The sequence below is a fragment of the Photobacterium phosphoreum genome, from assembly GCF_002954725.1.
Lineage (GTDB): Bacteria > Pseudomonadota > Gammaproteobacteria > Enterobacterales > Vibrionaceae > Photobacterium > Photobacterium phosphoreum.
Window position 1 is genome coordinate 57,672 of record NZ_MSCQ01000003.1, and the last position, 57,671, is coordinate 115,342.

Here is a 57,671-nt window from a genome sequence, read left to right on the forward strand (position 1 = left end):
CCCTTCCCGTAAAGCCCTTACTATCCTCGATCTCTAACCATTTCAGGTTCATCAAGGATTCGATAGTGAAGCATCTCATAAGTTTTTTTTTGTTCTGTTTTACACTGATTAGCCCGATAGCTAATGCTGAACAACCTCATTATATTTCCGACAATTTATATACATACCTATTAAAAGGTCCTGGCAGTCAATACCGTATTGTCGGTAGTGTTAATGCTGGCGAACCGGTAACAGTATTAGAAACCAATAAAGACTATAGTCGTATTACTGATAACCGTGGTCGTAGTGGCTGGGTTGAATCTAAATTCCTTTCAACGGATGTCGCACTAAAACAGCGTTTACCCGTTTTAGAAACAGAGCTGACAACAGTAAAAGCACAATTGGCTGAAGCACTAACGAGCAATAACGCTCAAAATAGTGAACTCAATAAGACCTTGGTTCAACGTAATAGCCAAATTAATCAATTTGAAACGCGCAATACTCAATTACAAAATGAATTAACGATTATTCAAGATGAAATTCGAACGTTACGTGCCAAAATTGATACCCAAAAAGATGACCTGTTGATGAAATGGTTTACTTATGGCGGCTTAGTTGCTGGCGTCGGATTGTTATTTGGATTATTGCTACCCCATATCACCCCTCGTCGTCGCAAACGTACCAATGGTTGGGCATAATCTACCAAGATCTTCACCGTCGTTAATAGAACCATCCAAATAGACAATAAAAAGGCAGCTATCATATTAGCTGCCTTTTGGTTAATTAATTGACTGTTACTATTACCATTCAGATAACGCTGGCATGCTAAATTGATAGCCGTCAAATGCCAAAATCACATCCCGCGCTTCAATTTTCACTAACTTTACTCCAGGTGCAATCACATCACCCTGATGACGTTCATTACCATTAACTTTCACCCACCGTTTCGCTGGCGTAGAAGAGTAAATATGCTGATTAAAATTCATCTTCGGTAACTGGTGTTGCACAGAACTCGGTAATAACCCAATCGGAATAACATTGGTTTTTGCAGCAGTAGAAGCCTGACGACGCTCGGTGGCACTACGATCAACATCACTATCTGGATATTGTTCACCGTCAGTCGCCACAATCGCTGATTTGAGCTTAGCTGCAAGTTCTGGCGGTAAATCAGATAAATCGAGGTTATCTAGCTTATAAGGGTCATGGGATGCTGGTAATGCTTTAGAAGCGTGTTTTACTGGCTTAATCGACACTACATCATCATATGTTGGTCCAAGATCAGTATATTGGTCATCATCCCTCTGATTATTGGACGGGCTTTTGGTCTGTGTGTGTGAAGTATAGGCTGGAGAGGCCGAGTAAAGACTATCACTGATAGGCAATGGCTCAGTCACCAAGTCAGGATACGCCATAAAAATCACATCAGTATTCGCGACGGTTTGATCTAATAGTGGCTTTTTAGGCGCTTGCAAGACGCTATTAACGGGTGTTGATAATGCCGTTTTGGTCGGTGTTCGCTGATCATCTGCTGCTCGCTGATCATTTAAGGCCGGTATCGGCACTACTGAATGCTGTTGATAAACCTTATACGCCACAACTGAGGCTGCGGGTAATAACGCAATAATTATCGGTACAATCCACTTCGATCGTGATTGTTGTGCTTTGACAGCACGCATAGGATGGACAATTTTCATTGGCTCACCATCACTCTTTCCTAAGCTTGATTGGTTAGTATTCTTTTCATCTGATTGCTTTAATGCCGTTAATAACTGAGACATTATGCTTGCTCCGGTTGTAACGTTGGCCCAGGAAGATTAAGTGCCGAATCAAGGATCATCAGCGTCATCGGTCCAGCAATACCATCGGCTGCAATATCTTGCGCACGCTGAAAACGTCGTAATTTTTCTAATACCGTTTGATCAAAATAACCAACTTGGGGTCCATTTTCACCCAAATACGAATTCAATTGCTGATTCAACCATGTAACTCGATCCCCACTTTGACCAAAACGAATGGTGGTCTTATCCCCTAACGGTGGACGCCATAACACACTAAATTGACCGTCCCAACGCGCTTCAAACCAAGTTGGGGTCACAGAAATACGTTGATGATCTAATAACAATTCAATTCGATCATCAGTAATCGCATATACCACCGCATAAAATGGTAATTGTTGACCATCTTTTAAGGTTACGATCACAGGTCGATTAATCAATCCTAAGCGCGCTAATGTTGTTGATCCAGAAGAGCAAGTTAATGCAATGCGAGAACTGGTGGCGCAAGTTGCTTGATTTAACGCAGTCTCAAATCCCCATAATTGATACAGACTTTGCATCGCATTACGTTGCTTACGACTATCATTGATCACTGCAACTAAACGTGACTCAACGCTCGTTGCTGCGGTTTCAACACCAGGAACAGCCGTTTTTACGGGAACAGAAACTTGATTCATCACCGTGGTTGCGACTAATGGCTGCGACACACGGGTTGGCGATTGATATTGCCATGCTACCGTTGCCATTACCCCACATAACGTTGCCGCAACAGTCCAAGGCAGCCACGATAGGGTTGAACGAGAAGATGCTGCTGATGGTACCTGCCAACTTAAAATATCTTCACACGCTTGAATCGCCATTACTTTAGTAACGCTGTGCACACCACTCTGACACGCTAGCTGCATTGACTTATCACACACTAAATTTATTAGCCTTGGTACGCCTTGCGTTTGTTTAGCGATATAGCTGATAACATTGGCATTAAATACTGGATAAAGACAATCAACAGCACTCAAGCGGTAATGAATATACTCACTGACTTCTGTTTCCGTCAGCGGTAACAAATGATAACGGGAAGTGATCCGTTGGGCTAATTGGCGTAAACGCTCTTGCTGTAATAATTGTTGTAATTCCGGCTGACCAATTAACACCACTTTTAATAATTTTCGACTATCCGTTTCCAAATTAGTCAATAACCGTAATTGTTCTAACACATCCGGCATTAAATGCTGGGCCTCATCCACTAACAGTAGTGTCTGTCGACCTGCGGCATGGTTAGCAATAAGATGCTGATAAATAATATCGGTTAGTTGCTTAAAACTGGCTTCATCACGGTAATTTAAGCCTAATTCATCACAAATAGTAGCCAATAAGTCATGGGATGATAGTGCCGGATTTAAAATAACAGCCACTTGTGCTTGCTGTGGCAACCGCGAAATCATTGCCCGTAATACCGTGGTTTTTCCAGTGCCAACCTCACCGGTTAACAGCCCAAAACCACCGCCATCAGTTAACCCTGACAACATGTGTGTCAATGCTTCTCGATGACGCTCACTGAGATAGAGAAAACGGGCACTTGGCACAATTGAGAATGGCGCTTCGGTTATGCCAAAAAAATCTTGGTACATATATATACTCTGATACGTAAATTATTTAGGAATAAATTTGTCGACACTATTGATAAGCGCATTCAATCATCGTTCAACAAGATCATCAACAATATAAACACCACTGAATACAGACAAACTCTCATTACTGATCGATATTTGCTATCATGGTGACTGAATAAATCAGTGTATATTGGTTAACAACATAATACCGATTAACATTATCATGCTGTGATAATAATGACTTTTCATTGTGATCTACAACTATTAGCCCCTGCGTGGTTTTAAGGAGTCTTCATTGCAAACCTATCTTGTCGGCGGTGCTGTTCGCGACACCTTATTAGGCTTACCTACAACAGATCAAGACTGGGTTGTTGTCGGCACAACCCCAGCGACCATGCTTGATTTAGGTTATGAACAAATTGGCAGTGATTTTCCGGTGTTTCTGCATCCTCGAACCAAACAAGAATACGCTCTGGCGCGTACTGAACGTAAATCAGGCCATGGTTATACTGGCTTTACGTGTTACGCAGCCGCTGATGTTACCCTTGAACAAGATTTATTACGACGGGATTTAACCATCAATGCTATTGCTCAAGATCAACACGGGCAGTTAATCGATCCTTACGGTGGTCAACACGATCTAGAACATAAAATTTTACGTCATGTTTCACCTGCATTTAGCGAAGATCCACTGCGAGTATTGCGGATTGCACGTTTTGCCGCCCGTTTTGCTCATCTTGGTTTTACCATTGCAGCCGAAACCATGGCGTTAATGCAAGAAATTGTCATCAGTGGTGAGTTAGCAAATTTAACCCCAGAGCGGGTTTGGAAAGAGTGGCAAAAATCACTCTCAAGTAATGATCCACAAATCTTTTTAACCGTATTACGTCAATGTGGCGCACTCGCGGTGATCATGCCAGAGCTCGATGCATTATTTGGGGTCCCCCAACCAGCGAAATGGCATCCTGAAATAGATTGCGGCATTCATACGCTATTGGTTGCTAAACAAGCAGCATTACTCAGTGACAATACGATCATTCGTTTTGCCGCCCAAGTGCACGATCTTGGTAAGGCATTATCCCCAAAAGATGATTTACCTCACCATAAAACCCATTGTCGCGATGGCATTAAACCGATAAAAAGACTCTGCCAACGGATCAAAGTACCCAATGACTATCGCGATCTTGCGTTATTAGTTTGCGCGCAACATACTAAAATCCACCACGCCCAAGAAATGCGGGCGAGTACTTTTATTACTATTTTTGACCAAATAGATGGTTGGCGAAAACCGGAGCGTATCACTCAACTAGCAACATGCTGTCGTGCTGATGCTCGTGGTCGTCTAGGCTTAGAAGATACCCTCTACCCACAAGCAGATATCGTGATAGCCGTGTTTGCTATCGCCCAAGCTGTCCCTGTCGCGCCGATTATTGCTGCAGGTTTTACCGGCGCTGATATCAAACAACAATTAGCTCAAGCACGTGCTTACGCGGTTGATGAGTATTTACAACAAACTCGCGCGTAATATCAACTCATTAAAAAAGCCGACATGATGTCGGCTTTTTTGTAACACACTAATTGATAGCGTTATTTAGACCATAAATACAGGAATAGACCGACACCTAAAATTAAACGATAAATAACAAACGGTGTCATACCAATACGAGTAACTAACTTTAAGAATACGTGAATACACGCATATGCACTAACAAAAGAGACCGCGATCCCGATACTAAGATTACTGACATCAATCGGCTCAACACCAGTGACCAATTTCAACCCTAAGTACCCGCCAGCTAACAGAATAATTGGAATCGACATTAAGAATGAGAACCGTGCTGCCGCCTCACGTGTAAAGCCTAAATATAATGCCGCTGTCATGGTTGCACCAGAGCGAGACGTACCAGGAATGATCGCAGCCGCTTGTGCTAAACCAATTAATACTGCACTTTTCCATGTGGTTTGATATTCATTATCCGTTTGCTTAGCATGCTTATCGACCCACCATAGCAGCAAACCAAAAATGATGGTTGTACAAGCAATCACCCACGCTGAACGCAAATACATTTCAATGAAGTCTTTCATCAACAAGCCAAAAATACAGGCAGGGATGGTTGAAATAACAATCATCCATGCCAATTTAGACTCGGCATTATGTTGACGTTTAAAAATTGAAGCTAGCCACGCACCCAGCAATGTAACGACTTCTTTACGGAAATAAATCATTACGGCTAATAACGTACCAACATGCACAGCAACATCAAATGCTAACCCTTGATCCGGCCACCCTAGTATTTCTGACGGTAAAATAAGATGGGCAGAGCTTGATACAGGTAAGAACTCTGTTAATCCCTGTAACAGGGCAAGCATAATCGCTTCAAAGTGACTCATTCATTATCCTTAATTTATATTTTTAACTATCAATGTAAGTAATCGCTTACTCAAGATAATTCAACAGGCCATAGTTGCTGTTGAGGTGAAAATTTTTGCCATAATTCAGCAATCGTGTAATGTTGCCCAGGAATAACCAACTCTGGGCATAACTCACTCATCGGCCACAGTACAAATGCAAATTTATACAAATCGGAACGTGGTAACGTCGGGGAGCATTCACTGATCACGTCGCCATACAGTAAAATATCGAGATCAATAGTACGGCTTTGATTTTTAGTCGCAGCTTCGGGTCGTCCCAGTTGACGCTCAATGTCTTTTAATGACTGCTGTAACACCGTCAATGGGAGTGATGTTGTTATTTCAACCACACTATTAAAAAAGTTATCGCCATCAAAACCAACCGGCTCTGCTTCAAATACACGCGACATTCGCCATGAGGTTGCCAATTGCGTGACAGCTGCGATACCGGCCGGTAAATAATGTTCACGCTCAATATTGCTGCCAATGCTGATATAAGCGGTGATCACTACTTAATACCTCGTTCAATTTGGACCCCGACCCCGCGCGCATTAGCAATAGCACCGGGTTTTGTGATCCGTACTTTGATCCAAGGCACCGCAAAGCGCGTCATAATTAAACTGGCGATATCTTCAGCGACACGCTCAACTAACAAAAAACGACCTTGGGTAATATGTTCAGTAACGGCAGTACTCACCGTCGAATAATCTAAGGCTAAATTAACATCGTCACTCATCGCTGCAGGACGATTATCGTGAGCCATCTCCAAATCTACTACCAATTTTTGCTTGATCTGTTGTTCCCAGTCATACACTCCAATAGTGGCGATAACTTCAAGTTGTTCTATAAATACCATGTCCATATTTAATCGCTAATTTTGTTAGAGGTCGGATACCTAATACACACAAAAACGCGTATTATCAGGCTATATACGTTAGCGTTAATCAATGCTAACAGGTCAATAACACACTCAATATTGACCATAATTGTGACTATATCACAGCCATAATCACGCTGATATTTATCAGCATCAATATTGATAAAGATAAGATCTGGCTAACATTTAGCGTCAATACACAGCACAGCTTAACTTTAAATAACCGGAATATTGCATGACACCATTAGCGTTACTGATGATCATTGCTGCCTATCTATTAGGATCAATTTCCAGTGCAGTGTTAATTTCAAAACTGTACCATTTCCCTGATCCTCGTACTCATGGTTCACGCAACCCAGGAGCAACCAATGTCCTTCGCCTCGGTGGTAAAGTTGCAGCAACATTGGTGCTTGTTGCTGACATTCTCAAAGGCATGATCCCTGTTTGGTTAAGCTATTATTTTGGCTTAAATCCCTTCTTATTAGGCATTATCGGCATTGCTGCTTGCCTAGGCCATATCTATCCGATTTTCTTTCACTTCCAAGGCGGAAAAGGTGTTGCAACCGCCCTTGGTGCATTAGCACCTATTGGCTGGGATCTTAGCGGTAGCCTAATTAGTATTTGGATATTAGCGTTAACACTGACAGGTTATTCATCATTAGCATCGTTGATCACAGCCTTAGCAGCACCACTAATGACATGGATGGTTAAGCCTGAATACACCATGCCTGTCGCGATGCTTTCTTGCTTAATTATCTTCCGTCACCAAGACAATATTCGCCGCTTACTTGATGGCGACGAAACCAAAATATGGCAGAAATTTGCCCGAAAAAGTAACGAAAAGCAATAAAAACACAGGAAAACACACAAAAAAAAGCGAGAATATACATTCTCGCTTTTTGTTTAGATTAACCTATATTTATCGTTAAGCAACTGGCTTTAATTGATCAATAGGCCAGCGCGGATAAACCTTAACCCCAAGATCCATCAACTCATTATTTTTCAAACGTTGCATGCCCGCATAAGCAATCATGGCACCGTTATCAGTACAAAATTCAGTGCGCGGATAAAACACTTCGCCATGCATGCCTTTCATCAAGGTTTCAAGTTGCTGACGTAACGATTTATTGGCACTCACACCGCCAGCAATCACTAAGCGCTTATAACCCGTTTGCTTCAACGCGCGCTTACACTTAATCGCTAAAGTATCGACGACTGCATCTTGAAATGCATAAGCAATATCAGCGCGGGTTTGTGGATCATCATCGTTGCCACGAATGGTATTCGCCGCAAATGTTTTCAAACCTGAAAAACTAAAATCAAGCCCTGGGCGGTCTGTCATTGGACGCGGGAACTTAAATCTCCCCGGAGTACCTTGTTCAGCCATTTTGGACAATAACGGGCCTCCTGGGTAGTCTAAGCCCATCATCTTAGCCGTCTTATCAAATGCTTCACCTGCGGCATCATCAACTGACTCGCCAAGGATTTTATAGTCACCAATACCACGAACGTCAACCATCATGGTATGTCCGCCAGAAACAAGCAGAGCCACAAAAGGAAATTCTGGCGCATTGTCTTCTAGCATTGGAGCCAACAAATGGCCTTCCATGTGATGCACAGCTACCGCTGGTAAATCCCACGCATACGCAAGGCTACGGCCGATTGTCGCGCCGACTAATAATGCCCCTACAAGACCGGGGCCAGCTGTGTAAGCAACACCATCAAGATCTTCTGGGGTTAAGCCCGCAGCAGCGAGTGTCGCGACGATCAAGGGAATGGTTTTTTTAACGTGATCGCGTGATGCTAACTCAGGCACCACACCGCCGTAATCAGCATGTAACTTTACTTGGCTGTAAAGTTCATGTGCCAATAAGCCTTTTTCATCATCAAAAATTGCGATACCTGTTTCATCACAGGAGGTCTCAATGCCCAATATACGCATAACAGCCTCTATAGTATTCGGTGGTCCAATATGAAAAATCAGCCTAGTTTCAACAACAACCGCTAATTCATATAGGTTTATAAGGGGGTAATTGAGTGCCATGTTACCGCTGTTAACACAAATTAACCAGTTCATAGGCGCAGAATGCTTTACAAATACCCCCAAATCAGATTAGAATTTCGCACCATTTTAATCGACTGACACTTTGACGTCAGTATTAAACCGAATCACTCTGAGGTGAGTATTACATGCCAGTAATCAAAGTACGTGAAAACGAACCGTTTGACGTAGCACTACGTCGTTTCAAGCGCTCTTGCGAAAAAGCAGGTATCCTTTCTGAAGTTCGTCGTCGTGAGCACTTCGAAAAGCCAACTACTGTACGTAAGCGTGCTAAAGCAGCGGCAGTTAAGCGTCACCTGAAAAAATTGGCTCGCGAAAACGCGCGTCGCGTTCGTCTGTACTAATCGTTAGATTATAAAACAGAAGGATCGCGTAATGACTCTTATTGAACGCCTAAAAAGCGAACAAATAGCGGCGATGAAGGCGAGAAATAAACCTCGTCTTGGTGCCATCCGTTTGGTACTTGCTGCAATTAAACAACGCGAAGTTGACGAAAAGATCATTCTTTCCGATGACGACGTGTTAGTAGTATTGACCAAAATGGTGAAGCAACGTCGTGACTCTGTAGCCCAGTATGAAGCTGCAGGCCGTCAAGATCTTGCTGATATTGAACATGCTGAAATCAGTGTCTTAGCAGAATTTATGCCTCAACCGTTAAGTGAAGATGAAATCTCTGCTTTGCTGGATGATGCTATTGCTGCAACAGGCGCTGCCAACATGCAAGATATGGGCAAGGTCATGGGCGTACTGAAACCGCAAATTCAGGGTCGTGCCGATATGGGGATTGTTAGCAAGCTGGTGAAAATCAAGCTAGGCTAATCACTCCTCTTATTCTGCAACAAGCCGTGCTATTCTTTTTGAATGCGCGGCTTGTTTGTATCTGACAATCCTCTCTTTTTAACGGTCTAACCGTTACATTCTTTTTTTACTCTAGGTTGTTTGCTTTGTTATGTCAGGAAAAATACCGCGTTCCTTTATCGATGATTTAATCTCTCGACACGATATTGTCGATGTTATTGACGCGCGCGTAAAACTCAAAAAGCAAGGTAAGAACTTTGGTGCCTGCTGTCCCTTCCATAATGAAAAAACCCCTTCTTTTTCGGTAAGCCAAGAAAAACAGTTCTATCATTGTTTTGGGTGCGGCGTTCATGGCAACGTACTTGACTTCGTGATGGAGTATGATCGATTAGAGTTTGTCGATGCCATTGAAGATCTTGCCTCACAGTTAGGCTTAGAAGTACCACGCGAGAATGATGGTAATAATTTTTATAAAAATGAACCAACAGTATCTAAAGCTCAAAGATTAGATATTTACAATTTACTAAATCAAGCTTCTATTTTATATGTTAATGAACTAAAAAAAGAAGAGAATAAACATGCAGTTGAGTACCTCAAACAACGAGGTCTAAGCGGCGAAATAGCAAAAAAATTTAGTATCGGATTTGTTCCAAACTCTTGGGATTTTTTAAAACGTCATTTAGGCAAAGATCAAACTGCTATTGATTATTTAGAAACATCTGGAATGCTAGTCGTTTCTGATTCTGATTCAAATAAAATATATGACCGTTTTAGAAATAGAATAATGTTTCCTATTCGAGGACACAAATCTAATAAAGGGAAAATTATTGGGTTTGGTGGACGAGTTCTAGATAATAGCGTACCCAAATACTTAAACTCACCAGAAATAAAAGTATTCCATAAAGGTACTGAGCTATATGGTTTATATGAGGTTCTTGAGGATAATTCTAATCCAGATAAAATTATGGTCGTTGAAGGCTATATGGATGTGGTTGCACTAGCGCAATTTGGGGTTAATTACGCAGTGGCATCTTTGGGAACCGCCACTACTGGCGATCATATTAAAAGTTTATTCCGTCAGACCAGTACTGTTGTGTGCTGCTACGATGGGGATCGTGCCGGACGTGAGGCGGCATGGAGAGCAATGGAACAAGCACTGCCTTATTTAGTTGACGGTTGTGAACTTAAATTTATGTTCTTACCTGATGGTGAAGATCCCGATACTTACATTCGACAATATGGAAAAGATGAATTTGAAACACAAGTATCATCTTCTATGTCTTTAATTGATTTCATGTTTAATCATCTCACTAAACAAGTAAATATGACAACAAAAGAAGGTAAAAGTAAACTAATGCTACTAACTAAGCCTTTGATTGAAAAGGTAGCAGGCGAAACTCTTCGCGAATACCTAATCAATAAACTAGGCTATAGTTTAGGTTTACCACCAGATCAAATTAGAGTAGATATAAAGCGAACACAACAAGAAACACCTCGTTTGATTAATCAAAGTATCAAACGTACGCCAATGCGAGAAGTGATTGCCTTATTAATTCAACACCCTCTTTTTGTTAATCAACTCAAATTTGACACTAAAGCATTTGAAGACATAGAACTGGCAGGATTAAATTTATTACTATCGATAGTTGAAAAATGTCGCATAAACCCCAATGTAAGTACAGGCCAGTTACTAGAATCATGGCGTAATACAAAAGATGAAGCCATGATGGCACGACTTGCCGCATGGGAGTTACCGTTGTCTAAAGATGAAGACAGTACTCTAGAAGTATTCTTAGACGCAATGGATAATGTAATAAACCAATGCGTACAAAAACAAATAGAAAAATTGCAGGCTAAATCAAGTACTGTCGGCTTATCAGTCGAAGAAAAGCAGGAATTACAATCCTTATTATTGGATCGTCCCGCCTAATAAGTAGTCAACAATTAAGAAATTTGTTATAATGACTGGTTTGCAACTCTGCATACTAAATTATCACTCAGACCCGAAGTTGGATACCGTCTATGGAGCAAAATCCGCAGTCACAGCTAAAGTTACTTGTTGCTAAAGGCAAGGAACAAGGCTATCTGACCTACGCCGAAGTAAATGACCACCTACCAGAAGATATTGTTGATTCTGATCAGGTTGAAGACATTATTCAAATGATTAATGACATGGGTATTAAGGTAGTTGAAACTGCCCCAGATGCCGATGAACTCATGATGACTGAAGATAATGCCGACGAAGACGCCATTGAAGCAGCGGCGCAAGCATTATCAAGCGTAGAAAGCGAGATCGGTCGCACAACAGACCCTGTACGTATGTACATGCGTGAAATGGGTACGGTTGAACTACTTACTCGTGAAGGCGAAATTGATATCGCAAAACGCATTGAAGATGGTATTAACCAAGTTCAATGCTCTGTTGCTGAATACCCTTCAGCAATCGCTCATTTACTTGAGCAGTTTGACAAAGTTGAAGCCGATGAACTTCGTCTAACTGATATCATTTCAGGCTTCGTTGATCCTAACGAAGAAGCTACCGCAGCACCAACAGCAACACACATTGGCTCAGAGCTCAGCGAAACTGATCTTGAAGATGAAGATAAAGATCTTGAAGACGGCGACGACGACGATGATGCGGAAGATGAAGAAGAAGACGATGGTAGCATCGACCCTGAATTAGCGCGTGAAAAGTTCTTAGAGCTTCGTCACTCCTATGAAAAAATGGCATTAGCCATTAATACTAATGGTCGCCAACATGCTACGACTGAAGTTGCTGTTGAAGAATTATCAGAAATCTTCAAGCAATTCCGTCTGATTCCAAAGCAATTTGATCGTCTAGTTAGCTCACTACGTGATTCAATGGATAAAGTACGCACTAACGAGCGTCTTATCATGCGTATGTGTGTTGATAATAGCAAAATGCCAAAGAAAACATTCATTAGCCTATTTGGTGGTAATGAATCAAACAGTGATTGGATTGATACCGCACTTAACTCAGGCAAGCCTTACGCTGAACGTCTAAAGAACTATGAAGAAGATCTTCGTCGTGCAACGTTAAAGCTACGCATCCTTGAGCAAGAAACGGGTCTGTCTATTGAGCGAATCAAAGACATCAGCCGTCGTATGTCAATCGGTGAAGCAAAAGCGCGCCGTGCGAAAAAAGAGATGGTTGAAGCAAACTTACGTCTTGTAATCTCTATTGCCAAAAAGTACACCAACCGTGGTCTACAATTCTTGGATTTGATCCAAGAAGGTAACATCGGTCTAATGAAAGCGGTTGATAAATTTGAATACCGTCGAGGTTACAAATTCTCAACTTATGCTACATGGTGGATCCGTCAGGCAATCACACGTTCAATCGCTGACCAGGCACGTACTATTCGTATTCCTGTGCACATGATTGAAACCATCAACAAATTGAACCGTATCTCACGTCAGATGCTTCAAGAGATGGGCCGTGAGCCATTGCCGGAAGAATTGGCTGAACGCATGCAAATGCCGGAAGACAAGATCCGTAAAGTATTGAAGATTGCTAAAGAGCCAATCTCAATGGAAACCCCAATTGGTGATGATGAAGATTCACACCTAGGTGATTTCATTGAAGATACAACACTTCAACTACCAATGGATGCAGCGACTGCAACAAACTTGCGTGCTGCAACTAACGATGTACTTGCGGGTTTAACACCACGTGAAGCTAAAGTACTTCGTATGCGTTTCGGTATTGATATGAATACTGACCACACGCTAGAAGAAGTGGGTAAGCAATTTGACGTTACTCGTGAGCGTATCCGTCAGATCGAAGCGAAGGCGTTACGTAAATTACGTCACCCAAGCCGTTCAGACGTACTACGTAGTTTCCTTGACGAATAAGAAAACGCGCTAACGTTATAAAAAAAGCGAGCCTAGGCTCGCTTTTTTATTGTATGCAATCACAACATTAAAAATTTAAGAAGTTGATTCTCTTTTTCTAACTGTCGAAAAAGCAAACAATTTTTTGGCGTTAATCACTAGACAAGTGTTACGCCATCCCCTATAATTTGCCGCATATGGCCCCTTAGCTCAGTGGTTAGAGCAGGCGACTCATAATCGCTTGGTCCCCAGTTCAAGTCTGGGAGGGGCCACCAAATTTCAAAAAGGCTGAAGTATTTTTACTTCAGCCTTTTTTCGTTTTCAAAGCCAATAAGATAATCTTCACCTATCATCTGCTATTACTTTGATTACACAAAAAATATCATTAACCCACTGACACTTGATAAATAACAAAGCTTTGTTTTTATTTTTCCACATAATCGTCATTTTTATGCAACACACAGTATCAACAATGAACAGCTATATCTCAGGGTGCTAAATGGTGGAATATCTGCTATAATCCTGCGCTTGAATATTGGGCCGACAATCAATGTTCTAAAGGCATTTATCGATTCGCTTAATAATAATAGCGGTATCTTTAACACCATTTGAAATCATTTAAAGATGAACGTTACAAAAGCGCACTAACGCTTTTTTAAAGTAATATTTAAAGAGTTTTTTATTTATTCGTTACTCACTATCAGATAACAACATAGGTTGATTATCCGATAATGATTAATGTTAATTTTCCCTTGGGTAACAAATTCGTCCGGAGAGTATCCTCAATGAAAAAGACCAAGATCGTATGTACGATTGGACCAAAAACTGAATCTGTAGAAATGCTTACTAAACTAGCTAATGCTGGTATGAACGTAATGCGTCTTAACTTCTCACACGGTGACTTTGAAGAACATGGTCAGCGTATCACGAACTTACGTGAAGTTATGGCTAACACAGGCAAAGAACTAGCTATCTTACTAGATACTAAAGGTCCTGAAATTCGTACTATCAAACTAGAGGGTGGTAATGACTTCACTCTAGTAGCTGGTCAAGATTTCACTTTCACAACTGATACATCTGTAATCGGTAACCAAGACCGTGTAGCTGTAACTTACCCAGGTTTTGCTAAAGACCTAGTAAAAGGCAACATCATCCTTGTAGACGACGGTCTAATTGAGATGGAAGTATTGGAAACAACAGAAACTGAAGTTAAGTGTAAAGTACTTAACAGCGGTGACCTAGGCGAAAACAAAGGTGTTAACCTTCCTGGCGTTTCTGTAAAACTTCCAGCTCTAGCTGAAAAAGACAAAGCTGACCTTAAGTTTGGTTGTGAGCAAGGTGTTGATTTTGTTGCTGCATCTTTCATCCGTAAGGCTGAAGACGTACTAGAAATCCGTGCATTACTAGCTGCAAACGGCGGTTCTGACATTCAGATCATCTCTAAGATCGAAAACCAAGAAGGTGTTGATAACTTTGACTCTATTCTTGAAGCATCTGACGGCATCATGGTTGCTCGTGGTGACCTTGGTGTTGAGATTCCAGTAGAAGAAGTTATCTTTGCTCAAAAGATGATGATCGAGAAATGTAACCGCGCTCGTAAAGTGGTTATCACTGCTACACAAATGCTTGATTCAATGATCAAGAACCCACGTCCAACACGCGCAGAAGCGGGTGACGTTGCTAACGCAATCATGGATGGTACTGACGCAGTAATGCTTTCAGGCGAATCAGCTAAGGGTAAATACCCAATCGAAGCTGTAACTATCATGGCGCAAATCTGTGCTCGTACTGATAAAGTACTAAAAGCAGAGCTTGGTTCTCGTCTAGATAGCCCACGTCTACGTATTACTGAAGCAGTATGTAAAGGTGCAGTAGACACAGCTGAGAAGCTAAATGCTCCACTGATCATTGTTGCAACAGAAGCAGGTAAATCTGCTCGTTCAATCCGTAAGTACTTCCCAACAGCACGTATTCTTGCTGTAACAACAAATACTAAGACAGCAGCACAGCTATGTCTTTCTAAAGGTGTTACACCTGTTGTTGTTGAGTCAATTAATAGCACTGACGCATTCTACCTTCGTGGTAAAGAACTAGCGTTAGAAACGGGTCTTGGCGCTAAAGGCGATATCGTAGTAATGGTTTCTGGTGCACTTGTTGCTTCAGGTACAACTAATACTGCATCTGTTCACGTACTATAATTGTTCGTAAACAAGCCTTAAAAAAGGGAGCTTCGGCTCCCTTTTTATTTAGCTATAATTTCTGGCTCATAATTCGCTTATCGACTAAATTATCTACAATATTGTCAATATTTATAAATCACCACCTCACGAACACAGACTAGATTAGTGTTTTATAAATCAAAACCTAGTAACGGCTACATTCCCACCCAAAATCAATTTTAATCATTGCCTATCACTCTCTTTAATGTTTAAGCAATAAACAAAGCCAGTTATACTCCTTATCAATAGATACTGACGTACCAATAACTTCTATCAACGGTTATATCTGTCGGTGTCGAATAACTATAACAACGAAGAGGGAAACTGTGTCCAGTCCTACGCAAACCAATAAAATCATGGAGGTCATACGACAAGATATTTTGCTTGGTAAATTGACTCCCGGACAAAAACTTGTTGTTGCCGATTTGAAAGAACATTACCAAGTTGGTGCATCACCTATTCGAGAAGCATTAGTCCAATTATCGTGGAAAAAGTATGTTAAGTTTGCGCCACAAAAAGGCTGCTGGGTTGCTCCAGTGTCCGTGGAAGAGCTAACGGATCTTTTTAATGCCCATCAATTGATTTCACATGAATTATTAAAAAAAGCAATTGTACAAGGTGATGAAGCGTGGGAACTCAATATCCTCACCAGCTATCATAAATTAAGCCGTATTAATCCAACCTCTGATGATGCTGATCTCTCCGAATGGGAACAACGTCATGGCGATTTTCATATTGCTATTTTATCTGGCAGTAATTCCCCAGTGTTACTGGATCTTTACCTTGATATCTACGAACAACTTAAACGTTATCGTCATATTTGGCTAAGCCATACACGCGAAAGTGAAAATCGTTACAACGATGACGGTGAACATGAAGCATTAATGAAAGCAGTATTAGATCGTGATATTGAGCATGCACAGGCGATTCTAAATAACCACTCAAAAAATGCCGTCAGCTCTGTTAGCCCTTATCTCGAGCTTTACCACGATAATTAAATAGTAAAACCCATGACACATCGATGCCATGGGTTTTATTTTCAACTCAAAGCTATACTTTTAAAGCGCGTTCACCACGAGCAAGACCCACGACACCACTGCGTGCTACCTCAACAATCTCAGTTGCCTCGCCTACCGCCGCTAAAAAGGCATCTAATTTATCACCCGCCCCTGTTACTTGAATCGTATAAATCTGACTAGTCACATCAACAATCAAGCCTCGAAATATATCCGCAGTACGTTTAACTTCGGCTCGTGCAAATCCACTCGCTTTGACTTTTACCAGCATTAACTCACGCTCAATATGATCAGATTCAGTAACATTACTGACCTTCAAAATATCAATTAATTTATGCAATTGCTTCTCGATTTGTTCATAAGAAGCTTCATCTTTAACATGAGTGGTAATATTTAAGCGTGATAACGTTGGATCATCAGTCGGCGCGACGGTTAATGATTCAATATTATAACCACGTTGAGAAAATAGCCCCACGACTCGAGACAGCGCGCCCGGTTGGTTTTCAAGTAATACTGAAATAATTCTACGCATTAAGTTCGCTCCGTCTTGCTTAACCACATATCACTCATTGCACCACCACGAACCAACATTGGGTACACATGCTCAGTTTCATCAACACTGATATCAATAAAGACCAACTTATCTTTTAATGCTAATGCTTGCTCTAATTGCTGATCTAACAGCTTAGGATCAGAAATACGCACTCCAACATGGCCATACGCTTCTGCAATAGCAGCAAAATCAGGGACAGAATCCATATACGATTGAGAATGGCGACCTTGATAAATCATATCTTGCCATTGTTTTACCATACCGAGAAAACGATTATTAAGATTAATGATTTTGACTGGAATATCGTATTGCAGCGCCGTCGAAAGCTCTTGAATATTCATTTGAATACTACCATCGCCTGTGACACACACGACCTCGGCATCAGGTAATGCAAATTTAACCCCCATTGCCGCAGGTAAACCAAAGCCCATGGTGCCAAGCCCGCCAGAATTAATCCAACGTCGAGGTTTATCAAACGGATAATACAAAGCAGCAAACATTTGATGTTGACCCACATCTGAAGTGACATACGCATCACCATCCGTAAGACGATATAACGATTCAATCACCTGCTGTGGTTTAATTCGACCACTGGTGGTGTCATAACGTAAACATTGACGTTGACGCCATGTGGCTATTTGTTGCCACCATGGCTGTAATGCATCTTTATTATCACAGCTATCTTGTTCATTAATCAGCTTGAGCATACTGGTCAGTACAGTCTCTGCTGAGCCAACAATAGGAATATCAACCGCGACTGTTTTTGATATCGATGATGGATCAATATCAATATGCATAATGGTGGCATTCGGGCAGTATTTCTCAAGGTTATTGGTGGTACGATCATCAAATCGAACCCCAATACCAAAAATCAAATCAGCATTGTGCATCGCCATATTGGCTTCATAAGTACCATGCATACCCAACATACCTAAACATTTTTGATGCGTTCCAGGGAAAGCACCAAGTCCCATTAAGGTATTAACCACAGGAATATCTAATTTTTCAGCTAATGTCATTAGTTGCTCACTGCAACTCGACATAATCGCACCGCCCCCTACATAGAGCACAGGTTGTTTAGCAGCTAATAAGGCTTTTACACCACGCTTAATCTGGCCTTTATGGCCTTGTGTTGTCGGATTATATGAGCGTAATGCTATCGATTGTGGATATTGATAGGGATATGTTTCAGCAGGATTAAGCATATCTTTAGGAATGTCGACCACAACCGGTCCAGGACGGCCACTGGCAGCAATATAAAAGGCTTTTTTGATTATAGTAGGGATATCTTCAGGTTTCGTTACTAAAAAGCTGTGCTTAACCACAGGTCGTGAAATACCGACCATATCGCACTCTTGAAAAGCATCATTGCCAATCAAGTTACTCATTACTTGACCCGAAAACACCACCAACGGAATAGAATCCATATAAGCGGTAGCAATTCCCGTTATGGCATTGGTTGCGCCAGGCCCTGAAGTTACAAGTACAACCCCGACATCACCTGTTGCACGCGCATAACCATCAGCCATATGTACTGCTGCTTGCTCATGACGCACTAATACATGTTCAATATCGCTTTTTTCATGTAATGCGTCATAAATATCAAGTACTGAACCTCCGGGATAACCGAAGATATGTTTAACGCCTTGATCGATCATTGAACGAACGATCATCTCTGCGCCAGACAACATTTCCATATTTTGTCTCCAGATCGATGAAACATAGTTAGGGCTTATTTTTAGCCTAATAAAATACATGACTAAGCATGCTATGTTTATCACAGTTGCAATAACAAATGTGAATAACTGCAACAACCTTAACGCTTTTGCAGCATTCATTGCTAGAGTAAAAGAGGAGTTTACGGTTTTTATCTATCACATTTGATATTACTAACGCTTTATATAACCATTTATTCACGCCACGTTACCAACCACTAGCATCAAGTAATAAACCAGCACATTTGACTAAGTAATAGCCATAAAAAAAGAAGCCAATGAGGCTTCTTTCTTAAATTTAAGTAAAAAACGGCTTAGTCGTCTTTTTGTTGCGCTTTTTTATGGCTTTCTTCGTACATATGCTCAATCTCTTTATGGTAACGATCTTGAATCACTTTACGGCGCAATTTCTGGGTTGGTGTTAATTCACCTTTATCCATTGAAAATGATTTAGGCAACAAAGTGAATTTTTTTACTTGTTCAAAACGTGCTAAGTCTTTCTGTAACTCAACCACACGTTTTTCAATTAATTCAACAATTTGACTATGCTTAACCAATTCCATGCGATCTTTATATTTAATATTAAGTTCGCGTGCATGTTCTTCTAGTGTTTCAAAACAAGGCACAATCAATGCTGAAACAAATTTACGGGTGTCAGCAATAACAGCAATTTGTTCAATCAAGTGATCTTTACCAATCGCGCCTTCAATCACCTGTGGTGCAATATATTTGCCCCCTGAGGTTTTCATCAGTTCTTTAATACGATCAGTAATAAACAAGTTTCCTTGCTCATCAATATAACCTGCATCACCCGTTTTAAGGAAACCATCTTCAGTAAAGTTATTCGCGGTTTCTTCTGGCATATTATAATAACCGCGCATCACCATTGGACCACGAACCAAAATTTCGTTGTCTTTACCTATTTTAACTTCAGCACCTGGCATCGGCATACCAATCGAGTCGGGATTAAAACAGCGGTCATCCCAGCAAGAAACCGTTGCGGTTGTTTCTGTCATGCCATAGCCTAACTTAACGTTAATTCCCATCGCATGAAAAAAGCGTCCAATACCCGCATCTAATTTAGCGCCACCACACGGCATACACTTAATGTTCCCACCCAGTACAGCGCGTAACTTAGATAACACCATTTTATCAGCAAGGTTATAGCTCTTGGTTAATAACCATGACGGCTCTCGACATTGCTGGCGAGCAAGTGACATTCTTGCCCCCATATTCACTGCCCACGTAAAGATCATTTTACGATGGAACGGTGCGCGCGAGACTTTCTCATGCACACCAGAGAAAATCTTTTCATAAACACGAGGAACAGCTGACATGTAATTAGGTTTTACAGTAACCAAAGCTTCTTTGAGTTTATTGGTGTCTGCTAAATAGCAGTTAATCACACCGCGGTGCAATACATAGAATGTCCAAGCCCGCTCAAAGACATGTGATAGCGGTAAGAAACACAGTGACGTATCACCTTCATCTAATGCTAGGCGTTCATCATGGGCAATAATTTGTGAAGCGACATTGGCATAATCAAGCATTACCCCTTTTGGGGTGCCCGTTGTCCCTGAGGTATAAATCAACGTCAGCAAATCATCCATAGCTAAATCACCAAGACGAGTATCAAGCTCGAGCTGATGTTCTGAACTAGCGGTCTTTAAAAAATCAACATAGTGACAAACTAAAGGATGTTGAGGTAATTCAACATCATCGGTAAGTGCGACAATACGCTCTAAATTTGGACACTGATCAGCGATAGCAACAGCGATATTTAACTGTGCTTGCTCACCAACAAACAGTACTTTTACATTGGCATCATTAAGAATATATGCTGTCTGTTGAGGTGTATTAGTTGGATAAATAGGCACCGTAACACAGCGATTATATAGCGAAGCAAAATCAGCAACAGTCCAACGAGGCATGTTATTAGCAAAAATACCGACTTTATCTTGTACTGCTAAACCTTGATTGAGTAACGCTAACGCCAATTGTTGAATTTTTTCACCAAAATTATTCCAGCTGATATCTTGCCACTCGCCATCAACTTGATGACGTAGAGCTGGACTGTCGCCTAAGCGCGCAATTTGCTGACGAATGCGGTGAACAATATGGAAATCATGTTGTGCCATAAGTACTCTGTTTTTTTAGCTTACACTTGTAAGCTGATTTGAGAGATGCAGTCTACAATTCAGCCTTTGAAAAGCCAACTATAATGCATATTAAATTATAGTTTCTAATAACCCTTAGTACTCTATACCTGCTTACTTATTGTCTACAATGACTTTTTAGCTAAACGATAAAAGTGTAAGAATCTATAAATAACATGGCGCTATAACGAAAAAACCACGCAATAAAATACGTGGCTTTATTTGCCATGTTGATTACAAATAAAAACTATATTGGCAGCACGGTTTTAAATTCCTCAACAGCATTATTATTACCTTTGAGCAAATAAAAAGACCAGCGTTTATGCTGGCCTTATTTTATCGCTAAACAAATAATTAGCTGGTCAGATCACCACAAATAGCCATTAATTGATCGCGCATCCAAATATTACCTTTATCTTTTTGCGTTGACTCATGCCAGCTTAGGTAACCGGTGATTTTAGCGTTGGCAAAGGGTAACGGTAGCACTTGAATTTGTAAGTTTTCAGCAGACGCTTCAGCTAACCAGCGCGGAGCAACAGCAATCAATTCAGATTGGCTCACGACAAACATAATATCATTGAGACTTGCACCCTGATAAGCGTCCTGACAATGTTCCGCACTGTTATTATAAATATCATCAGCAAACATTTTTACATCTGATACTGATTTTAGAACAGCATGCATCTCAGTATTAAATTCCTCAGCAGAAATACTATCGCTGATACGTGGATGGTTATTCGCAACAATAGCCACTAATTCATCACAAAATAACTCAGTGCTACAGAAACCATCTTCATCAAAGCGTGCATAATCAATTACAAAATCGACTTCTTGATAACGCATTTTTTGCGATAGCTCAGCGTCTAACTCAGCTTCTAATTGCAATTGAATATGAGGCGCTTGTTCACGCATGGTTGATAATACCGTTGGGGCAAAACGCATATCTGAAGGGCTACAAATTGCGAGTTTAAAAGTGCGGCTTGATGTTAATGGTGCAAAAATAGAACACGGTAATTCATTTTTTACCAACTGCAGTGCTTGACGTAATGGACCAAATAATTGCTTAGCACGTTGTGTTGGCTGAATGCCACGACCATGGCGAATGAAAAGTTCATCATTAAACATCACTTTTAAACGCGCAACCGCATTACTTACTGCAGGTTGCGACATACCTAAATTTTGCGCTGCGCGAGTAATATTTTGCTCCTGCATTACAGCATCAAAAACCGTTAATAAATTAAGGTCAACACTACGTAATGTTGTTTCCATACTAAAATTATCAACGGCAGCAACGGAAGTAGTCGTTCGGCTCATGGTATACCTCTAAAATTTAATTATTATTGATGCATCGCAACGCCATACTAACTTAGACATTATTTCTCACTGTCTACAGAGTTTGCTTTAGATGCCCTGATTGGGATACATCCAGTATTAACCATATAGATTGATGAAACTAATAATAGAAAATAAGACAATATGAACAGACACTTATTTAATTACAATTCAGAAAAATAAAAGATTAGAATTCAATACCATAGGTAAATATAAAGATAAAATTAATTTAATATAAATAAAATCACCATAGATAAAATAAGATAAAATAGGCTTTTAATTTCAACGTTCATCATTTATTTTCAAATTAAAATTCACAACGAGAATATTATATACTTATTATATATTTAAATTTTGTATATATTCCAATACAAGTATTATTCATGTATAAATATAACAATTAGATACAATTATTAATTTTAATAATAGATATTAGTTATAAGAACTAATTATATTATTAATAATTATCATTCAATTTAAAAATAAGAGTTAGTAAATACTTACATTTGTAATCTCCACTACCTCTTCTATTCATATCGACTTCTTCCCCGACTAAAAAGTACAAAAAAACACAACTTTTGGTTGACCTATAGCCCGTCTATTTGATATTCATTTGTTAACTAAATTCATTGAAGTCTTTAATAAAATGAAAATACGCTTCTCACTTCTCTTAACACTCCTCCTTATCGTGACATGATCACGCGGGTTGCTATCGAGTGGGAAACACCACCAAAGATTTCAAAACCCGCGCAAACAAGCGCGGGTTTTTTCATATTTTGACCAGCGCAAGTGAATGCGAAACTCAGCCCTATAACGGCTTATATTTAAAAGGATGTCACTATGAACAATCAGGTCATTATTTTTGATACAACATTGCGCGATGGCGAACAAGCACTATCAGCAAGTCTCACTGTCAAAGAAAAACTGCAAATCGCCTATGCCCTTGAGCGTTTAGGGGTCGATGTTATCGAAGCTGGTTTTCCGGTGTCATCCCCTGGTGACTTTGAATCAGTACAGACTATCGCCAAGCACATTAAACAGAGTCGTATCTGTGCCCTTGCTCGTGCTGTAGAGAAGGACATTGATGTTGCAGCTGAATCATTAAAAGCTGCTGAAGCATTTCGTATCCATACCTTTATTTCAACCTCAACTGTCCATGTGCAAGATAAGTTACGTCGAAGCTATGACGATATAATTGCAATGGGAATTGCAGCAGTAAAACGGGCGCGTAAATATACCGATGATGTCGAGTTCTCATGTGAAGATGCAGGACGGACACCGATTGATAACCTATGCCGAATGGTAGAAGCCGCAATTAACGCGGGCGCAAATACGATCAATATTCCCGATACTGTCGGTTATACCCTTCCGAGTGAATTTGCCGGCATTATCACCCAACTGTTTAACCGCGTACCGAATATCGATAAAGCAGTTATCTCGGTACATTGTCATGATGATCTCGGCATGTCAGTCGCCAATTCTATGGCAGCGATTCAAGCAGGCGCTCGTCAAGTCGAAGGCACAATAAATGGTTTAGGTGAGCGCGCCGGTAATTGCGCCCTTGAAGAAATAGCAATGATCATTAAAACCCGTCAATCACTCTTGGGGGTACATACTAATCTCAAGCATGACGAAATCCACCGCACCAGCAAAATGGTCAGTCAGCTATGCAATATGCCGATTCAAGCCAATAAAGCCATTGTAGGCAGTAATGCCTTTAGCCACTCATCAGGCATTCATCAAGACGGCATGCTGAAAAATAAAAACACCTACGAGATCATGACCCCTACGTCAATTGGGCTTAAAAATCAGGCTTTAAATCTTACCAGTCGCTCAGGTCGAGCAGCCGTCAAAAGCCATATGGATACCCTTGGCTACACCGAGCATGAATACGACCTAGATAAACTTTATGCTGATTTTCTTAAACTAGCCGATCGCAAAGGCCAAGTGTTTGATTACGATCTTGAAGCCTTAATGCACTTTGCTAACTTGCGTGATGAAGATGACTTTTTCAAAATAAACTATTTAAGCGTTCAATCTGGCAGCGTGATGGCGACCACCAGCATAAAGCTTCAATGCGGTGAAGAAGAAAAGTGTGAAGCTGCTGTCGGCAATGGTCCTGTTGATGCGCTTTATCAATGCATCTACCGTCTAACGGGTTATGAGATTGTACTTGATAAGTTTGATCTTACAGCTAAAGGCGAAGGTGAAGATGGTTTAGGCCAAGCCGATATCATTGCCAATTACAAAGGTCGTAAATATCACGGTACGGGTCTTGCGACTGATATTGTTGAAGCGTCGGGTCAGGCTCTGATCCACGTTATCAATAGTATTCATCGTGCCAACCAAATCGCGACAATTAAACAACAAAATAGCCTATAACTAAGTGCATCAAAAAAAGTAGCAGCAAAAGCATTCAATTTTATTTTTAGTACATTACGGAGAGCACCCACCATGGCAGGTTCATATAATATAGCAGTACTACCCGGTGACGGTATTGGCCCAGAAGTGATGCAGCAAGCATACAAAGTCTTGGCTGCAGTCCAGCAACAGTTTGATATTAGCTTTAATTTTCATCAGTTCGATGTCGGTGGGATTGCGATTGATAACCACGGTTGTCCATTACCCGCCATCACTTTAAAAGGTTGTGAAGCCGCGAATGCGGTGTTATTTGGCTCTGTCGGTGGTCCAAAATGGGAACATCTGGCCCCAAATGATCAACCTGAACGTGGTGCACTTTTACCATTGCGTAAGCACTTTGAATTGTTTTGTAACTTACGTCCGGCACAAATTCATCGTGGCTTAGAGCACTTTTCTCCCCTGCGGGCTGATATTTCAGAACGAGGCTTTGATATTGCGGTAGTACGTGAACTCACTGGCGGGATTTACTTTGGGCAACCAAAAGGTCGTGAAGGCGAAGGCGCGCAAGAAAAAGCGTTTGATACTGAAATTTATCATCGCTATGAAATTGAGCGTATTGCTAAAATTGCGTTTGAATCAGCGCAGCTACGCCGTAAAAAAGTCTGTTCCATCGATAAAGCAAATGTCCTACAAAGCTCAATTTTATGGCGTCAAGTGGTTGAGGAAGTGGCTCAAAACTACCCTGACGTTAGCTTAACCCATATGTACATTGATAACGCGACCATGCAACTGATCAAAGATCCGTCGCAGTTTGATGTGATGCTATGTTCCAATATTTTTGGCGATATTATTTCCGATGAATGCGCCATGATCACAGGATCCATGGGGATGTTACCTTCTGCGAGTTTAAACCAACAAAAGTTTGGTATGTATGAGCCTGCGGGTGGTTCCGCGCCTGATATTGCAGGTAAAAACATTGCTAATCCGATTGCCCAAATTCTATCCGCGGCCTTGATGCTACGTTACAGTCTTGATGAAGAAGAGGCTGCGCGGGCAATAGAAAGAGCGGTAGCACAAGCACTCGAAGCGGGTGAACTTACAGCCGATTTAGCAAGTAATAGCACCGCCCTAACCACCAGCGAAATGGGTGACAAAATCGCTGCCTATATTCAACGACCATAAGGAGCAGCAGCATGCCAAACAATACACCGTCAGCAGCAACGCCAGCCAAGACGCTTTATCAAAAAATTTATGATGCTCATGTGGTTGTCGCTGCGGCAGGCGAAAACCCGATTTTGTATATCGACCGTCATTTAGTCCATGAAGTCACCTCACCGCAAGCATTTGATGGGCTGCGCGAACAAGGTCGTCAAGTTCGTCAAGTGAATAAAACCTTTGCCACCATGGATCACAACGTTTCAACTCAAACCAAAGATATCAACGCTTCAGGTGAAATGGCACGTATCCAAATGGAAACCCTTGCCAAAAACTGTGCTGATTTCGGCGTCACCTTATACGATCTAAACCATAAATTTCAGGGTATTGTTCATGTCATGGGCCCAGAACTTGGGATCACTTTACCCGGCATGACCATTGTATGTGGTGACTCACATACCGCTACCCACGGTGCCTTTGGCGCACTCGCATTTGGTATCGGCACTTCTGAAGTTGAACATGTATTAGCAACCCAGACCCTGAAACAATCATGTGCTAAGACCATGAAAATTGAGGTTAAAGGCAAAGTAGCAGCAGGCATTACCGCCAAAGATGTTGTATTAGCAATTATCGGTAAAACCACTGCTGCCGGTGGTACAGGTTATGTGGTTGAATTCTGTGGCGAGGCGATCACCGATCTATCGATGGAAGGTCGAATGACGGTGTGCAATATGGCGATTGAATTGGGCGCTAAAGCAGGTTTGATTGCACCAGATAAAACCACCTTTGATTACATTAAAGGGCGTGAATTTTCACCTCAAGGGGCTGATTTAGAAGCCGCTATTAGTTATTGGCAAACCTTAACCAGCGATGATAATGCAGTATTCGATGCGATAGTGACTTTAGATGCCACCGACATTAAACCGCAAGTCACTTGGGGCACCAACCCAGGTCAAGTGATCGCCGTTGATGAACGGATCCCTGCCCCTGAAAGTTTTAGCGATCCAGTAGAGCAAACATCGGCTAAAAAAGCCTTGGCTTATATGGGATTAGAAGCTGACAAATCATTATCTGATTATACTGTAGATAAAGTTTTTATCGGTTCTTGTACCAACTCTCGTATTGAAGATATGCGTGCCGCTGCAACCATTGCTAAGGGACGTAAGGTTGCCGCCCATGTGCAAGCATTAGTCGTTCCTGGCTCAGAACAAGTCAAAGCCCAAGCGGAACAAGAAGGCTTAGATAAAATCTTTATTGAAGCTGGCTTTGAATGGCGACTCCCTGGTTGTTCGATGTGCTTAGCAATGAATAACGATCGCTTAGGCCCCGGTGAGCGTTGTGCGTCTACCAGTAATCGTAACTTTGAAGGTCGTCAGGGTCGTGATGGTCGTACTCACTTAGTCAGCCCTGCAATGGCAGCAGCAGCAGCATGTGCGGGTCACTTTGTCGATATTCGTCAACTTGAACCCGTATCGGTATAAATAAGGACATAACGATGACAGGCTTTACTCAACATACAGGCTTAGTGGTGCCATTGAATACCGCTAACATTGATACCGATGCCATTATTCCGAAACAGTTTCTCCAAAAAGTCACTCGTACCGGATTTGGGCAGCACTTATTTCATGACTGGCGCTTTTTAGATGATGCAGGTCAACAACCTAATCCCGATTTTATAATGAATACTCCTCGCTACCAAGGTGCCAGTATTTTATTGGCGCGTGAAAACTTTGGCTGTGGATCATCGCGTGAACATGCCCCGTGGGCGCTGGCTGATTACGGCATTAAGGTAATGATCGCTCCCAGTTTTGCTGATATTTTTTATGGTAATTCAATCAATAACTACATGATCCCTGTCCGTCTTACCGATCAACAGATTGATGAATTATTTGAATTTGTAGAAGCAACAGTTGGCGCGAAGATCACGGTCGATCTGGAAGCAATGACAGTGAATGCCAATAACAAGCAATATCCGTTTGAAATTGACGAGTTTCGTCGTCATTGCTTATTAAACGGATTAGACAACATAGGCTTAACGCTACAACATCAGGCTAAAATAGCTGAATATGAAGCTAATATTCCGACTTATCTCGCATAGATCACCTGCTCAATAAAAACGCCTGCCAATCAACAGGCGTTTGTTCCTCAAATTACACTCAGTACTGTAATAAACCAAGCCCAACAACGGTCTTGATCATCATCTTGTTATTATTACGGGTTAATTATGCGCATTGTTTTGAGCTTATTTTTTATTTTATGGTCCCTGAATGTGTTTGCCGCCCCCAAGGCTGATCTTTTACCTTACTGGCAAGATCACGTTGCCGCGAATCAACGTCAAATCGATCATCATCAATGGCAACAATTATTGGATAAATACCTAGTTGTAGAGCCACAACAAACGTTATTTCGTTATAGCGCTGTCACCATCGCAGATAAACAACAACTAAGTGGTTATATCAATCAACTGAATCAGCTTGATCCGCGCCAATATAATCGTAATGTTCAGTTTGCTTATTGGGTGAATCTTTATAATGCGCTGACAGTACAATTGATCATTGATAATTACCCAATCACATCAATTACTAAACTCGGTGGTTTTTTCAGTTTTGGGCCTTGGGATCAACCTATCGTCACCATCAATAATAAAACCCTTAGCCTTAACGATATTGAACATCGAATATTACGTCCGATCTGGCGCGATCCTCGTATTCACTATGCGGTTAATTGTGCCAGCTTAGGTTGCCCCGATTTACTGCCGCAAGTGTTTGACAGTCAGCAACTTGAGCAACAACTAAATAATGCCGCGAGCCGATTTATTAATAGTCCAAAAGGCGTTCGTAGCAACTCAACCCAAACCACGTTATCATCCATTTATGACTGGTACGGTACAGATTTTGGCAATCAACAGGCTTTATTGCAGCATATAAATCATTATCTACTGCATAAAAAAATCAATGGCGATAACCTCAAATTTGATTACAACTGGTTGTTAAATCAGAAGCTATAACTTAACGCTAGTTACAGGTACAATACTCGCGTTCTCATTGGGGAGCCTTTTGGCTGAGATTGTTGTTATTATCTTGATGGATATAGCAGAACCCATTGAACCTGAACCAGGTAATGCTGGCGTAGGAATTGAGAAACGCATTGGTATTTCACCAGTGTCAATCTGCTATTACAGCATGATACTTACCCTCTCAACCCTGTGCCGCTCTCTCTTTTTATTTTGTTCGCAGGATGCTGACATCAGGAGCGCATAGTGAAAATCCGTTATACACTTTTACCGTTAATTTCGATGTCGTTACTCTCAAGTAACGTCTTCGCCGCTGATAATACCCTTAATGTTTATACCTACAGCTCGTTTTCATCTGAGTGGGGACCGGGGCCAATCATCAAAAAAGCCTTTGAAGCCCAATGTGATGGTTGCAAGGTTAACTTTGTCTCTTTAGAAGACGGCGTATCCATTCTTAATCGAGTGCGCTTAGAAGGTAGCCGTAGCCAAGCGGATATTCTTCTGGGGCTCGACAATAACCTGATGACCGAAGCCAAACAAACCGGGTTATTAGCCAAACAACATGTTGATCTCAGCAAACTCACCCTGCCTAAAGGTTGGCACGATGATACCTTTATTCCCTATGATTACGGCTACTTTGCGTTTGTTTATGACAGCACCAAATTACCTAACCCACCCACCAGTTTAAAAGCGCTGGTTAACGATCAAAACATCAGTGTGATCTACCAAGATCCACGCACCTCAACCCCAGGTCAAGGGTTGATGTTATGGATGAAATCGGTTTATGGTGATAAAGCTGCCGCTGCATGGCAACAATTAGCCAAGCATACGGTTACAGTTACTAAAGGCTGGTCAGAAGCTTATAGCATGTTCCTTGATGGTGAAGCCGATATGGTATTGTCATACACCACCTCACCGGCCTACCACATCATAGAAGAGCACAAAACCCAGTATAAAGCGGCTAACTTTAAAGAAGGCCATTACATGCAGGTTGAAGTCGCTGCCAAAATGAAAAACAGCCCCCATCCTAAACTGGCCGATCAGTTTATGCAGTTTATTGTCAGTGACGCTTTTCAATCTCAAATAGCGACCCATAACTGGATGTATCCGGTCACTAAGCAGCCACTACCTGCCGCTTTTGAGCAACTAAGCATACCTGACAAAGCATTAGAATTTAGTGCTGATGAAGTCGCCCACAAGCGTAAAGCATGGATTCGAGAGTGGCAGCAAGCGCTGACCCAATAATGGCATAGAGCTGTGAATAAACGTGTAACTCAACTTCTGCCCGGGCTATTGAGTGTCGGGCTGATTTTATTACTGGTGATCGCCGCGATCACCAGCCTTATACTCCATGCTGGGCAATGGCAACTGAGTAGCTTATGGCATGATCCCTATTTACGCCATGTGACGCGGTTCAGTTTCTACCAAGCCTTATTATCCACCTTACTTAGCATCGTGCCTGCGATTGCGATTGCTTACGCATTATCACGGCGTAATTTTATTGGCAAACAACTGTTACTACGTTTATTTGCCATGACCTTAGTAATGCCAGTGTTAGTGGCAGTATTTGGTCTATTAGCGATCTATGGCAAAAGTGGCATTCTTAGTCACGGATTAAGCCTACTTGGGTTACCACGGCTGAATATTTATGGTTTAAGTGGAATTTTACTGGCACATGTATTTCTCAACTTACCGTTAGCGGTGCGCTTTTTACTTCAAAGTTTAGAAGCTATTCCACATGAACAGCATCAATTAGCCGCCCATTTAGGCATCAGTGGTTGGCATAAATTTAAGCTGGTTGCTTGGCCACGGCTACGCCAACAATTACCCCATGTGGCGGGGCTCATTTTCATGCTGTGTTTTACCAGTTTTGCGGTGATCATGTCGCTAGGTGGCGGTCCTAAATCAACCACCATTGAACTGGCAATTTACCAAGCGATTCGCTATGACTTCGATCTTGCTACAGGTGCTATTTTAGCGCTGTGGCAAATGTTACTTTGTGGCGGATTAGTACTACTCAGCCATCGCTTTGCCAAACCCTTAGCGACCTTTAGTGCTTCGGTTGGTAAAAATGTGGTTAATTATCAAGATAATTGGCGCGCAAAATGGTGGGATTGGAGCTGGATCGTGGCGGCAATATTACTGGTGATCCCGCCGATTATTGCGGTCTTTGTTGCAGGGTTAAACCGCCAACTGCCACAATTGTTGCAACAGCCAGCACTGTGGCACGCGGTTGCTAATTCACTCAAAATTGCGGTCATGGCATGTAGTTTAGCGTTTGTGTTTGGGGTGATGATCTTACTCGCGAGTCGACAATTACGCTTGAATAAACAACGTTTGAGTGCCGATAGTATCGAAATGATTGGCACCATTATTTTAGTTACTCCAGGGCTAGTATTAAGTACCGGGATTTTCTTATTACTCCGTCAATACACCGATGCCTATGGCGCAGCTTTTTGGGTTGTTGTGGGGGTTAATGCATTAATGGCATTGCCTTATGTGATCAAAACCCTTAGCCAGCCCATGCTGCATATTGCCCAACAATATAATATGTTATGTCATAGTTTAGGCATGAGTGGTTGGTCTCGATTACGACTTGTAGAATGGCGAGCACTGCGTAAACCGATTGCACAATCATTGGCAATCAGCTTAGTACTCTCATTGGGCGATCTAGGCGCGATTGCTTTATTTGGCAGTCAAGATTTTCAAACCTTACCGCTGTATTTATTCCAATTAATGGGTAGCTACCGCATGGATGGTGCGGCTGTAGCGGCATTATTATTGTTATTACTCAGCTTGGGCTTATTCAGCGCAATTGAATATTGCTTCCAACCTCGGCGTACCAAAGGCAAACACCATGCTTGATATCAACCAATTACGTTATACCTACCAACCTCAACACCAGCATGAACACCCAATGCCGTTAAGCTTTAACTTTAGCCTTCAACAAGGTGATATTGCAGCGTTAATCGGCCCGAGTGGTGCAGGTAAAAGTAGTTTATTAGCGCTTATTGCGGGGTTTTTACAGCCCGATAGTGGTGATATTAGTATCCACCAGCAATCAATTATTACGCAAGATCCCGCTCAGCGGCCATTATCAATGCTGTTTCAAGAGCACAATTTATTTCCGCATTTAACGGTCTATGAAAATATCGCCTTAGGGGTTGATCCACGGCTTAAACTTAGCGCACAACAGCAACAGCATGTGCATGATGCCGCAGTTAATGTCGGGCTAGAAGCGTATTTAACACGCTTGCCAGAGCAATTATCTGGTGGTCAACGCCAACGAGTCGCACTGGCGCGGTGTTTGATTCGTCAGCGACCACTATTATTACTTGATGAACCCTTTTCAGCCCTTGATCCCGCATTACGTAATGACATGCTCAAACTGGTTCAGCAACTCGCACAGCAACAAGCCATCACCGTATTAATGATCACTCATAGCCCTGATGATGCAAAGAAAATCGCCAATAAATGTATCTTTGTTGATAATGGTGAAGTAAAGGCATTCGGTAACACTGACACGCTATTAAACCAGCCTCAACAACTGGACTTACGTCATTACTTAGGGTTAACCACGGTATAATAACAACCATAAATAAAGCCGAACGCTATACGTTACCCGTACAGTGTCCGGCTTATCTTGTTAACACCCGTTAATGATAATGAGCCCTAAAATTAGCGTGAGCTTACAGATTTTCTTCAGCAAACTCCGCCAAACGACTTCGTACTACGCCATTAAGATAAATATTGGCACTACCATCAAAATGTTTAAACCGTTCAACAATGTAGGTTAAGCCTGATGTCACTGGCGATAAGTAATTAGAATCAATTTGAGATAAATTACCTGAGCACACCAACTTGGTGCCTTCACCACAACGAGTAATGATGGTTTTAATCTGAGAGGCGGTTAAGTTCTGGCACTCATCAAGCAATACAAATGCATTTTGAATTGAGCGCCCACGCATAAAGTTTATCGATTTAAATTGAATATTGGCTTTATCAAAAATGTATTTCATTGAGCCATCAGTACAGACATCATGTTTATGTAACGCCTCCATGGTGTCGGTCACCGCCGCTAGCCACGGCAGCATTTTCTCTTCTTCGGTACCGGGTAAAAAACCGATAGACTCGGCAATTTCTGGAGTATTACGGGTGACAATGATCTTGTCATACATCCCTTTTTCAATCACTTGTTCTAACGCTGCTGCCATTGCTAAAATGGTTTTACCACAACCTGCAGGGCCGGTTAAAATCACCAGATCAATGTTAGGATCAAGCATTGCATCCAACGCCATCCCTTGATAAATATTTTTAGGATGAACCCCCATGCCTGACGATGCATTAAACGTTCGTAACTAATATCTTTAATGGTAATTTCTTCACCATCAATGGCTTTGATCCTTGCTGCAAACTCTTCACCGTCATCAAGTAAATATTGATTCACATACGGGGTTTCAAACAGTGACTTAGGTAGTGTGTGTAAAGTTGAGCTACCGCGATTTTCAGAATGACATTCAGCAACATTACTCCAAAAGTTACCGTTATAGCGATGGAAACCTTTACTAAGTAAAGCTACATCATCAATCAATTGATCGGAGCGATAATCATCGACATTTAACACCCCCGCCCCTTTGGCACGTAAGCGCATATTGATATCTTTAGTGACTAAGACTACGCTTCTGGGAGCATGTTTTTGTTGTAGAAAAAGAACGCTATTAAGAATACGGTTATCACCCGCTTTATCACTAAATGCATGAACCGTTTGTTTAACTTCATAATCAGCAAAAATAGCAATGGTGCCATTGTGAGGGATGTGATCATTAAAACAAATACCCGCTGAAATTTGCTCAGGGGTAGCATCGTGAAAGATATTTTCTAGGGCACGGATAGCAACCCGTGCATCACGAGAAACATCACGTTTACTGTCTTTGATACGATCTAATTCTTCCAATACCGTCATGGGGATCACCACGTCGTGTTCTTGGAAAGAGAAGATAGCGAGAGGTTCATGAAGTAGAATATTTGTATCTAATACAAATAGTTTCCGTTCTGCATTATCCATAAGCATCTCCTTGGTAGGGCGGATAGTAATAAATGACCTATCACTGTTTTAGCTTACGTCAAAATTAACCATTTAGTTAAATTACAACGTTATAACAATTAAAGCTTATATTGGTGAAACTAAGATGACATTGCACCTCATGTCTCTTTTACACACTTTCACCGTGACCTTAATCACATCATGCAGTAACATAACTCCCCCATTTTTGAGTTATGCGTATGCCGTATTATTTCTCTATGCATTTAGTTTTATTATAGACGATAAACAGCTAACGCGAATTATAACATTTTCCTTTATATCAAATAATTAGAAGGTTTTTAGCACTATGCCATTTGCTTTGGGTCAACGTTGGATCAGTGATACAGAAAGTGATTTAGGTTTGGGCACAGTCGTTGCTATTGAGCCACGCACTGTCAGCTTGATGTTTCCAGCATCAGATGAAAACCGTTTATACGCTCGACATGATGCACCAGTTACCCGTGTAATGTTTAATGTTGGCGATGTGATTGAAAGCCACGAAGGCTGGTCGCTAAAAGTTGAAGCGATCGAAGAAGATAAAGGAATTATCACTTATATCGGTACCCGTACAGATACCGAAGAAAGCGATATTGCGTTACGTGAAATATTTTTAAGCCATCAAATTCGTTTTAATAAACCGCAAGATAAATTATTTGCAGGTCAAATCGATCGCATGGATCGGTTTGCATTACGCTACCGCGCGCTAAAAAATCAGTATGAGCAACTAAAAAGCCCATTACGTGGCTTATGTGGCATGCGTGCAGGCTTAATTCCGCACCAGCTTTACATTGCTCATGAAGTCGGTCGCCGTTATGCACCACGTGTGCTTTTAGCTGATGAAGTAGGTTTAGGTAAAACCATTGAAGCGGGCATGATCATCCACCAGCAGGTGCTATCTGGCCGTGCTGAACGTATTCTGATTTTAGTCCCTGAAACCCTACAGCACCAATGGCTTGTAGAAATGATGCGTCGCTTTAACCTTCACTTTTCTATTTTTGATGAAGAGCGTTGCGTTGAATCTTTGGCAGATGCTGCTAATCCATTTGATACTGCACAATTTGTATTATGTTCACTTGATTTCCTTCGCAAAAGTCGCCGTCGCTTTGAGCAAGCACTGGATGCCGATTGGGATCTACTCATTGTCGATGAAGCACATCACCTTGAATGGAGCGAGGAGCGTCCAAGCCGTCAATACCAAGTGGTTGAAGCGATTGCTGAAAAAACGCCAGGTGTGTTACTGCTAACAGCAACCCCTGAGCAATTAGGCCGTGAAAGTCACTTTGCTCGCTTACGCTTATTGGATCCTGATCGTTTTTATGATTATGAAGCCTTTGTTGAAGAAGAGCGTCTATACGAACCCGTTGCGGATGCTGTCTCTCAATTACTTGCCGGTGAAACACTTGATAGTAACGCTAAGCAAACCTTAGTCGACTTACTAGCAGGTCAAGACGTCGAGCCAATGATCACCGCGATTGAAAATGCAACCACAGCAGAGGATGCTAAAGCACTTGAAGCGCGTCACGAGCTGATCCGCAACCTGATGGATCGCCATGGTACTGGTCGCGTATTGTTCCGTAACACCCGCTCAGCAATCAAAGGTTTCCCTAAACGTCACCTTAATATGTACCCATTGCCGATGCCTAATCAGTACAGCACTGCAATGCGTGTTGCTGGCATGATGTCAGGCAAACTAAGCATTAACGAAAAAGCGATTAAACTGCTTTACCCTGAAGATATCTATCAAGAATTTGAAGGTGAGTCAGCCACATGGTGGAACTTTGATCCTCGCATTAATTGGCTATTAGATATGCTAAAAGCCAACCGTAATGAGAAGGTATTGGTGATCTGTTCTCGTGCTCAAACCGCATTAACGTTAGAACAAGCATTGCGTGAACGTGAAGGTATCCGTGCGACCGTGTTCCACGAAGGGATGTCGATCATTGAACGTGATAAAGCCGCGGCATATTTTGCTCAAGAAGAAAGTGGCGCCCAAGTATTGATCTGTTCAGAGATTGGTTCTGAAGGACGTAACTTCCAGTTTGCTAATCAATTAGTGATGTTCGATTTACCGAGCAACCCTGACTTACTAGAGCAACGTATTGGTCGTTTAGATCGTATCGGTCAACAACGTGAAATCGAAATCCACGTACCGCACCTTGAAGGCACCTCACAAGCATTACTGGCACGTTGGTTCAACGAAGGCTTAAACGCGTTTGAAGAAACCTGTCCAACCGGTCGTCCTGTTTATGAAGCTGTATGTGAAGAGCTAATCACCTTACTTGCCAGCGATAAGCAAGATAGTGACGCATTAGAAGCAGTAATCACTCGAAGTGCTGCGCTACATAACGAACTCAAAGGCAAGCTAGAGCAAGGCCGCGATCGCTTACTTGAAATTCACTCTAACGGCGGCGAAGCAGCGCAACAGTTAGTCGAACAAATCAGTAGCAAAGACGGTGATACCAACTTAGTGTCTTTTGCGCTAGGTTTATTTGACACCATTGGTCTTAACCAAGACGATAAAGGTGAAAATGCAATTGTAGTGACGCCATCCGAACATATGATGGTCGCGAGCTACCCAGGCTTACCGTATGACGGCTGTACGATCACCTTTGATCGTAATACTGCACTGTCGCGAGAAGATCTGCACTTTATCAGCTGGGAACACCCAATGATTCAAGGTGGTATCGAATTACTATTAAGTGAAGGGGTCGGTACAACTGCGGTTTCATTACTGAAAAATAAAGCATTGCCTGTCGGTACGTTATTGTTAGAGCTGATTTACGTAGTTGATGCACAAGCGCCAAAACAATCAGGTATTGGACGTTTCTTACCCAAAACACCGATCCGTATTTTGTTAGATAGTAAAGGTAACAACCTTTCTGCTAATGTTGAATTTGAAAGTTTTAACCGTCAATTAAGCCCGATTAACCGCCATTTAGGCAGTAAATTGGTTAACTCGGTCCAAAAAGATATCCATGCCTTAATTGCCCATGCTGAGCGTGAAATTGACAAAGAACTGGTCACTGTTCGCAATCAAGCACAAGCCGAGATGGAAGCAACATTACAAGCTGAATATCAACGTTTACTCGCTCTTAAAGCCGTTAACCCTAACATTCGTGATGACGAACTAGAGCTAATCCAAAATCAAATTATTGATTTGACCAATTACATTACCAAAGCGCAGATTCAACTAGATTCATTGCGTTTGATTGTTGTTAGTCATAACTAATTATTGATTTTACCGTTATAAAAAAATTTGACCGCCGATGATATGTTTAGCACATGTGATCGGCGGTTTTTTATGGCAAAAGAACTATAGACATACCAATTGTAAGGTATTCATATTAGTATGCTGACCAATTTTTTACTCTCAACGTGTGAGCGCACCATGAAACCATTGCCTGTGTTGAATTACAATCCCCCCACGGATCCTTGGCTGGACACTCTTTTTCTTGATAGTGATATTATTGCTGTCAACAAACCAGCAGGTCTGTTATCAAACCCAGGTCGTCAACCTGAGCACCATGACAGTGTGTTTGCGCGTGTATTGGCTCAATATCCTCAATCACAAATTGTGCATCGGTTAGACATGGGCACCTCTGGCTTAATTGTTTTAGCATTAAACAAAGCCGCTGAACGCCATTTCAAAGCGCAATTTCGTGAACGTGAAACCCAAAAAGTATATTACGCCCGTGTCTGGGGACATCTGGAACATGATACGGGTACGGTTGATTTACCTTTAATTTGTGACTGGCCAAACCGCCCGCTGCAAAAAGTCTGTTTTGATGATGGCAAACCGTCGGTTACTCACTATGAAGTATTAAGTCGCGACGAAAATAGCACCTTAGTACGCTTATTACCGATCACTGGTCGTTCACATCAGTTACGTGTCCATATGCAAGCGCTAGGACACCCTATTTTAGGTGATAAGTTCTATGCCAATGATGAAGCAATTGCAGCGTCACCACGACTGTTATTGCACGCAGCAGAGCTAACGTTTACCCATCCAGGTAGCGATGAACCAATGCATCTTTTTGCGCCATGTGAGTTCTATCCCCAAGCACCAACCCAAACAATTTACCCATAAGCGGTAGGCATCTTTAACAATGAATGCTAGCGTAAAGCCTGCATTCATTGTTTATTGAGGTTACCCATGGAAACTATTGTTTTTCTTGATCATGGAACCATTCCTGCACACATTAGCTTGCCTCGTCCTGATTTTTGTCACCAATGGTATCAATACGCGACAACCACACCATCACAGGTGATTGAGCGCCTGCAACAGGCCACTATTGCGATCACCAATAAAGTTGTGCTTGATGGTCAGGTACTGGCTCAATTACCGCACCTCAAATTTATCGCTATTGCTGCGACTGGCACCAACAATGTTGATCTCGACTATTGTCGAACCCACAATATTAAAGTCGCTAATATTCAAGGCTACGCCACGCGATCTGTGCCTGAGCATGTTATCGCGATGATTTTTGCCCTCAAACGCAATCTTGCTGGTTACCAACAAGACATTGCTAACGGTGAATGGCAACGGCAGCAGCAATTTTGTTTCTTTACTCATCCCATTACCGATGTCGCAGGATCAACCTTAGGGATCATCGGTAACGGCAGTTTAGGTCAAGCGGTTGCGACACTGGCGCGCGCTATCGGGATAGAAGTGCTATTTGCCGAACACCCAGGAGCAAGCCATTGCCGTGATGGCTATCATCCGTTTGAGCAAGTTCTGCGTGAAGCTGACATCATTAGTCTGCATTGCCCACTGACTGCAACCACCACTAATATGATTGCCGCGCCACAATTAGCACTAATGAAATCCAATGCGATAATTATTAATACCAGCCGCGGTGGATTGATTAACGAACAAGCCTTAGTTGATGCATTACTCGCTCATCAAATAGCAGGCGCGGGTATCGATGTGTTTACCGAAGAGCCAGCTCCCGCAACGAATCCTTTAATCGCTCATAGTCATTTGCCAAACTTAATTTTAACTCCGCATGTGGCATGGGGATCAGATTCCGCCATTCAAAGCTTGGTGAATCAACTGATTGATAACATCAATAGTTTTCATTTAGGCACCTATAAAAATCAGCTTTAATCTCAATTTTCAGCCACAAAAAAGCGAGCATTGCGCTCGCTTTTTATTTACGCTTCAACCACTGTTTCCGTTAGCTGACTATTTAAAGCCTTTCTCTTTACGGATCAGATCATAAGCCGCTTGCAGTTCTTGGGTTTTTTGCTTGGCTATTTCCATCATTTCTGGTGGTAAGCCTTTTGCTGCCAACTTATCAGGATGGTGTTCATTCATTTGTTTGCGATAAGCACGTTTCACTTCTTGTGCTGACGCCTCATCATTAACGCCCAACACTTTAAACGCATCCGCTAATTGATCGCGAGTGGGTGGTGCTTTAAAACTACCACCTTGTTGCTGGTGATGAAAACCGCCTTGCTGAAAACGGAACGCCGCTTCTTGCATTTGCAAACGTTGCTCTAATTGGGCCTCAGAGAAACCAAGATAACGCGCAATCACATGTAACAACTCACGCTCTTTCGGGTGTAGTTCACCATCAGCGAACGCCGCTTGAATTTGAAGTTCTAAGAAAAACTGTAATAAATCTGCGCGTCCAGCCCGACTACGAACGCGGTTAAGGGTTGCTTCTAATGGGAAGTTATCTTCTTTACCATCACGAAATGCATCTTGCGCTTGACGACGAGATTCACCTTGTAACCCCATTCGATCCATGATCGTACTGGCGACTCGAATTTCATTTTCAGTCACGCGGCCTTTGGCTTTTGCCATATGCCCCATGGTCGCAAAACAGGCATTAAAGAACTCAGCTTGACGCTCCGCATTAGTGGCATTTTTACCACCAAAACCACTAAAGCCACCGTTCATTTGGCGAGCATAAGCCTTATCAAATTGATGACCAATAAATAAACCGATTAAAAAACCTATATATTTAGGGCCTAGCAATATTCCCAGTAGAGCACCGAAAATTTTTCCCCATATACCTGTTCTCTGCATTCTATACTCTCTGGTAGTTCGTTAATTTTTTCACTGTTTACCCAACAGCATGCGCTGAAAAGATGCCGTCGCGTTAAATTTGCATTATGATAGCTGTCATTTGTCGGGAATGCTTGTAAAAAGCGCAACAATTCACCTTGCACCAAATTGATACAGGAATGTTGAATTAGATGTCACTTACCTCTCACAGCTTACTAGCCACAATGATTAGCTTAGCCCTTTATGGCCCAGCAATGGCGGCAGACATCACTGCTACAGATGGTGATAGTCACAACCAACAAACCATTGCTGATCCTGCTAATAATGCGTCTCATGGTAACAAAGATCCTCTTACGATGGTACGTGGCGTCTGTATCCCAGAAAAAGATCGCCAACAAGATACCAATAACGAACCGATCCATATCAGTGCCAATCGGGTTGAAGCGCAACAAAATAAAACCGCAGTATATTCTGGTGATGTGGTAGTTAAACAAGGCACGCGCACTATTGTTGCTGATAAAGCGACATTACAACAACCTACCAACATTGTGACTGCTAACGGCAATGTTTTTTATCAAGATGGCAGCATGGATATTGATGCCAAGCGCCTGACTAGCAATCTTGATACCAAAGATGCTCAAATGGATAATGCCGTCTACCGGATGACCTGTCAGGCAGGCCGTGGTGATGCTAAATTAATTGAACGCCGCAATGTTGATGGTACCCAATTTTATAAGATGAAAGATGGCACTTACACCACTTGTCCTAGCCATGATAAAAGTTGGCGCTTTGCCGCTGGCAGCCTAGAGCGTGAAGGTGATTCGCCATTTGCAGATTTATATAATGCCCGCTTTGAAGTACTTAATTTCCCCATTTTTTATCTGCCTTGGTTGCGTGTTCCGGTTACAGACCAACGTCTTACTGGCTTCCTTTACCCATCGATTAGCTACGGCTCAAAGAACGGTATGGAGCTTGAAACGCCATTTTATTGGAATATCGCCCCTAATTACGATTTAACTTTTACACCTAAATACATGAACCACCGAGGATTACAGTTAACCTCTGAGTTTCGTTACCTGACAGATTTTGGTCAAGGTAAAATGGTCGGTGAATATTTAGGTCACGATAAGAAATACCAAGATTATGATAAACGTTGGGGTATCCAATGGACACATAGCGGTATTATCGATAAAAACTGGTTGCTGAACATTGATTACAGCAAAGTCAGTGATCCAAAGTATTTTGACGACGTTGATTCAATTATCGGTCAACGTGAAGATAATAACCTGCTGCAAACTGCATCATTGGCGTACCGTAATGATAATTGGGACACCAGCTTAATGGTACGTGACTTTCAACCACTAACTGAAAGTGGCGAAGGCACCCAATATCGCTTAATGCCTCAGCTATCAAGCACCTATTATAAATCTGACTTACCTTACGGATTAGATTTTAGTCTGCCAATGAGTATCAGTAAATTTGATACTGATGATCGCGCTAAACCAACCGCTGATCGAGTAACGTTTGATCCCACACTAACCTTACCTTATGCGACGCCGTGGTGGTCAGTGACCACTCAAGCAAAATTAAATTACGCACATTATAATCAACAATTTGATGTTAAGCAGAACCCTAATTTAAGCACGCTAGATAAGACCGTTGATCGTACCGTTCCAGAGTTTAGAGTTAACAGTAGCTTATACTTTGAGCGTGACACCTCAATTATGGGTGAGCACTACACCCAAAGCTTAGAGCCGCAACTGCAATATCTCTATGTTAAAAATGTTGATCAGTCTGGGATTTATAACCCAGTTAATTATAATGGTGGCGGTTACGACTCAACCCGTTTACAACAAGATTATTACGGTTTGTTTAGCGACCGCACCTATAGTGGTCAAGATTACATTGCACCAGCCAACCAATTTACAGTCGGCGCCACAACCCGTTATTATGATGCAAACTTTAAGGAACGTTTTACCCTTTCTCTGGGTCAAATCTTCTATATTGATAAACCCGTCGCTGATGGCTCTGAAGCAAAAAGCTATTCTGCAACCGCATTAGAAACCGAATTTAACCTTGATGATAATTTATTCTTCAAGAGTTCGATGCAATATGATTCAAGTGAAAATGAAGTGCAGCAAGGCAGTACCGCGATTGAATACCGTAATGGACGCGTTTTTATTCAACCAAGTTACCGTTACGTATCCAGTAATTATCTTAATCAATATGTTGCTAATCCAAATCCGGTGATTCCTAATACTAATGGTCAACGAGATGGTATCTCACAGTTAGGTGTATCAACGGGGTTCCCTATTAACGATAATATTGATATTACTGCGGATTACTTCCAAGATATCAATGTCAATAAAATGCTAGAGAGTCGTGTAGGCTTAGTTTACCGCTCTGCATGTTGGATGATAGGTTTAAGCTATAATCGCTATGCAAAAGATCCATTGAGTCAGAACTTTACCGAATATGACAGTAATGTCAGTTTCTCGTTTAGTCTTCTAGGACTTCAAGGTGCACGACCATTAGGTCAAGCTTCAGATGATGGCGGCAATATCTTAGGTTATGCTGACCCATTCACACTTAAAAATTAATGATCGTGGCGATAATACATATCGCCACTCAACATGACGGACTATAAATGAAAAAGTGGAAGTATTCGGCGCTAAGCGTAATGCTCATGGGTATGACAGCAACTGCGATGGCAGCCCCTCAACCGCAAGAGTTAAATCAAATTGTAACCACTGTTAATGACGGTGTTATTTTACAAAGTGACGTTAATGCAATGCTAAAAACTGTTCATCTTAATGCTGCGGCTGAAGGGCAACAACTGCCGCCTAACAATATTTTACGCCAGCAAGTGATGGACAAATTAATCATGGAAAACTTGCAGATCCAGCAAGCACAACAGCTGGGTTTACGCATTGACGACAGCCAACTTGATCAAGCCATTGCTGATGTCGCTAAACAACGCAATATGACCGTTCCACAACTGCGTCAAGATTTAGCCAACGCAGGTATTAGCTACCCAATGTTCCGTGAGCAATTACGTAACGATATGCTAGCTTCTGAAGCGCGCACCATTATTGTTCGCAAACGCGTTAATATTCTGCCACAAGAAGTGGATAGCTTAGCTGCACAACTTGCTAAGCAAACTCAACAAAACGTCCAATACAACATCAGCCAAATTCAAATTGCCGTTGATGATGATGCTGATAAAGCAACGCGTGAAAAAGCCAAACAAGAAGCGGATAAAATTTATGCTGAGATAAAACAAGGCGCTAATTTTGCTGAATTGGCTTATCGCTATTCAAAAGGCCCTAAAGCCCTTAAAGGCGGTGAATGGGGTTGGATGAGCAAAGAAGAAATGCCAACTATCTTTGCCGACCAAATAAAAACCAGTAGCAAAGACAGCGTGATCGGTCCTTTCCGCAGCGGCGTTGGTTACCATATTTTGAAAATTAATGACGTTAAAGGCATGCCAACCGTTTCTGTGGTTGAAGTGAATGCGCGTCATATTTTGATTAAAACCTCTATCATTTTAAGTGATGCCGCAGCGAAAAAAGAATTACAACAAATTCGCCAAAAAATCATTAGCGGTAAAGAAACCTTTGCAGCAGCTGCGAAACAATACAGTGCTGATCCCGGTTCAGCAGCTAATGGTGGTCAGCTAGGTTGGCAAGTACCGTCAATGTATGCACCTGCTTTTGAAAAAGAAGTAGAAACATTACCAGTAGATCAAATTAGCCAACCGTTTAAATCTCAGTTTGGCTGGCACATTGTTGAAGTTGAAGGTCGTCGTAATGTCGATCGCACCGAAGCGGCATTAAAAAACCGTGCTGCGCAGATTCTATTTAACCGCAAGTTTAATGAAGAAGCGCAAACATGGTTACAAGAGCTACGTGCTGGCGCTTATATCGAACAAATGAATAAGGTAAATAATGGCTAATAACAAGCAACTGACTAACACACAACGGATTGTAATCACCCCTGGTGAACCGGCAGGAATTGGGCCAGATTTAGTCATTGCCTTGTGTCAGCAACATTGGCCACACCAACTTGTCATTTGTGCTGATGCGCAGGTTATGGTAGAACGTGCGGCTCAATTAGGTTTACCTTTAACCATTTTACCTTATCAGCCCGAACGACCTGCTCAACCGCATCAAGCAGGCACCATGACAGTTGTTCAGGTTGATAGTGCTATTAAGGTTGTCTGTGGGCAACTTAACGAGCAAAATGGTCTCTATGTATTAACGACACTAGAACGTGCAGCTTCTGGCTGTATGAATGGTGAATTTGCAGCAGTTGTTACCGGCCCTGTTCATAAAGGGGTGATTAACCGCGCTGGCGTTTCTTTTAGTGGTCACACTGAATTTTTTGCGCAGCAGTCAGATACAGCACAAGTTGTTATGATGCTCGCAACAGAAGGTTTACGGGTTGCCTTAGTAACAACCCATATACCTTTAAACTGTGTTGCTAAAGCCATTACCGAGTCTCGACTTAAGCAAGTTATTCGTATCTTGCACACCGATTTAGTGACTAAATTTGGTATTGATGATCCCAAAATTTATGTTTGTGGACTCAATCCTCATGCCGGTGAAGACGGTTGTTTGGGTATGGAAGAAATTGATACTATTACCCCAACATTAGAACAACTGCGTCAACAAGAAGGTATTAATCTGATCGGCCCGTTACCGGCAGATACTATCTTTCAAGAAAAATATTTAGCTGATGCCGATACGGTGTTAGCGATGTATCACGATCAAGGGTTACCGGTGCTGAAATACAAAGGCTTCGGTAAGTCAGTCAACATTACGTTGGGACTTCCCTTTATCAGAACTTCAGTAGATCATGGTACCGCACTGGAACTCGCAGGTACTGGGCAAGCAGACATAGGTAGCCTTCGGACAGCGCTATCCCACGCCCTCGAATTGGTAGAAAAACAAGCATGAGCAGCGATCAAGTCCACTTAGGTCACCGCGCGCGTAAGCGCTTTGGCCAAAACTTTTTAAAAGACCCATACATTATTGATGGCATTGTGTCAGCGATTAACCCTTTACCAGGCCAAAACTTGGTAGAAATTGGCCCCGGCCTTGGTGCAATCACTGAATATGTTGGCAAGTTAGTTGATAAATTTACTGTTATCGAACTTGACCGAGATCTGGCTGAGCGTTTACGTAACCACCCCGATCTTGCCTCAAAGCTAACCATCCATGAAGGCGATGCAATGCGTTTCGACTTTACGCAGCTTATTCAACCGAATAACAAGCTGCGTATCTTCGGTAACTTGCCTTATAACATTTCAACACCGTTGATGTTCCACATTTTTGAGTTTCATAAAGACGTGCAAGACATGCACTTTATGTTACAAAAAGAAGTGGTTAATCGCTTAGCTGCAGGCCCTGGTAGCAAGGCTTATGGTCGTCTAACGGTAATGGCACAGTATTACTGTAAAGTAATGCCAGTACTTGAAGTACCGCCAGAATCTTTCGTACCAGCACCGAAAGTTGATTCAGCTGTAGTACGTTTAACACCGTATGAAGTATTACCGTTCCCATGTACTAACCGTAAATGGCTAGATCGTGTGTGTCGTGAAGGCTTCAATCAACGTCGTAAAACAATCCGTAACTGTTATAAAGGCTTGTTCACTCCAGAACAACTTGAAGCGCTAGGGGTAAACCCTGGCCATCGTCCTGAAAACATTACGGTTGAACAATTTGTTGCTATGGCAAACTGGCTTGATGCTAATTTCCAAAAAGAACAATAATGTAATAGCGTACTAATAAAGACGCAAATAACATCAAAAACCCTGTGTAACATGTCACGTGTTGCACAGGGTTTTCTTTATTTATCAGCTAACAATACTAGAATGAGAATAAACCATCAGCAAAGGATGTTGCCTGTGAGTCTCTCATCACCCCCCACAATTAAATGCCATGTTGTCAGTCATTATCTCGCTGAACAATCACAGCCAGAACTGCAACGCTATGTGTTTTCATATACCATCACCATCAAAAATTTAGGCCGCGGCAGCGCTCAGTTACTTAAACGTTATTGGTTAATCACCGATGCTAACGCTAAAAAACTAGTCATTGAAGGTGAAGGGGTTGTCGGTCAAAAACCACATATTAATGCTAATGATGAATTCACTTATACCAGTGGTACTGTCATTGAAACCCCTGTCGGTGTTATGCAAGGTCAATACACCATGGAAGATGATGCTGGTAATGCCTTTAGGGTTGAAGTCGCACCATTTCGACTAGCAATGCCGAACATTCTTCATTAACCTAATGCGATTAATTTCAGTTAATTAACGCATTAATAATGGGAGCACCATGGCGACTTATCTTGTCGGTGATATTCAAGGCTGTTTACCCGACTTAAAAAAATTATTGGCACAAGCTAATTTCGATCCTCACACTGATCATTTATGGCTTGCGGGCGATCTGGTTGCACGCGGACCAGAATCATTAGAAACATTACGCTTTGTGAAAGCATTAGGTGATCATGCTACGGTCATTCTCGGCAATCATGATCTGCATTTATTAGCCGTCTCACATCAACTCGCGCGCTAAAAAAAGCGATCATATTCATCAAATATTCACCGCAGAAGACGGGCCTGAATTACTTAACTGGTTACGCCACCAGCCACTATTAGCCGAGCACCCCCACTACCCATTGGTGATGGTTCATGCGGGAATTACTCCTCAGTGGACACTGGCACAAGCCCGTCAACATGCGCAAGAAATCGAACAGTTACTTCAGTCTGATGACTACTTATGGCTGCTAAAAAATATGTATGGCGATGGCCCTGATTGGTGGCAAGACGATCTTTCGCGCTTAGAACGGTTACGGTTTACGATCAACAGCTTTACCCGCATGCGATTTTGCGATCCTCAAGGACGGCTAGATATGCATTGCAAAGTACAACCTAACGATCCTGCCGTTGGTGACCTGATCCCGTGGTTTGATGTCAAGCGCGCTCAACCATTAGATAAAACGATTATCTTTGGTCATTGGGCGGCATTAATGGGCCACCAAGACGATCACTGTATTGGCTTAGACACTGGCTGTGTCTGGGGAAATAGCTTAACCATGCTACGTTGGGAAGATGGCAAACGATTTGTGACAGAGTGTCCACTCTACGCCTGATCGCCAGTTATAAAAATGCCGACAGTTATTGTCGGCATTCTCTGACTAATACGAAACACTCACCAACTATGATCGTTCGAGGATCACAAACTCCATCGCATACGCATTTTTATCATCAGCATTATACCGTTGGCTTTCAACGCGATGCCAATGTTCACCCCAATCTGGAAACTGAGTATCACCCTCAAGATCCGCATCAATAAAGGTTAAATACAGGCTATCAGCTATAGGCAAACAAGCTTGATAAATACTTCCACCGCCAATAATCATCAATTCTGGTGCATCACCAGCAACTAACTTAGCTGCTGCAATATCGCTAACGACGGTAATACCTTCAGCAGTAAAATTAGGATTGCGGCTAATAACAATATTTAATCGCCCAGGTAATGGTCGGCCAATCGATTCAAACGTTTTACGGCCCATCACAATCGGTTTACCTAGCGTACAACGTTTAAACCATGCAAAATCCGCCGGTAAATGCCATGGCATACTATTATCTTTACCAATGATCCGATCATGAGCCATTGCTGCGATCATACTGATCTTCATTTTGCGTCTCCATTCACACTGTCAGTGCTCAGATTATCATTAACGTGTAGTTATACCACAGGACGACGACGATAAAATAATAACCCCGGCATTGCTAATCCAATTGCTAGTGCAGCCACAATAAACACCGCTTTCAATACGTTGTCGATCATCAATCCCCATAAAGCTAATGAGAACCCACGGTGATTAATTTCAACAATCGCAATCATGGCTTTAAAGGCAAATACCCCCGGTACCATAGGGATCAACGCCGCCACTGTAAACACCTTAGGGTGAGCTAAAAAGCGGTGTGACCAATGGACACCGATCATACCGACTAAGGTTGCAGCAACGAATGTTGACCATTCAATAGAGAGCCCCCAATGCATTAATAGGAACCGCGCGCCATGGCCCATAGCCCCACCAATTGCACAATATTTTAGCGCTTTTTGAGGGACATTAAACACCAATGCAAATCCTAATGCAGGGATCATCGCCAGTAACATATCATTGAGTAATGCCAGTATTAACGTCATAGTAACCACCCCCACACATCCAGCACATTCATCGCAGCAATAATGCCCATACAGGTCGAAAGGGTGAGTAAACTCGCCATTGTCCAGCGTGCTAATCCCATACTTGGAAAGCCTTTGACCATGTCAGCTACCGCATTAATTAACGGAAAACCAGGCACCAACATTAGCACTGATGACGCCATTGCAAGAAAGGGCTGTTCGCCAATATTATACACTTCTCCTAGCCCTGAAATTAAGGTAGTCACAAACGCTGTTACAGCAAAATTAAGCAGTGGATTAAAGTGATAACTGGCGATTTGCTGGCGGACAAACATACCTACTGATGAGGCACAAAAAGTCAGTAAAAATACCGGCCAATCGCCACCCGCTAAACGGCTAAATGCCGCGCATGAAAGTCCGATCATTATCATCACAAGCCAGCGATTATAACGCTCAGTTGTAAGGTTTTCTAAGCGATGATGAACGTCATTACTGTCCAATAACCCCCGCTCAACAAGAATACAAATACGTTGAATATCGGTCACAATTTGCATATTGATCCCACCGTCTTGACAGCGGCGAGCCGTGGTAATACAACAACCTAAATGGCGGGTACTGATCACCATTGAACTGGCTGATAATGACACCTCAACATATTCAACGCCGAGCGCTAAACCCAGTCGACGGGTAATATCCATAATCACCGAGCTCTCTGCACCATGTTGTAATAACCGTTGTCCTGCACCAATCGCTAGCCGTGTTATTTCACGCTGCTCAGGCTCACTCAGGGGTTGTAACGTTCTTTCCATGCCAATACCTATTCATAATCCATTATAAAAAATATCGTTAATCTTCCCTAGCATACCTAAACCATCATCCCTACATGTTGATTAAGCACAAAAAAAGCCACACCTCAAAGGTGTGGCTTATTTAAGCATAAAGCGCGATAAAAAGGCTTATGGCTTGTAGATGATTTCTACATCGTAATCATCTTCATTCCAGTCATCCCAATCATCATCATCGTCTTCATCCTGAACTTTCTTAATTTGTTCAGCGTGGTAATCATCCCACTTAAAGTCAACTTTATCCGCTTGCTGCTCTTCAATTTCATACTTAATACGTGGCAATGCATCAATGGCAACCATCAGATCATAAGTCAGTTCTTTCGTACCCACACGGTTTAGGGCAGAAATGCTGTAATGCTGACCTTCCCATGCTAATGCTTCAAGCACTTCGTTGATCTTTTGTTGTGCTTGCTCTTCATCAAGAAGATCCGCTTTGTTAAATACAATCCAACGTGGCTTATTGCCTAGCTTATCGCTGTATTGCTCAAGCTCATTAATGATCGTAAAGGCGTTCTCTACTGGATCAGAACCATCTGCAGGCAATAGATCAATCATGTGTAATAACACACGACAACGCTCAAGGTGTTTCAAGAAACGAATACCTAGGCCAGCGCCTTCAGCAGCACCTTCAATCAGACCTGGAATATCAGCAACCACAAAACTACGCTCAGCATCAACACGTACCACACCCAAGCTTGGAACAAGGGTAGTAAATGGATAGTCAGCTACTTTCGGCTTAGCAGACGATACAGAGCGAATGAAGGTAGATTTACCCGCATTAGGCAAACCTAACATACCAACATCAGCTAACAACAATAGTTCAAGACGTAAATGACGAATTTCACCTTTACTGCCCATACTCTTTTGACGAGGAGCCCGGTTTACAGATGATTTGAAGCGGGTGTTACCTAGGCCGTGGAAACCGCCCTTAGCAACCATCACTTTCATACCATGTTCAGTAAGATCGGCAATCACTTCGCCAGTATCTTCATCAATGGCACGTGTACCTACAGGTACTGTTAATATTTGGTCCTCACCGCGCTTACCGGTACAGTTACCACCACGGCCATTTTCACCACGCTCAGCAGCATGGAAACGCTCAAAGCGGTAATCAATTAGCGTATTAAAGTTTTCATCCGCGAACAGATATACATCACCGCCGTCGCCACCGTCACCGCCATCAGGGCCGCCACGAGGAATGTACTTTTCAGTACGAAAACTTACTACACCGTTACCGCCATCACCGGCGTCGGCGCGAATAACCGCTTCATCTATAAACTTCATTTTTTTCTCCGCACTGTGGCGTTTAACATACAGCGATGATGGCATTTAGCACTTATCACCGCGTAGTAATTATTGTCATGGACCTTGACTATTTGCTTGGGCGAATAAACTTATGGCCTATAGCACAGCAAACAGCGCCACTTACCACAACCATAGCACCGAGATAGCCCCATATATTCAAAGAGACTGTCGCAACATATTGTGGCCAAGCCAAACTCGCAAGATCGACAAATAATATCGTAAACAAAGGAGTCAGTGTGATCACTGCACTCACTTGTGATGCTTGCCAACGTGCCATTGCTTCTGCAAATGCACCATAGCCAACAAGCGTATTAACACAACAGAATAACAACATCCCTAATTGACGGTTATCCATTGTTAAAATTTGTTGTGGTTGTGCCATGGGCGTTAGTATTACAGCACAGATAATATAAATCATCAGCAATATTTGTGCTGATGTAAATTGCCGTAATAACCACTTCTGTGCCAAGCCATAAACGACCCATACTAACGCAGCAGCAACAGCAAGGCTAACACCCACAGTATAGCCAGAAAAACTGGTAAACAACTCAATAAGCCGTTCATTAAAGAATAGGATCAAACCACTAATGAGAGCAATCACACCAATAATTTGATGTCGACCTAATTTTTCTTTAAACATCCATGCACTGGATACTAATAGCATCACAGGGGCTAATTGGATAATCACTTGTACAACGGGAGGGCTTAGATATTTTAATGAACTGTTATACAGTACAAAATTACCTGCGAGACCAAGACTGGCGATGACGAGCACCACACAGCTCATTCGTCCAAGATTTGATATTGTTGGTAATTGCTTACGCCACGCTAAAAAAAGGCCTAAGCCAAACGCTGCGGTAATAAAGCGATACCAAACAATGGTAAAAGGATCCATCACTTCTACGGCTTGCTTCATTGCAATAGGTAACGCACCCCAAAAAACAGCGGTTGTCATTGCAAGAAAAAAACCAATCATCGGGCCACGATCAATCATAAACCTTCCAGATATAAAAAGCCCCGCCGAAAAGGCAGGGCTTTAATATTCGTGTCGAATCTGAAAATTATTCAGCGTCGATAGATACGAATTTACGGTTTTTAGGACCTTTAACTTCAAACTTCACTTTACCGTCAGATAGAGCGAATAGAGTATGGTCTTTACCTAGGCCAACGTTTGTGCCAGCGTGGAACTTAGTACCACGTTGACGAACGATGATGTTGCCTGCTAAAACAGACTCGCCACCAAAACGCTTAACACCTAGGCGTTTGCTTTCTGAATCACGGCCGTTATTAGTAGAACCGCCAGCTTTTTTATGTGCCATCTTTAAATTCTCCTGTTATTAAGCGCTGATGCCAGTAATTTTGACTTCAGTGAACCACTGACGGTGGCCCATTTGCTTACGAGAGTGCTTACGACGACGGAACTTAACGATTTTAATCTTATCGCCACGACCGTGAGTAACAACTTCAGCAGTTACTTTACCGCCAGTTACAAATGGTGCGCCTACAGATACTTCTTCGCCATTAGCTACTAAAAGTACTGAGTCAAATTCAATGCTAGCGCCAGTTTCAGCATCTAGTTTTTCTAAGCGTAAGGTTTGGCCTTCGCTTACACGGTGTTGTTTACCACCACTTTGGAAAACAGCGTACATGTCTTACTCCGCTTCTCCGCATAGGCCATTTGCCACGTCTAAAATGGGCAATGGGTATGCGCTTAATCTTGTCATCAATAGGGCGCGAATGTTACGCGAAAAGAGACTTTGTGGCAAGCCATTCTCGAAAGAAAATTGGTGAAAAGCTACCCAATCCAAAAACTGTTTGAAATAGCTGTATTTGAGGTTATGACGATAAGGTTATTTTAGTGTAAGATTCACGTATCAATTCAAAATATTTTCCGCCCTACGCGGCTAACAATCTTGCTGGACGTATAATGGATTTTAAAGCTATCCAAGCGCTCACCGCCAACGATATGGCGGAAGTCGACGCGAAGATACAGGCGCAACTAAACTCAGATGTCGCCCTTATTAATCAACTCGGATTCTACATTGTAAACAGTGGTGGAAAACGTATTCGCCCTATGCTTGCTGTGTTAACAGCACGCGCACTTGGCTATGACGGTGATAAACACACCACAGCCGCTGCTTTTGTTGAATTTATTCACACTGCAACATTGCTTCATGATGATGTGGTTGATGAATCAGATATGCGTCGAGGCAAAGAAACCGCAAACGCAGCTTTCGGAAATGCCGCAAGTGTTTTAGTGGGTGATTACATCTATACACGCTCATTTCAAATGATGACAAGCCTAAGATCGTTAAGGATCCTTGATATCATGAGTGAAGCAACTAATGTGATCGCTGAAGGTGAAGTACTGCAGTTAATGAACTGCAACGATCCTGAAACCACTGAAACTAGCTATATGCAGGTGATCTATTCGAAAACTGCACGATTATTTGAAGCATCAACGCAAATTGCGGCTATTATTGCAGATGCACCTGCTGAAATTGAAATCGCATTGCAGGAATATGGTCGCTATTTAGGTACGGCTTTCCAATTAATTGATGATGTACTTGACTATGTTGCCGATGGCAAAGAAATGGGCAAGAACGTTGGCGATGATCTTGCGGAAGGAAAACCAACATTACCGTTACTGCATGCGATGCATCATGGCGATCAAGCTCAGGCTACAATGATTCGTGATGCAATAGTACATGCTAATGGCATGGATAAGCTTGATGCTATTCTTGCGTGTATGCACCAACATGGTTCGTTAGAATACACCCAACAACGCGCAGAACAAGAAGCACAGAAAGCCATAGCCGCCCTTGCTCCTATTGCTGAATCAGACTACAAACAAGCATTGATCACGCTAGCGCATATGGCTGTACAACGTAAAAAATAATCCTCCCCTTTACTCAAAGAACCTGTCCCTGCGGCAGGTTTTTTTATACCCGCTTGACTTGCACCATAATTGCCCTGTAATGATCAGTCATGATCTATACTGTAGCTACCATATAAATATTACGCTCATTAACTAAGGCGGTGAGTATGGATATAAAGCATTTAACGAAAGGGATGTGGGTTGAATCTTATCATGGGGTAGGTAAAGTGATCGGCATTGATCATCAGCATCAGTCAGTGATCGTTGAGCACCGAGAGGATCACCAATTACAATCCATTGATATTGTCGATCTTATCGAACAGCCTCAACTCCATACTGGCTGTGATCAGTATTATTGATCATCCTAGATATTACAGTCATAAAAAAAGCGGCCGTTTCTGCCGCTTTTTTAGTTTCAAGAGTTAGGCTAAGTTACTTTGTCGCAAACTCTTCACCTAAAGTAATATCTGCACGTAATGTCTCAAGCATACTTTCTAATGCATTTTGCTCAAACGCGCTTAATTTGCCGTAATCCATTACTTCTTCAATACCTTCTTTACCCAGTAATACCGGTTGAGCGAAGAAACGAGTATGCTTACCATCACCTTCAACGTAAGCACATTCAATCACACCTTGCTCACCTTGTAGCGCACGTACCATAGCCAAACCAAAGCGACACGCCGCTTGACCCATAGATAACGTCGCAGAGCCCCCACCCGCTTTAGCTTCTACAACTTCAGTGCCTGCATTTTGAATACGAGGAGTTAATGCTTTTACTTCATCTTCAGTAAAACTCACACCTTCAACTTGCGATAATAATGGTAAAATAGTCACGCCCGAGTGACCGCCAATAACCGGTACTCGAATATCACACGGAGAAACACCTTTAAGCTCTGCAACAAATGTTTCAGATCGGATCACATCCAGGGTCGTAATACCAAATAACTTACGCTTGTCGTAAACACCGGCTTTTTTAAGTACATCAGCAGCAATTGCAACCGTGGTATTTACTGGATTAGTAATAATACCAACACATGCTGTTGGACATACAACTGCAATTTTTTCAGCTAATGATTTTACAATACCCGCATTAACATTGAATAAATCAGCACGATCCATACCTGGTTTACGAGCAACACCTGCAGAAATAAGCACAACATCAGCACCTTCTAGTGCGGGTGTTGGATCGTCTCCACAATATCCTTTAATTGCGACAGGAGTTGGGATATGACTGAGATCAGCCGCAACGCCTGGTGTCACTGGAGCAATATCATATAAAGCAAGATCTGAGCCTGCAGGTAAACGGTTTTTCAATAGCAATGCTAATGCTTGACCAATACCACCAGCGGCACCAATTACAGCAACTTTCATGTTCGTTCTCCTTTACGATAGAAGTATATTTATTAACGTGGGTACAATCTAATTCAGTTAATAATAGTAGTAACTGAATAACAATCTATGGACGTTATATTAAGCATAAAAAAAATACAATCATCTCCGACGCGCTTTGCGAAGTAACGCAGAATCCCATAAAAATGCACTCAAATGCTTTTATCCTACAAATAAAATAAAAATTTAATAAGGATGCTACTTTCCCATAATTCAGTTAATTAGTTATGGTAAAACAATGACAAGAGTCACAATAAAATTTTTTATTTGTACCAAAAATGTAGCTTCACATATTTATTTTGATTCACTTTGTTTGCCAGTGAGTCACAGGTTATGCAAAAATGGTTTACCTCGTCCCTGTAGATAATATTTACTTATGCGAAATTCAGATAAACAAGAACGTTTAGTTAAAGCGTTTAAATCAATTTTAAAAGAAGAAAAATTCAGTTCTCAAGGTGAGATTGTTGATGCGTTAAAAGCACAGGGTTTTGATAATATTAACCAATCAAAAGTCTCGCGCATGCTAACAAAATTCGGCGCAGTACGTACCCGTAATGCAAAGATGGAAATGGTCTACTGCCTACCGATTGAACTTGGCGTTCCAACAATCACTAGCCCATTAAAAGAATTAGTGATGGAAGTTGGCTTTAACAGCGCATTAGTTGTGATCCATACTGGTCCTGGTGCAGCACAAGTGATTGCCCGTTTATTAGATTCTTTAGGTAGAGCTGAAGGGATTCTTGGGGTTGTTGCGGGTGATGATACAATTTTCATTACACCGACAAATAACATCACTACCAATGACCTTTATGAGTCGGTATGTGATCTATTTGATTACAGTAACTGATCAATAATTAGGGTCTATCTTACTTTAGAGCATTAACATACATGCTCAAAAAATATAGACCCTGAGTCTTAGCGTAACTCTGACTAAATTAGAGATACTAATGTTTTTTATGACAATTTACGCTGATCATAACCCCAGCGAGGAACCAGACCTTGTTCTATCTTCAAATGGTCTAATATCCGCGCCACCATAAAATCGACCAAATCAGCAATGGTTTGTGGTTGATGATAAAACCCTGGAGCCGCAGGCATAATCGTGACCCCCAATTGCGATAACTTAAGCATATTTTCAAGGTGAATACTTGAGAATGGCGTTTCTCTGATCACCAAGAGTAATTGACCATGCTCTTTAATCACCACATCTGCTGCTCGCTCAAGCAAGTTATTTGACATACCATAAGCTACCGATGCCAACGTCGACACTGAACATGGACAAATGATCATTTGTTTTGGTGCAGCCGAACCCGATGCTACTGGTGAAAACCAATCCTCTTTACCACACACCACCAGCTTTTCTGCAGCACACTGTAAATAATCAACTAACTGTTGCTGTGCCGTTGCAGGTGCTGCCGATAATTTAAGTCCGTGTTCAGTGGCCAATACCACCCGTGCTGCTGATGAAATCAACAGATAAACCTGATAATCTGCTGCTAACAAACATTCCAGCAAACGCAAACCATAAGGTGCACCAGACGCGCCAGTCCATGCTAATGTTATCTGCTTATGCTTCATTATCTCTCTCTTTATTTTGCTGTCAATGCGGCTAATAACTTGTCATGAATACCGCTAAAACCACCATTACTCATCACTAAAATCGTATCACCCGCTTGGGCAGATTCCACAATTTCAGCCACCAACATATCAATATTATCGCTACAAAACGCAGGTTGAGGGCATTGATCGGCAATTTCTTGCACTGACCATGGAATATTATCAGGTTGAAATAAAAACACTTCATCAGCGGCATGTAATGCAGGAGCCAAATCGTGTTTATGAACCCCTAATTTCATGGTATTTGAACGTGGTTCAAGTACTGCTAAAATACGAGACTGATGTAATTTCGCTCTTAATCCACCAAGCGTCAGCTCTATTGCCGTTGGATGGTGGGCAAAATCATCATAAACAGTAATACCGTTTACTTCACCTTTATACTCTAATCGACGTTTAGTATTGATAAATTTAGCTAATGATTCACAAGCTAAATTTGCGGTTACGCCAACATGTCGAGCCGCTGCAATTGCCATTAATGCATTATTGACATTATGATCGCCAACTAATGCCCAATCGACAGTACCAACCAATTGCTCATCAAGATAAACATCAAACACACTGCCATCAGCCAGCTGTTTTTTCGCTCGCCAATGACCATCACCACCAATATATTCCAGCTCGCTCCAGCAGCCCATTGCTAGCGTTTGATCAATATTTTCAATCCCATGTGGCGCTAAAATACGTCCATTTCCCGGCACAGTTCGAACTAAATGATGAAATTGGCGCTGAATGGCTTTCAGATCATCAAAAATATCCGCATGATCAAACTCAAGGTTATTCATGATCAATGTCCGTGGATGGTAATGTACGAACTTCGAACGCTTATCAAAAAAAGCACTATCATATTCATCAGCTTCAACCACAAAGAACATGCTTTCACCAAGACAAGCAGAAACACCTAAGTTTCCAAGTACTCCCCCAACCAAAAATCCAGGTTGATAACCACAATCATCTAAGATCCACGCTAACATACTCGCGGTTGTTGTTTTGCCGTGCGTACCTGCAACAGCCATTACCCAACGATCATGCAATAAATAATCCTGTAACCATTGAGGACCAGAAGTGTAGCGTAAATTATTGTTAAGAACGTATTCGACACAGGGATTACCACGACTCATGGCATTGCCAATCACCACTAAGTCAGGTGCAGGATTTAATTGTTCAGGATCATATCCTTGAATTATTTCAATACCTTGAGACTCAAGCATGGTACTCATCGGTGGATAAACATTGGCATCAGAACCTGTAACTTTATGCCCTAGTTGAGTCGCTAATGTGGCAGCGCCTCCCATAAATGTTCCACAAATACCTAAAATATGAATATGCATAATTGCTGTTTCCATCCTTAATTTTTATTAATGTCACGCTTTGGTGTTACTTCGTTACCATAAAAAAGATCTTTATATACAATTCTTTATATAGCGAAAAATACTATGAGGTATCCGATCTCAT

Annotated in this window: 49 protein-coding genes, 1 tRNA gene, 2 pseudogenes and 1 riboswitch; of the genes and pseudogenes, 30 read left to right on the forward strand and 22 right to left on the reverse strand. The window is 41.9% G+C overall.

Annotated elements, in window-relative coordinates; genetic code table 11:
- Window positions 1-65: 65 nt before the first annotated feature.
- A complete protein-coding gene (locus tag BTO21_RS18135; RefSeq protein WP_065192318.1) occupies window positions 66-677 on the forward strand; it encodes a TIGR04211 family SH3 domain-containing protein in 612 nt (203 codons plus the stop codon).
- 102 nt (window positions 678-779) lie between these two features.
- On the opposite strand, the gene BTO21_RS18140 is transcribed toward BTO21_RS18135, so the two are convergent.
- Together BTO21_RS18140 and BTO21_RS18145 are read right to left on the reverse strand one after the other, a co-directional pair.
- Window positions 780-1,757: a general secretion pathway protein GspB gene (locus BTO21_RS18140; RefSeq protein ID WP_045027946.1), complete on the reverse strand. Its 978-nt coding sequence runs from the start codon at window positions 1,755-1,757 to the stop codon at window positions 780-782.
- Window positions 1,757-3,382: an AAA family ATPase gene (locus BTO21_RS18145; RefSeq protein ID WP_045027948.1), complete on the reverse strand. Its 1,626-nt coding sequence runs from the start codon at window positions 3,380-3,382 to the stop codon at window positions 1,757-1,759. The genes BTO21_RS18140 and BTO21_RS18145 overlap by 1 nt, the downstream gene beginning before the upstream one ends.
- 277 nt (window positions 3,383-3,659) lie before the next feature.
- On the opposite strand from BTO21_RS18145, the gene BTO21_RS18150 reads away from it, so the two are divergent.
- Window positions 3,660-4,889, forward strand: a complete 1,230-nt coding sequence (locus BTO21_RS18150) for a multifunctional CCA addition/repair protein (protein ID WP_045027950.1) — start codon at window positions 3,660-3,662, stop codon at window positions 4,887-4,889.
- A gap of 62 nt (window positions 4,890-4,951) precedes the next feature.
- Here BTO21_RS18150 and BTO21_RS18155 read toward each other — a convergent pair whose 3' ends face one another.
- From BTO21_RS18155 to folB, 3 genes are read right to left on the reverse strand one after another with little or no spacing between them, the layout of a single operon-like run.
- Window positions 4,952-5,755: an undecaprenyl-diphosphate phosphatase gene (locus BTO21_RS18155; RefSeq protein WP_045027951.1), complete on the reverse strand. Its 804-nt coding sequence runs from the start codon at window positions 5,753-5,755 to the stop codon at window positions 4,952-4,954.
- Between the two features lie 50 nt (window positions 5,756-5,805).
- On the reverse strand, window positions 5,806-6,285 hold the full coding sequence (gene folK / locus BTO21_RS18160; protein WP_045027953.1) for a 2-amino-4-hydroxy-6-hydroxymethyldihydropteridine diphosphokinase: 480 nt from the start codon (window positions 6,283-6,285) through the stop codon (window positions 5,806-5,808).
- Window positions 6,285-6,638, reverse strand: coding sequence for a dihydroneopterin aldolase (gene folB, locus BTO21_RS18165; RefSeq protein WP_065192313.1), 354 nt, complete (start codon window positions 6,636-6,638; stop codon window positions 6,285-6,287). The genes folK and folB overlap by 1 nt, the downstream gene beginning before the upstream one ends.
- Before the next feature lie 250 nt (window positions 6,639-6,888).
- Between folB and plsY the strand changes: the two genes are divergently transcribed.
- The gene (plsY, locus tag BTO21_RS18170; protein ID WP_045027954.1) at window positions 6,889-7,503 is read left to right on the forward strand and encodes a glycerol-3-phosphate 1-O-acyltransferase PlsY; all 615 of its coding nucleotides are present in this window, start codon (window positions 6,889-6,891) and stop codon (window positions 7,501-7,503) included.
- A 75-nt stretch (window positions 7,504-7,578) separates the two neighbouring features.
- Here the strand turns inward: plsY and tsaD are convergent, their stop codons facing one another.
- Window positions 7,579-8,595: a tRNA (adenosine(37)-N6)-threonylcarbamoyltransferase complex transferase subunit TsaD gene (gene tsaD / locus BTO21_RS18175; protein WP_045027956.1), complete on the reverse strand. Its 1,017-nt coding sequence runs from the start codon at window positions 8,593-8,595 to the stop codon at window positions 7,579-7,581.
- Between the two features lie 248 nt (window positions 8,596-8,843).
- On the opposite strand from tsaD, the gene rpsU reads away from it, so the two are divergent.
- The 7 genes from rpsU to BTO21_RS18210 all read left to right on the forward strand — a co-directional run bounded on the left by rpsU (window position 8,844) and on the right by BTO21_RS18210 (window position 16,585).
- Window positions 8,844-9,059: a 30S ribosomal protein S21 gene (gene rpsU, locus BTO21_RS18180; protein ID WP_005301411.1), complete on the forward strand. Its 216-nt coding sequence runs from the start codon at window positions 8,844-8,846 to the stop codon at window positions 9,057-9,059.
- Between the two features lie 31 nt (window positions 9,060-9,090).
- Complete coding sequence (locus BTO21_RS18185) at window positions 9,091-9,534, forward strand: GatB/YqeY domain-containing protein (RefSeq protein ID WP_045027959.1); 444 nt, start codon at window positions 9,091-9,093, stop codon at window positions 9,532-9,534.
- Window positions 9,535-9,664: 130 nt separating this feature from the next.
- Window positions 9,665-11,443 (forward strand): DNA primase, encoded by a 1,779-nt coding sequence (gene dnaG, locus BTO21_RS18190; RefSeq protein ID WP_045027961.1) that lies wholly within the window; start codon window positions 9,665-9,667, stop codon window positions 11,441-11,443.
- 92 nt (window positions 11,444-11,535) lie between these two features.
- Window positions 11,536-13,389 (forward strand): RNA polymerase sigma factor RpoD, encoded by a 1,854-nt coding sequence (gene rpoD / locus BTO21_RS18195; protein ID WP_045027962.1) that lies wholly within the window; start codon window positions 11,536-11,538, stop codon window positions 13,387-13,389.
- 178 nt (window positions 13,390-13,567) lie between these two features.
- Window positions 13,568-13,643, forward strand: a tRNA-Ile gene (locus tag BTO21_RS18200).
- A 510-nt stretch (window positions 13,644-14,153) separates the two neighbouring features.
- A complete protein-coding gene (gene pykF, locus BTO21_RS18205; protein ID WP_045027964.1) occupies window positions 14,154-15,566 on the forward strand; it encodes a pyruvate kinase PykF in 1,413 nt (470 codons plus the stop codon).
- A gap of 377 nt (window positions 15,567-15,943) precedes the next feature.
- Entirely contained in the window at window positions 15,944-16,585 is a 642-nt protein-coding gene (locus BTO21_RS18210; RefSeq protein ID WP_045027965.1) for an FCD domain-containing protein, read from the forward strand.
- Window positions 16,586-16,637: 52 nt separating this feature from the next.
- Here the strand turns inward: BTO21_RS18210 and ilvN are convergent, their stop codons facing one another.
- From ilvN to leuO, 4 genes are all read right to left on the reverse strand, one after another.
- The gene (gene ilvN / locus BTO21_RS18215; protein ID WP_045027967.1) at window positions 16,638-17,135 is read right to left on the reverse strand and encodes an acetolactate synthase small subunit; all 498 of its coding nucleotides are present in this window, start codon (window positions 17,133-17,135) and stop codon (window positions 16,638-16,640) included.
- Window positions 17,135-18,853 (reverse strand): acetolactate synthase 3 large subunit, encoded by a 1,719-nt coding sequence (locus BTO21_RS18220; protein WP_045027968.1) that lies wholly within the window; start codon window positions 18,851-18,853, stop codon window positions 17,135-17,137. The genes ilvN and BTO21_RS18220 overlap by 1 nt, the downstream gene beginning before the upstream one ends.
- 332 nt (window positions 18,854-19,185) lie before the next feature.
- Entirely contained in the window at window positions 19,186-21,009 is a 1,824-nt protein-coding gene (locus BTO21_RS18225; protein ID WP_045027970.1) for an AMP-dependent synthetase/ligase, read from the reverse strand.
- A gap of 372 nt (window positions 21,010-21,381) precedes the next feature.
- Window positions 21,382-22,341, reverse strand: coding sequence for a transcriptional regulator LeuO (gene leuO / locus BTO21_RS18230; RefSeq protein ID WP_045027972.1), 960 nt, complete (start codon window positions 22,339-22,341; stop codon window positions 21,382-21,384).
- A gap of 858 nt (window positions 22,342-23,199) precedes the next feature.
- Between leuO and leuA the strand changes: the two genes are divergently transcribed.
- The 8 genes from leuA (at window position 23,200) to thiQ (ending at window position 32,474) form a co-directional block, all read left to right on the forward strand.
- Window positions 23,200-24,741 carry a 2-isopropylmalate synthase gene (leuA, locus tag BTO21_RS18235; protein ID WP_045027974.1) on the forward strand — a complete coding sequence of 514 codons (1,542 nt, stop codon included), beginning with the start codon at window positions 23,200-23,202 and terminating at the stop codon, window positions 24,739-24,741.
- A 72-nt stretch (window positions 24,742-24,813) separates the two neighbouring features.
- Window positions 24,814-25,902 carry a 3-isopropylmalate dehydrogenase gene (gene leuB / locus BTO21_RS18240; protein WP_065192310.1) on the forward strand — a complete coding sequence of 363 codons (1,089 nt, stop codon included), beginning with the start codon at window positions 24,814-24,816 and terminating at the stop codon, window positions 25,900-25,902.
- A gap of 11 nt (window positions 25,903-25,913) precedes the next feature.
- Window positions 25,914-27,356, forward strand: a complete 1,443-nt coding sequence (gene leuC, locus BTO21_RS18245; protein ID WP_045027975.1) for a 3-isopropylmalate dehydratase large subunit — start codon at window positions 25,914-25,916, stop codon at window positions 27,354-27,356.
- Window positions 27,357-27,370: 14 nt separating this feature from the next.
- Window positions 27,371-27,973, forward strand: a complete 603-nt coding sequence (gene leuD, locus BTO21_RS18250; protein ID WP_045027977.1) for a 3-isopropylmalate dehydratase small subunit — start codon at window positions 27,371-27,373, stop codon at window positions 27,971-27,973.
- 126 nt (window positions 27,974-28,099) lie between these two features.
- Window positions 28,100-28,882, forward strand: a complete 783-nt coding sequence (locus BTO21_RS18255) for a DUF547 domain-containing protein (protein ID WP_045027979.1) — start codon at window positions 28,100-28,102, stop codon at window positions 28,880-28,882.
- Window positions 28,883-28,910: 28 nt separating this feature from the next.
- Window positions 28,911-29,027, forward strand: a riboswitch (TPP riboswitch).
- A gap of 143 nt (window positions 29,028-29,170) precedes the next feature.
- Window positions 29,171-30,133 (forward strand): thiamine ABC transporter substrate binding subunit, encoded by a 963-nt coding sequence (thiB, locus tag BTO21_RS18260; protein ID WP_082056803.1) that lies wholly within the window; start codon window positions 29,171-29,173, stop codon window positions 30,131-30,133.
- Between the two features lie 12 nt (window positions 30,134-30,145).
- On the forward strand, window positions 30,146-31,753 hold the full coding sequence (thiP, locus tag BTO21_RS18265; protein WP_045027981.1) for a thiamine/thiamine pyrophosphate ABC transporter permease ThiP: 1,608 nt from the start codon (window positions 30,146-30,148) through the stop codon (window positions 31,751-31,753).
- A complete protein-coding gene (gene thiQ, locus BTO21_RS18270) occupies window positions 31,746-32,474 on the forward strand; it encodes a thiamine ABC transporter ATP-binding protein (protein ID WP_045027982.1) in 729 nt (242 codons plus the stop codon). Before thiP ends, thiQ begins: the two co-directional genes overlap by 8 nt.
- Before the next feature lie 103 nt (window positions 32,475-32,577).
- Here the strand turns inward: thiQ and BTO21_RS18275 are convergent.
- Window positions 32,578-33,953 (reverse strand): annotated as a pseudogene (locus BTO21_RS18275) (PhoH family protein).
- Between the two features lie 325 nt (window positions 33,954-34,278).
- On the opposite strand from BTO21_RS18275, the gene rapA reads away from it, so the two are divergent.
- The 3 genes from rapA to BTO21_RS18290 all read left to right on the forward strand — a co-directional run bounded on the left by rapA (window position 34,279) and on the right by BTO21_RS18290 (window position 39,078).
- Window positions 34,279-37,200, forward strand: coding sequence for an RNA polymerase-associated protein RapA (rapA, locus tag BTO21_RS18280; RefSeq protein WP_045027984.1), 2,922 nt, complete (start codon window positions 34,279-34,281; stop codon window positions 37,198-37,200).
- 159 nt (window positions 37,201-37,359) lie between these two features.
- Entirely contained in the window at window positions 37,360-38,058 is a 699-nt protein-coding gene (gene rluA, locus BTO21_RS18285; RefSeq protein ID WP_045028029.1) for a bifunctional tRNA pseudouridine(32) synthase/23S rRNA pseudouridine(746) synthase RluA, read from the forward strand.
- A 66-nt stretch (window positions 38,059-38,124) separates the two neighbouring features.
- Entirely contained in the window at window positions 38,125-39,078 is a 954-nt protein-coding gene (locus BTO21_RS18290; protein WP_045027986.1) for a D-2-hydroxyacid dehydrogenase, read from the forward strand.
- Window positions 39,079-39,156: 78 nt separating this feature from the next.
- On the opposite strand, the gene djlA is transcribed toward BTO21_RS18290, so the two are convergent.
- Window positions 39,157-40,005, reverse strand: a complete 849-nt coding sequence (gene djlA, locus BTO21_RS18295) for a co-chaperone DjlA (RefSeq protein WP_045027987.1) — start codon at window positions 40,003-40,005, stop codon at window positions 39,157-39,159.
- A gap of 170 nt (window positions 40,006-40,175) precedes the next feature.
- Between djlA and lptD the strand changes: the two genes are divergently transcribed.
- From lptD to BTO21_RS18325, 6 genes and pseudogenes are all read left to right on the forward strand, one after another.
- On the forward strand, window positions 40,176-42,584 hold the full coding sequence (gene lptD, locus BTO21_RS18300) for an LPS assembly protein LptD (RefSeq protein WP_045027989.1): 2,409 nt from the start codon (window positions 40,176-40,178) through the stop codon (window positions 42,582-42,584).
- Between the two features lie 47 nt (window positions 42,585-42,631).
- Window positions 42,632-43,939: a peptidylprolyl isomerase SurA gene (gene surA, locus BTO21_RS18305; RefSeq protein WP_045027990.1), complete on the forward strand. Its 1,308-nt coding sequence runs from the start codon at window positions 42,632-42,634 to the stop codon at window positions 43,937-43,939.
- 10 nt (window positions 43,940-43,949) lie between these two features.
- The gene (gene pdxA, locus BTO21_RS18310) at window positions 43,950-44,942 is read left to right on the forward strand and encodes a 4-hydroxythreonine-4-phosphate dehydrogenase PdxA (protein WP_045028031.1); all 993 of its coding nucleotides are present in this window, start codon (window positions 43,950-43,952) and stop codon (window positions 44,940-44,942) included.
- The gene (gene rsmA / locus BTO21_RS18315; protein ID WP_045027992.1) at window positions 44,939-45,757 is read left to right on the forward strand and encodes a 16S rRNA (adenine(1518)-N(6)/adenine(1519)-N(6))-dimethyltransferase RsmA; all 819 of its coding nucleotides are present in this window, start codon (window positions 44,939-44,941) and stop codon (window positions 45,755-45,757) included. The genes pdxA and rsmA overlap by 4 nt, the downstream gene beginning before the upstream one ends.
- A gap of 126 nt (window positions 45,758-45,883) precedes the next feature.
- The gene (gene apaG / locus BTO21_RS18320) at window positions 45,884-46,276 is read left to right on the forward strand and encodes a Co2+/Mg2+ efflux protein ApaG (protein WP_269781422.1); all 393 of its coding nucleotides are present in this window, start codon (window positions 45,884-45,886) and stop codon (window positions 46,274-46,276) included.
- Between the two features lie 49 nt (window positions 46,277-46,325).
- Window positions 46,326-47,142: pseudogene (locus tag BTO21_RS18325) on the forward strand (symmetrical bis(5'-nucleosyl)-tetraphosphatase).
- 66 nt (window positions 47,143-47,208) lie between these two features.
- Here BTO21_RS18325 and folA read toward each other — a convergent pair.
- The 7 genes from folA to rplU all read right to left on the reverse strand — a co-directional run bounded on the left by folA (window position 47,209) and on the right by rplU (window position 51,984).
- On the reverse strand, window positions 47,209-47,691 hold the full coding sequence (gene folA / locus BTO21_RS18330) for a type 3 dihydrofolate reductase (protein ID WP_045027996.1): 483 nt from the start codon (window positions 47,689-47,691) through the stop codon (window positions 47,209-47,211).
- Between the two features lie 50 nt (window positions 47,692-47,741).
- Complete coding sequence (locus BTO21_RS18335; RefSeq protein ID WP_045027997.1) at window positions 47,742-48,206, reverse strand: threonine/serine exporter family protein; 465 nt, start codon at window positions 48,204-48,206, stop codon at window positions 47,742-47,744.
- Window positions 48,203-48,994, reverse strand: a complete 792-nt coding sequence (locus tag BTO21_RS18340; RefSeq protein WP_045027999.1) for a threonine/serine exporter family protein — start codon at window positions 48,992-48,994, stop codon at window positions 48,203-48,205. Before BTO21_RS18340 ends, BTO21_RS18335 begins: the two co-directional genes overlap by 4 nt.
- A gap of 147 nt (window positions 48,995-49,141) precedes the next feature.
- On the reverse strand, window positions 49,142-50,314 hold the full coding sequence (gene cgtA, locus BTO21_RS18345; RefSeq protein ID WP_045028001.1) for an Obg family GTPase CgtA: 1,173 nt from the start codon (window positions 50,312-50,314) through the stop codon (window positions 49,142-49,144).
- A gap of 88 nt (window positions 50,315-50,402) precedes the next feature.
- Entirely contained in the window at window positions 50,403-51,329 is a 927-nt protein-coding gene (locus tag BTO21_RS18350; protein ID WP_065192298.1) for a DMT family transporter, read from the reverse strand.
- Between the two features lie 67 nt (window positions 51,330-51,396).
- On the reverse strand, window positions 51,397-51,654 hold the full coding sequence (gene rpmA, locus BTO21_RS18355; RefSeq protein WP_036796188.1) for a 50S ribosomal protein L27: 258 nt from the start codon (window positions 51,652-51,654) through the stop codon (window positions 51,397-51,399).
- Window positions 51,655-51,672: 18 nt separating this feature from the next.
- Entirely contained in the window at window positions 51,673-51,984 is a 312-nt protein-coding gene (rplU, locus tag BTO21_RS18360; protein ID WP_045028003.1) for a 50S ribosomal protein L21, read from the reverse strand.
- A gap of 278 nt (window positions 51,985-52,262) precedes the next feature.
- On the opposite strand from rplU, the gene ispB reads away from it, so the two are divergent.
- Complete coding sequence (gene ispB, locus BTO21_RS18365; RefSeq protein WP_045028004.1) at window positions 52,263-53,234, forward strand: octaprenyl diphosphate synthase; 972 nt, start codon at window positions 52,263-52,265, stop codon at window positions 53,232-53,234.
- A 146-nt stretch (window positions 53,235-53,380) separates the two neighbouring features.
- Complete coding sequence (locus BTO21_RS18370; RefSeq protein WP_045028006.1) at window positions 53,381-53,572, forward strand: hypothetical protein; 192 nt, start codon at window positions 53,381-53,383, stop codon at window positions 53,570-53,572.
- A 73-nt stretch (window positions 53,573-53,645) separates the two neighbouring features.
- Here the strand turns inward: BTO21_RS18370 and mdh are convergent, their stop codons facing one another.
- On the reverse strand, window positions 53,646-54,584 hold the full coding sequence (gene mdh, locus BTO21_RS18375; protein ID WP_045028008.1) for a malate dehydrogenase: 939 nt from the start codon (window positions 54,582-54,584) through the stop codon (window positions 53,646-53,648).
- 394 nt (window positions 54,585-54,978) lie between these two features.
- Between mdh and argR the strand changes: the two genes are divergently transcribed.
- Window positions 54,979-55,449, forward strand: a complete 471-nt coding sequence (gene argR / locus BTO21_RS18380) for a transcriptional regulator ArgR (RefSeq protein WP_045028009.1) — start codon at window positions 54,979-54,981, stop codon at window positions 55,447-55,449.
- Window positions 55,450-55,556: 107 nt separating this feature from the next.
- On the opposite strand, the gene BTO21_RS18385 is transcribed toward argR, so the two are convergent.
- Both BTO21_RS18385 and mpl read right to left on the reverse strand, forming a co-directional pair.
- The gene (locus BTO21_RS18385) at window positions 55,557-56,180 is read right to left on the reverse strand and encodes a flavin prenyltransferase UbiX (protein ID WP_045028011.1); all 624 of its coding nucleotides are present in this window, start codon (window positions 56,178-56,180) and stop codon (window positions 55,557-55,559) included.
- Window positions 56,181-56,191: 11 nt separating this feature from the next.
- Entirely contained in the window at window positions 56,192-57,547 is a 1,356-nt protein-coding gene (gene mpl, locus BTO21_RS18390) for a UDP-N-acetylmuramate:L-alanyl-gamma-D-glutamyl-meso-diaminopimelate ligase (protein ID WP_105026967.1), read from the reverse strand.
- Window positions 57,548-57,671 lie beyond the last annotated feature (124 nt).

Coding starts and splice junctions, on each gene's coding strand:
- rsmA (WP_045027992.1), top strand. CDS start 44,939: ATGAGCAGCGATCAAGTCCACTTAGGTCACCGCGCGCGTAAGCGCTTT.
- leuC (WP_045027975.1), top strand. CDS start 25,914: ATGCCAAACAATACACCGTCAGCAGCAACGCCAGCCAAGACGCTTTAT.
- rpoD (WP_045027962.1), top strand. CDS start 11,536: ATGGAGCAAAATCCGCAGTCACAGCTAAAGTTACTTGTTGCTAAAGGC.
- rapA (WP_045027984.1), top strand. CDS start 34,279: ATGCCATTTGCTTTGGGTCAACGTTGGATCAGTGATACAGAAAGTGAT.
- thiQ (WP_045027982.1), top strand. CDS start 31,746: ATGCTTGATATCAACCAATTACGTTATACCTACCAACCTCAACACCAG.
- lptD (WP_045027989.1), top strand. CDS start 40,176: ATGTCACTTACCTCTCACAGCTTACTAGCCACAATGATTAGCTTAGCC.
- rpmA (WP_036796188.1), bottom strand. CDS start 51,654: ATGGCACATAAAAAAGCTGGCGGTTCTACTAATAACGGCCGTGATTCA.
- folA (WP_045027996.1), bottom strand. CDS start 47,691: ATGAAGATCAGTATGATCGCAGCAATGGCTCATGATCGGATCATTGGT.
- leuB (WP_065192310.1), top strand. CDS start 24,814: ATGGCAGGTTCATATAATATAGCAGTACTACCCGGTGACGGTATTGGC.
- leuO (WP_045027972.1), bottom strand. CDS start 22,341: ATGAGCCGAACGACTACTTCCGTTGCTGCCGTTGATAATTTTAGTATG.
- pykF (WP_045027964.1), top strand. CDS start 14,154: ATGAAAAAGACCAAGATCGTATGTACGATTGGACCAAAAACTGAATCT.
- BTO21_RS18385 (WP_045028011.1), bottom strand. CDS start 56,180: ATGAAGCATAAGCAGATAACATTAGCATGGACTGGCGCGTCTGGTGCA.
- BTO21_RS18210 (WP_045027965.1), top strand. CDS start 15,944: ATGGAGGTCATACGACAAGATATTTTGCTTGGTAAATTGACTCCCGGA.
- leuA (WP_045027974.1), top strand. CDS start 23,200: ATGAACAATCAGGTCATTATTTTTGATACAACATTGCGCGATGGCGAA.
- leuD (WP_045027977.1), top strand. CDS start 27,371: ATGACAGGCTTTACTCAACATACAGGCTTAGTGGTGCCATTGAATACC.
- rluA (WP_045028029.1), top strand. CDS start 37,360: ATGAAACCATTGCCTGTGTTGAATTACAATCCCCCCACGGATCCTTGG.
- BTO21_RS18220 (WP_045027968.1), bottom strand. CDS start 18,853: ATGGAAATGTTGTCTGGCGCAGAGATGATCGTTCGTTCAATGATCGAT.
- plsY (WP_045027954.1), top strand. CDS start 6,889: ATGACACCATTAGCGTTACTGATGATCATTGCTGCCTATCTATTAGGA.
- BTO21_RS18350 (WP_065192298.1), bottom strand. CDS start 51,329: ATGATTGATCGTGGCCCGATGATTGGTTTTTTTCTTGCAATGACAACC.
- mdh (WP_045028008.1), bottom strand. CDS start 54,584: ATGAAAGTTGCTGTAATTGGTGCCGCTGGTGGTATTGGTCAAGCATTA.
- rpsU (WP_005301411.1), top strand. CDS start 8,844: ATGCCAGTAATCAAAGTACGTGAAAACGAACCGTTTGACGTAGCACTA.
- ispB (WP_045028004.1), top strand. CDS start 52,263: ATGGATTTTAAAGCTATCCAAGCGCTCACCGCCAACGATATGGCGGAA.
- ilvN (WP_045027967.1), bottom strand. CDS start 17,135: ATGCGTAGAATTATTTCAGTATTACTTGAAAACCAACCGGGCGCGCTG.
- tsaD (WP_045027956.1), bottom strand. CDS start 8,595: ATGCGTATATTGGGCATTGAGACCTCCTGTGATGAAACAGGTATCGCA.
- djlA (WP_045027987.1), bottom strand. CDS start 40,005: ATGCAGAGAACAGGTATATGGGGAAAAATTTTCGGTGCTCTACTGGGA.
- dnaG (WP_045027961.1), top strand. CDS start 9,665: ATGTCAGGAAAAATACCGCGTTCCTTTATCGATGATTTAATCTCTCGA.
- BTO21_RS18255 (WP_045027979.1), top strand. CDS start 28,100: ATGCGCATTGTTTTGAGCTTATTTTTTATTTTATGGTCCCTGAATGTG.
- argR (WP_045028009.1), top strand. CDS start 54,979: ATGCGAAATTCAGATAAACAAGAACGTTTAGTTAAAGCGTTTAAATCA.
- cgtA (WP_045028001.1), bottom strand. CDS start 50,314: ATGAAGTTTATAGATGAAGCGGTTATTCGCGCCGACGCCGGTGATGGC.
- thiB (WP_082056803.1), top strand. CDS start 29,171: ATGTCGTTACTCTCAAGTAACGTCTTCGCCGCTGATAATACCCTTAAT.
- apaG (WP_269781422.1), top strand. CDS start 45,884: ATGTTGCCTGTGAGTCTCTCATCACCCCCCACAATTAAATGCCATGTT.
- mpl (WP_105026967.1), bottom strand. CDS start 57,547: ATGCATATTCATATTTTAGGTATTTGTGGAACATTTATGGGAGGCGCT.
- BTO21_RS18340 (WP_045027999.1), bottom strand. CDS start 48,994: ATGGAAAGAACGTTACAACCCCTGAGTGAGCCTGAGCAGCGTGAAATA.
- BTO21_RS18155 (WP_045027951.1), bottom strand. CDS start 5,755: ATGAGTCACTTTGAAGCGATTATGCTTGCCCTGTTACAGGGATTAACA.
- BTO21_RS18145 (WP_045027948.1), bottom strand. CDS start 3,382: ATGTACCAAGATTTTTTTGGCATAACCGAAGCGCCATTCTCAATTGTG.
- surA (WP_045027990.1), top strand. CDS start 42,632: ATGAAAAAGTGGAAGTATTCGGCGCTAAGCGTAATGCTCATGGGTATG.
- rplU (WP_045028003.1), bottom strand. CDS start 51,984: ATGTACGCTGTTTTCCAAAGTGGTGGTAAACAACACCGTGTAAGCGAA.
- folB (WP_065192313.1), bottom strand. CDS start 6,638: ATGGACATGGTATTTATAGAACAACTTGAAGTTATCGCCACTATTGGA.
- BTO21_RS18225 (WP_045027970.1), bottom strand. CDS start 21,009: ATGGCACAACATGATTTCCATATTGTTCACCGCATTCGTCAGCAAATT.
- BTO21_RS18290 (WP_045027986.1), top strand. CDS start 38,125: ATGGAAACTATTGTTTTTCTTGATCATGGAACCATTCCTGCACACATT.
- BTO21_RS18185 (WP_045027959.1), top strand. CDS start 9,091: ATGACTCTTATTGAACGCCTAAAAAGCGAACAAATAGCGGCGATGAAG.
- BTO21_RS18335 (WP_045027997.1), bottom strand. CDS start 48,206: ATGACGTTAATACTGGCATTACTCAATGATATGTTACTGGCGATGATC.
- BTO21_RS18140 (WP_045027946.1), bottom strand. CDS start 1,757: ATGTCTCAGTTATTAACGGCATTAAAGCAATCAGATGAAAAGAATACT.
- BTO21_RS18370 (WP_045028006.1), top strand. CDS start 53,381: ATGGATATAAAGCATTTAACGAAAGGGATGTGGGTTGAATCTTATCAT.